Here is a 57,671-nt window from a genome sequence, read left to right on the forward strand (position 1 = left end):
TGCCGTAACAGGTGGGAGAGTAGGTCGGTGCCTAATTTTATAGAATGCCCCTTCAATAATTGAAGGGGCTTTTTTTATGCCCTCTTTTTTTGGAAGGAAGGGGTTTTCCCACTTTCCAATGAGCTGGTTGTATCAGGCAGCGGTAAAAAGCGTATTCAATTTACCACTGATTCTTATTGATGCTTTTCCTACCTTCTTATTCGTCGTAGAAATCGATTAGTGACGCCATATACGTGTCGTTCCAGCCATCAACCATATCTTCGTATTCTTCGTCGGGAATATTGGTATGCTGAAGCTCTAACGACGTGCCTCTTTTATGCTCGTGGAGTTTGATCGTCACAATGGATTTATCTTCTTGATCGCCAAAATACCATTGTTGTTCAATTTTTTGATAAGGTTGTAGCGTTATAAACTGACCTGTAATTGCTCCGTCCCACATAGAAAATGCTCCGCCCTCGGTTGGATCAATTGATACAAGGTCTCCTGTCCATAATTGGATCGTGGTTTCGGTTGTCAGTGCCTTAAAGATTTCTTCGGGCGTAGCGGAAATGATATAGTATTTTTTGAAGGCTTTCATTACTTTGTGTTTCGATGTCTATTTTGGTAAATTTACACACATTTAAGCGATAAAACCATGAGTAATTTTTTGCCAAATGAATTAATAGAAAAATTAAAGTTACACAAAGGGTTCGATGTTGAAGCATGGAAAGAAGTTCATCGTACCGGGGATTGCGCTGCTTCCATTAGGTTGAACCCCAAAAAGCTTAAATCTGTATCTTTTTCGGGTACTTTTGCTGTTCCATGGTGCGATCAAGGCTATTATTTAGCCGAATTCCCCTTCCTTGAAGACCCGCTGTATTGGGCTGGAGGCTACCGGCTGCAGGAAGCATCGAGTATGTTTGTAGCCCACATCGTTCAAACAATAGGCCTGCGGGAATGCGCTGTGCGCGCTTTAGATATATGTGCCGGCCATGGAATAATGACGAGTTTACTTAGTAGCTACCTGCACCCGGACTCTTTGTTGATAAGCAATCAATCCGATGTTACGCAGAGCGGAATACTGAAAGACGGGCTTGTACGTTGGGGAGATCCCATTGGTGTAATGACAAGCAATGACCCGTCTGCATTCGGACGACTTCCCGGTTTTTTTGATTTGATGATGGTAGATGCCCCTAGTTCGGGTATTGGCAGATTAGGTAGAGATGATGTCGAGAGTCATGACTGGGTAGCTGCTAATGTAGTGTATTATAGTGAACAGCAGAAGCGATTATTAGCCCAATCGGTGGCGACCTTAAAGGAAGGGGGATATTTGATTTATTCTACTTATTCGTATTTTGAACAAGAGAATGAAGATATACTTGATTGGTTGATTAGTGAACACGGTTTTGAAACTGTTCAAATTGAAATACCGACATCTTGGGGTATCGTAGAGACTATATCAGATGCTCAGAATGCTTTCGGATATAGATTCTATCCCCATATGATAAAGGGCGATGGGCTTTTTATTGGCGTCCTGCGTCGATGTACACCGCAGGATACTTTTGATCGGCCCAAATTAAATAAGGAAGAGTCTTTCCTTTCATACGATGCGCTTTCGGAATGGGTCATGGGGCCGGATGCGCTTACGAGCTTCCTTGATAATGATTATATACATGTGTTTCCCAAAATGTATACTGATGATGTGAAATGGATGGGAAGAGTATTGGATATTCGGCAAGCTGGAACCATTATCGGCCGCTGGATTGGAGACGAACTTCTCCCTTCTAACGATCTCGCACTGAGCACTTATTTGAGTGAGGGCGTTGATACAGTTGAATTGTCTCCCGATTCGGCGCTTAAGTTGTTATTAAGAGCCGGAATAGGTACAAAAGAAAATCGGGGGAGCACTAATCGTTGGTGTGTTGTCCAATATAAAGGCGTGAACATTAGCTGGATTAAGGAGTGAGTGGACGGTATAATGCCGAAGCAGGGATTATAATGAGGTTATAATTTCCTGATGTTTGATAATGACTGCAGCAATATCTGCGGCAACTTCTTTCTTCGATTTTAATTCGTAGTGCTGAACTTGTCCGTCGTTAGCGATTATCGTCACTTTATTCGTGTCACCCGAGAACCCCGCACCTTTATCTTGCATTGAGTTGAGTACGATGTAGTCAAGATTTTTACGTTTAAGCTTTTCTAAGGCATTAGGAAGCTCATTGTTTGTCTCCAGAGCAAACCCAACCAATGTTTGTTTACTTGCCTTACGTTCTCCGAGGAACGCTAAAATATCGATGGTTTTCTTCAACGAAATTTCGATAGAGTCGCTTTTCTTTTTAATTTTTTGCTCTTCAGGGTTCACCGGTGTATAGTCTGCAACTGCGGCACTCATAACTATGATTTCCGCCGCATCGAAATATTTATTGCAGGTATCTAACATCTGCTGCGCAGTAGTGACGTCTTTGCGGACAACGCCCGGAGGTGTGTCTAGACTGGTTGGTCCTGAAACGAGAGTAACTTCTGCCCCTAACCTATGTAGTATTTCGGCGATAGCGAATCCCATTTTTCCGCTTGAATGATTTCCTATAAAACGCACAGGATCTATAGGTTCATGCGTTGGTCCCGCTGACACTAGTGCCTTTTTTCCCTGAAGGACCCTGTTATCGGTGAAGAAATCACGTATGGATTGTAAAATTTCGTCTGGTTCTGCCAGACGCCCCTGACCGTTTAGGCCACTTGCGAGTTCGCCTGAATTGGGGGCTATCATAGTGTTTCCGTATCCCTGCAAGATAGAAATGTTATGTTGTGTAGAGGGATGTTTCCACATATCCAAGTCCATTGCAGGAGCGAAATATACAGGACATTTTGCAGAAAGGTACGTTGCTAGCAATAAGTTGTCGCAACCTCCGCTAGCCATTTTACTTAATGTGTTTGCTGTCGCTGGAGCAATTAGCATAAGGTCCGCTTTGAGCCCTAGTTCTACATGGTTGTTCCACAGCCCATTGGAGTGTTCAAAATAATCGGATAGAACGGGGTTTTTCGATAGCGTTGCTATGGTAAGCGGGGTGACAAAATCTTTTGCATCGGGAGACATAATTACCTGGACACTCGCTTCTGCTTTTACAAGTAAACGAATAAGAGATGTGATTTTATATGCGGCAATACTGCCACATATACCAATCACAATATGTTTTCCCTGAATAGACATCAGTAATGGACTAGTCCTGTTCTTTTGAAGGATTTCTGTAGTAAATTTTGTCATTTAAGAACTCATCGATCGCTACCAAACTAGATTTGGGCATGCGCTCGTAGTGTTTGGAGATCTCAATCTGTTCGCGGTTCTCGAATACTTCTTCCAAGTTATCGTTGTTTGTCGCGAACTCTGCCAATTTACCATTCAATTCTTCTTTTACATCAACAGCAATTTGATTTGCACGTTTTCCTATTACCACGATTGATTCGTAGATGTTATCCGTGCCTTTATCCAACTCTCTTAAATCACGAGTGATAGTGGAGTTTGGAATAGAAGTGTTTTTGTTTTGACTCATTGTATGTAGTATTATGAATTTTCTAATTTATTATTCTAGTTCTTTAGCGGCCTTATTTGCTTCAGCCTCTTCTTTGGTAATGCCCATCTCTTCAAGCTGCTGCTGACGTAATCTAGTGGCTTCGTCCATGCGTTGGACAACGTATTGGATTCGTTTTTCCGCATTCGTGCGGATATCGTCCGCTTCGTTGCGATATTTACTTTCTGGATAAGTCTCAATGAATGACGTATAGTAATCGATGGCTTCATTATAACGCGCTTCTTGGCGATATGTCATGCTGTTGGCTGCAAATAAGTATTGTGATTTTACAATCAAAAATTCAGCCTCTTCTGCATATTTGGTATCGGGATAGTCTCGGAGCATACTTTCAAAAGCTATCACCGCGGCACGATAGTCGTCCGGTTGACCCATGTTGAAATACAACTTCGCGTTGGCATATGCTTTTGTTTCTAGTTTGTCCCGTAGAGTCTGTATTAATTCGCTTGCTTCTGTCGCTTTTTCTCCTTCAGGATAAAGGTTTATGAAGAGTTGAAGCTCGTCAATCGCTTTACGCGTATTCTCTTGATCTAAGGTCGAACGAGGCGAATCCAGGTAAAAGCAATACGCGGACATGAAACGACATTCTTCAGCACGCGGGCTATTCGGGTATGTTGTAGCAAAGTTTTTAAAGCTATAGCGCGCTGATGTATAGTCACGTAAGCGGTAGCTGGTATAAGCTGTATAATAATACAAATCCTCTGCTTCAGCCTGTCCACGATACTTGGTCATTAGATCATCGAATAGCGTTATGGCTTTCGTGTATTTCTTTTTTTCGTAGAATTTAACAGCCTCTTGGTATTTCATTGCAATGTTGTTGCTGGCGCGAATTTTTTCAAACTTGCTTTTGCAACTACTCACTAGCATTACACACACCAATCCGGCGAATAAAGATACAATACGTCTATTTAAAAACATTTTACAAAGATACGTCAAAAACTATTAAGTTTCAATTTAATTTTAGGACAGCAATATACCTCAAAAAGTGACCTGAACCTACTTAAATAAAGCGTTTTAACATTCTTTAACCCGTGATAAATGATCTGATGTCAACAAAGTGTTGAATTATAGCCGATAGTTTATGTCTATCACTTTATATTTGAGAAATTGCCTATCTTTGAAACTAACATATAGTACAGAAGAAAATGACATTACTAGAGCGAGTAGAACAAGCATTGGACTCCATCCGTCCCTATTTAGAAACAGACGGTGGAAACGTGAGTATTGAAGAGATTACTCCTGAGAATGTGGTGAAATTAAAATTGTTGGGAACCTGTGCGAGTTGTTCGATGAGTATTATGACTTTCAAAGCTGGATTAGAACAGGCAATTCGTAAAGCTGTTCCTGAAATTACAGGTGTGGAAGCATTAAACCTTACGGATTTGAACGATCCAAACGCAATTACTCCGTCACAAAATTAAAATGGTTAACACAATTTAACAGCCTTCGTTACTGAAGTTTGGCTAAATTTGACACATGGTGACAAGAATTTACCATTTCCTAGGATTAACAGTTTTGTTCAGCCTACTGCTGGCGACCCTTTCTGCCCAAGAAAAAAAAATTGTGCAGTTTAGTGGTCTGATCAGCTCGGTAGGGGGTGAACTTCCTGTGCCTTTTGTTACCGTCACAAATAAGAGTTATGACAATCAGGCGCATGCGGCCGATAATGAAGGTTATTTTTCGTTTGTTGCCCACGTGGGTGATACGATTGCGTTTTCTTCTGTTGGATTTGAACCTACGTCAATGGTTGTCCCCAATACGAATTCTGACAAGTATACAGCGCTGGTTTCTATGAAAAGTATGGTTATTGAATTACCTGCGGTGACGCCTTTCCCTTGGGCTAGTATAGAAGAATTTAATAGGGCATTTTTAGCTTTGGATGTTAGTAATGACGATGCTTCGCGGATTCGTCGAAGCTTATCACCGGAGGCGTTGGCTGCTTTGTCACGAGTCGTGCCCCGTAGTGCGGATGAAATACAGACCTACAACTCGATGCAGCGTCATATCAATATGACAAATAAGAATATTAACCAACGCTTCGCAAACCCTCTTTTCAGTCCGATTGCCTGGGGATCTTTTATTAACTCGATTGTTAAAGGAGACTATAGCCGAAAACGACTGAAATATTAGCTACTCGGCGGTGCGAATAGAGTTGTTTTTGATTTCTCGTACGCTCAGATGTGCCGCAATATAAGAAACCCCGACCGCTACAATCATTACCGTTATAAATACAAGTATGAAATCCATAGTTCGGATATCCACAGGGTAGATATCCATGACGGACCCAGCCCCCTCGCCCGTTCTTATAAACCCATATTTTTCTTGTCCTAGGCAGAAGGCGAGTCCCAATCCGATACCAATTATTCCACCTATAAATGCAATCATAACCCCTTCGTAGAAAAAGATACGCTGGATGAGCGAATTGTCCGCACCAAGGCTTCGAAGGACAGCCATGTCTTGCTTTTTATCGATTACAAGCATCGTTAACGACCCTATGATATTGAATATGGCGATTATCCCGATAATCGTTAATATAAAAAAAACGATCCATTTTTCCGAGCGAATTGTTTTATATAGTAAGGGGTTCTGCTGTTCTCTATTTTTAACGATAAATGAGTCTCCCAATGCCTCTTGTATTTGTGACTGAAGCCCTTTTACCTTTGTTGAGTCTACAGTGAACATTTCAATAGCCGATACGTTTTGGAACTCACTGAGTAAGTCCTTGGCGAAATCTAACGGTGTTATTACAAGGTCCGTGAATCCTTGCTGATAATGCAGGACACCAATAGGGGAGATGATTCGCGCATTGATGTCGTCCATGGGATTTACGCTTGTTCCAGACGCACCTTTTCGTGGAGAGAACAGTTTTATGTTATTATCTGATCCATCCATCCGTACACGGAGATTTGCCTGAACCTGCGCCCCAATAAGAGCATAGTTGACGCCATCTTGTTTTATCAGAAAACTCCCTGCATAAAGCATGTCACTATGATCAGTTTGAAGGAGGCTCTTCGGCTCCAATCCTTTTATCTGTGCGATAAATTGTTGGTCGTTGTATTCGATAAGTACCTTATCTTCTAGAACCTCAGTGTAGCTTTTAATGGCTGGGTTGTTCCGTAGCTTTAATAGAGTGTCTGTATTGGGATCGAAGGTCTTTCCTTTTGTGGGCTCAATGCGTAATTCCGGTGCAAATTCAGAATACAAGGATAGAATAAGGTTTTCCATACCATTATAGAACGATAACACTATTACTAAGGCGGCACTACTCACCAAGACGCCAATTACGCTAATGGCTGAGATAACGTTTATGGCATTAATGGATTTTTTGGCAAACAGGTATCGCTTAGCGAAAAATAGTGGTAGTCTCATCGGTTAGGCACGAATGAATGGGTTTGTCTGCTTCTCGACGCCCACGTTTGTCGAAGGGCCGTGACCAGGATAGACAGTCGTTTCAGGATCAAGCGTGTATACCTTGGATTTTATGTTTTTTAACAGTAGCTCATGATTACCTCCGGGCAGATCGGTACGGCCGATACTTCCGCGGAAGAGTACGTCTCCGCAAATGAGAATTTTTTGATCTGCACAGTAAAACGCAATGTGAGCCGGGGAATGACCAGGAACAAATAATATTTGGAAATCGTACGAGCCTATTTGTACACGATCGCCTTCAACTAAGAACGTTTCTGGAATCGGGGATACCTCATAGCGAAAGCCATATGCAGGCGCAATATTTTGTACCGCAACTAATACAGGAACTTCGCCTTCGTGCATCTGTGGCAAAAGACCATATTGTTCATGAATAAAGTGGTTGCCCAGTACATGGTCCACATGGCAGTGAGTATTGTATAATGCTGTTGGGGTGAGTTGTTGCTCAGTAATATATGCTACTAATGCATTTTCTTCTTCAGCGTTGGACATCCCCGGATCAAATATAGCGCATTCGCCTTTTTCTTGATAGACAATATATGTGTTTTCCTGAAAGGCATTAAAGACAAAAGAGTGTACTTGTAACATACTTCAAAACTACATAAAAACAATATAATAAGACGCTACTTCCGTGTAAATGTCCCGTTGATAAGAACATAATTTAATATATGGGTTGTCTCTAAAGGAGACGCTACATTGCTGCCTGGTCTTCGTTCCAAATTTTCCAGTTTTTTTCAGCTTGAAGCAGAAGCATGTCGTACCCATTTTTGATCTGAGCGCCCCTTTGGCGGCCTTGTTTAAGAAAAGCCGTTTCTTCTGGGTTATAGATTAAATCGTATAACAAATGTTGGGGGCCTATTCCTTGGTAAGGGATATTCGGTGCGTCATCGACATTAGGAAAGGTGCCAACAGGCGAGCAATTGATGATCAATTTGTGTTCAGCGATTAATTGTTGATCAAGCTCTTGATAGGTGATATCTCCCGTCTCGCGTTTTCGGCTGACAATTTTATAGGAACATCCTAATTTCTCTAAGGTATAATGTACAGCCTTTGCGGCACCGCCGTTTCCGAGGACAAGTGCTGTTTTGTGGTTTTCATTAAGCATCGGTTTTAGCGATTCCTCAAAGCCATATGCGTCGGTGTTAAACCCAATTAGAAATGGTTTATCTCCTTTTTTTGTGAGTTTGATACAGTTCACTGCTCCTATTTTTTCAGCTTCCGGAGAAAGTTCGTTCATATACGCGATCACGGATTGCTTGTGCGGAATAGTGACATTAAAGCCGTAAAAGGAGTCATCATTTTTATAAAGATTGGGAAACTGCTCAATATGTTCGATTGAGTAAAGGTTATAGTCAATGCCTTTTATATTTTCCTGCTCAAATTTGTCAAGGTAGTATTTCTTCGAAAATGAATGTCCGAGAGGAAATCCAATAAGACCTAATTTTTTCATTTGTTATGAATGTTCTGTATAGCGGCGCACCATGTCGACAATTGCGCTATTACCTTGTAGTTTCGGTATGTAATCAAATATCAGATACGCCTTTTCAGGATATAAACCAAGGGCGGATTCTAAGTGCTCCATTGCTAGATCAAACCGTGCGTCCACAAACCGATAAGCAGCCATGCGGTAATAGAGCTCGGGTATGTCGTCGTTTATTAGTATCGCCTCGGTCATAATCTCGATCGCACTTTTAATGTCTGATTTCTCGATGTATATTACCGAGAAATCTAACCAAGCTTCATAATCTTCTGGGTCGAGTTCAACAGTCTTGCGGAATGCGCCTTCGGCTTTTTTAAACTGCCCAAGTTCAGAATGTACTTGCGCTAGCGCGTACCAAATACTAGGGTCGCTGTCATCAAGTTTAATGGCTTTTTTAAAGGAGTGTAATGACTCGTGATAGCGCTCTTCGGCGTTTAAGGTTGTACCTATTCCATACCATGCGTCGGGGTTTTCAGGATCAAGCCTCGCAGCTTCTTTAAAGTAGGAGCGTGCTTCTTCGTAATCTTCTTTATTTTCGTAAGCCTCTCCCAACATAACACAAACTTCAGAATTTGGTGTTGCGTACATCAGGGTACCCAGTAAATGTTCAATAGCATCATCGTTTTTCTTCTGTTGGAGCAGAACAGAGGCTTTGCCGTAATAGCTCGGAACGAACGTTTCGTCGATTGCGATTGCATAGTCGTATGCATCAATCGCTTCGTCCAAACGACCCAATGCTTCAAGTGTTACGCCATAATTGATCCAGCCCAATACACTATAAGGATCGTGGTCTAAATATTTGGTATAGTAAGGTAGTCCCTCTTCAGGATGACCTAGCTCAATGCAACATGCCGATAGCGCGTCGATCGCTGAGAGGTTATCGATATCGTGATCCAACGATTTTTTGAGATATTTGAGCCCTTTTTCAGTTTTATTTTGGTCCATGTATAACAGGGCGATAGACTCATAAACTAAAGCGTGGTCGGCATCATTTTGTAATGCTTCAAGGTAGTGTTGTTTTGCTAGCTCCACATTTCCCCGAATACGTTCTAGGTTCCCTCTGATAATAGAAATAGCTTCATTATTGGGTTCCAAAACGCTCGCTTTTTCTAGAATTTCATGGGCTTTGTCATATTTGCCTATTGAAGCGTATATCTGGCTCTCCTGAACAAGAAATGTTGCATCATAGCTATGTTGTCTATGCGCAATTTCAATTGCCTGTAATGCTTTCACGGGGTCTTGTTTTCCTTCTAGGTAGTAGGCTACTATATTGTAAAATACGTCGGAATCGAAAAAGTATTCTTGATCATCGCGTATCATAGACTCGTAGGTAGCAATGGTTTCTCGCATCTCCTTGGCTGAGTCAAAACCGTAGTTGTCGTCCGTGTTCTTCATATCCGCTATGTGTTTAGTGGGCGCTAAATCGTACTAACTCCCGATATTAGTGAATTTACATAAAAAATATAAATTCATTCACAATTGTTTTCCACATTGTAAGTGATACGCGTAAAGGTAGCTTTAAAAAATGTTATAATGACAGAAAAGCCGATTCATTGCTGAATCGGCTTTCTTATCATTGATAATTCTTAAAGAAGAACTATTTTTTGATTTCTACACGACGGTTTTGAACACGACCTTCTTCAGTTGCATTAGATGCTACTGGATTAGCCTCACCGTAACCGGTAGCTGTTACGCTTGATGCAGATACACCAGCGTTAACTAGATATTGTTTTACTGCGTTTGCACGGTCAGTAGATAAGTTCATGTTGTAATCATCAGAACCTTCTTCAGAAGCATAACCATCAAGAGTTATTGAAGCGTTAGCGTCACGTAATTCTTTAGCTAATTTATCTAAAGTTGAGTAAGATTCAGTTTTCAACACTGAGCTATCAAATTCAAATTGGATTGGCGAAAAATACTCACCTGAAGTCGCGTTGTTAGCAACAACTGGCTCAGGGAATTTAATTGGACAACCTGATCCGTCTACAGCAGTACCTGCTGGAGTTGAAGGACATTTGTCAAATTTATCAGAAACACCATCACCGTCAGAGTCTTTGCTTAATTGATCAACAGTACCTTCTAAAGTAGATACACGTTGTTTCAATGCTTCAACTTCGTTACGTAATGAAGGGTCTTTCAACTCATCATATAAAGTCGCAACTGGGTTAGAGAACGTTAAGTTTTCTTTATCACGTGAACCTAGAGTGAACTCTAAACCACCGTAAACCTGTGAATATTTACCTTTGTAGTCTGTACGACCAGGACCGTAAAGTCTGTTGTCATCCGTGAAGTTCATCGTGTAACCTAAGTTCAAGGCAACAACTTCAGATAGTTTGAATTTAACACCAACTCCTACAGGAATGAAACCTGAAAGTTTGTAGTCTTTTGATCCGTCAGCTTCACGATCTCCGAAGATCTCTTCACCCCATTTACCTTTGTTATCGTATACAACACTACCATCAAGGTCATTTCCTGAGTATTGTACAGGGTTAGATGCTAATACACCCATACCAACTTTAGCGTAGAAGTTAACTGCATTTTCTCTTCTTAGGAAGTCGATTGTTCCTAATTGGAAAACACCATTTAAGCTAGCTGCCCAGTTTACGTCTACTTCAGCAGATGTAGCTCCATGACTGTTTTCTACAGCAGGACCTGATACGTCGTGGTTGAAAGTTTTGATTTTACCACGGTTACCTTCTAATTCTAAACCGAATAGGTGTGAGAATTGTTTACGTACAGTAATACCATAGTACTCGCCTACTTTATTTTGGAAGTAACCAACTTTTTGTCCAAAAGGGTTAGAACCACCAGTAATTGCACCTGGAGTAGTAATACCACCTTGTACACCGATTGACCATGTTCTGTATTGGGATCTACCACCAAATACAGTTGGAGTCTGAGCTTGCGCAGATTCCGCGAAGCCTAAAGCGGCGACTAAAGATGCTGCAACAGCTGTTTTTTTAATTGTAGAATAGTTCATACTCTTGTTTTTAAGGTTATTAAAATTTTTAATTGTTTTCACTTAATTAAATTTAACATAACTTAACAATAACGATGCCAAAGTAAGTCGGCTCATGTGGAAAGTTAATTTTTGGATATTTTCGCTGCACTTGCTAGTAAAATACCGGCATAAAAGTATATATATTATTTAGAACAGCAAAATATTTCTACTAATTTTCCCTGTATATCGATAAAAATACAATTGCTTGTAGTGTTAATGCTACATTACAGGAGGTAGTGAATTATCGTTAACGTGAGTCCGCCAAGAACCCCGCTGACAGGGATGGTGAGTATCCATGCCCATAATAAACTTATCGTTACTCCCCAGCGGACAGCGGAAACGCGTTTTACAACACCTACGCCAATTATTGCTCCTGTGATGGTATGTGTAGTGGATGCCGGAATACCAAAGTGTTCTGTTACCCCCAAGGTAATTGCTCCTGCGGATTCCGCAGCTACCCCTTCCAGAGGTGTCACTTTGGTAATTTTAGTACCCATCGTTTTTACAATTTTCCAGCCCCCACTCATCGTGCCCAGCGCAATGGCAAGGTAACAGGATAGGGGGACCCAGGCGGGCATTGATTCAAAATTTGGAATAACCTGCTCAGCAATTAACGCGGTTGCAATAATCCCCATCACTTTTTGTGCATCATTCCCACCGTGTGCAAAGCTTAATCCGGCAGATGAAATTAATTGACATATTTTAAACCATTTCTCGGCCACTGCCGGTCGGGCTCTTTTGGCGAGGTTCATAATAAGGATCGTTATGGTTACCGAAATAAGCATCCCTATTACCGGAGCAAGGACAATAAAAGAAACTGTTTTTAAAATAGCGCTGTGGTTTATCGCATCTAATGGATTTACTCCATTAATAATAGCATAGGCCATTCCTGATCCAGCGAAACCGCCAATCAGCGTGTGCGAGGAACTCGAAGGTATACCGTAATACCAGGTGAACAAGTTCCAGCATATAGCAGCAACTAATCCTGCAAATATTACTTCGAGCGTTATATATTCATCAAGGACTGTTTTTGCAATGGTATTGGCGACCTTATGGTCGGTAAAGTAAAAATAGGCGGCGAAGTTAAAAATTGCGGCCCATACTACGGCCAAAAAAGGAGTTAAGACTTTAGTAGAGACGATTGTTGCAATCGAGTTTGCGGCGTCGTGGAAACCATTGATATAGTCAAATGCTATCGCTAGGACAACAACGACGATCAATAAAGTTGAAATCATCATAGGGTTTTATGCTTTCTCTGGTTTTAATTTAAGCATTCTTAACTAAAATACTTTCCAATACATTTGCTACATCTTCACACTTGTCCGTAGCATCTTCCATAGCTGAAAGCACTTCTTTGTTTTTTATGAGGGTTATAGCATCTTTTTCGAATTCAAAAAGTTCGCCTACCGCTTTATCGAAAATGCTGTCGGCTTTATTCTCTACGCTATTTATGCGCACGCATGAATCGGTTATGCGGCGAATGTTTTTTAAGTCTCTAAGTTCATTAAGCGCTGTTGCAACGTGAACGGTAGCCTCTGCGATAAGATCGGCTATTTGCTTCATCGCTGGGCTTGGATTCATTACTTTGTAGAGTTCCATCCGATTGGAGGCTCCGTAGATAAAATCTGCGACGTCATCGAGTGAACTGGCAAGAGAGTGGATGTCTTCCCGGTCAAAAGGGGTGATGAAGTTCTTTCCAAGTTCTAAATGTATTTGGTGTGTGATATTATCGCCATGATGCTCCAGATCTTCCAGAGTTTTATTTAGTTCTGACCGTTTTACTGGATCGATGGTATTCACCATTTCTTGTAACTTCTTTGCCATTTCAATAAGGTTCGACCCAGCTTGTTCAAACAGGGGGAAAAACTTCTTATCCTTTGGTACGAAATATTGAAAAATGCTATTTAACGACATAATGTTTAAATTTTATGCAAATTTATGAATACTATGTTAAGTTAATGTTAACTTTATTGGAAGGTAAACCTGTTACGACACTTTCTATGCGCGCGCTAATGTGAAACCGAATGTCGTGCCTAGCCCTTCCGTGCTGCGTGCGTTAACGTTCTGTTCATGCGCTTCGATGATGTGTTTCACAATTGCTAAGCCTAGACCTGCTCCACCGATATCGCGTGAGCGGCTTTTGTCGGCCCTATAGAAGCGTTCGAAGACACGAGGAAGTGTTTTCTCATCGATTCCCAGACCGTTGTCCGTTACCTCAACGAGGACTTGATCGAGCAGAATGAACACTGAGATGGATGTCTTGCCATTTTTTTTGCCATATTTAATGGAGTTTACAATTAGATTCACCAGTACCTGTTGTATGCGCTGCCTATCTGCTATTACGTAGACAGGAGTGTTTGATTTCCCTTTGAATACAAGTTCAATATTGTTCGTTTTTGATTTCCCCTCCAAGTCTTCGATGCATTCTTTTATTAAAGCGACGATATCGAACCGTTCCATGGTGACTGATATTATTCCGGTTTCTAACTTCGAGATATCTTCCAGGTCTTGAATTAGGTAGCTCAGTCGGTCGAGATTACGCGATGCTTTTCCTAGAAAATTTTTAGCGATTTCGGGGGCATCATCAATGACGCCATCTTGAAGAGTTTCGATGTACCCTTGTGTCGCAAACAACGGCGTCTTAAATTCATGGGATATATTTGAGAGGAATTCCTTGCGGAATTCGGCTTGCTCTTTCAGTTTGTCGATTTCAGAGGCTTTCTGTTTAGCCCAGTCGCGCACTTCGCGTTCCGCATCGGCAAGCGGGTCATTGTTTATTTGATCTCCCAATGCATTGCGAAGGTCTTTGCCTAGCTTAAGGTTATGTATAAGTTTATAGACGTTTCGAATGCGTTTGTATACAAATTTCTCAAAGAGATTCAATAAGCTTACAAAGCTTAACGTACTAATGGCAATAAAAATGAGTAAGGCGATTTGGAGGTTTCCACGATGCATGTAATCGGTGAAACCGACAAGTAGGCCGATAGTTAAGGCAATGAGAAGTGTAAAAACTTTAAAGTTCATCATATGCTCCGTAAGCAGAGCCTAAATTAACATTCCTTTTTTAATAAAATGTTAAATGCGGCCAATTATAGTTTTTGCACCGGTTACCTTGTCCCCAATGTTGACATCGATTTTGGTACCGATAGGTAAAAATAGATCCACTCTGGACCCAAATTTAATGAAGCCGAATTCTTCACCCTGAACAACCTCATCGTTTTCTTTGACGTACCATACGATTCGGCGCGCCATTGCCCCGGCAATCTGGCGGAATAACACCTCATTTCCACTCGCATTTTTCACGACCAGTGTGGTCCGTTCGTTATCTGTTGAGGACTTGGGGTGCCAAGCAACGAGGAATTTCCCAGGGTGATATTTGAGGTACGTGACAAGTCCACTAATAGGGCTTCTGTTTACGTGTACGTTTACGGGCGACATAAATATCGACACTTGTAGGCGGCGATCTTTAAAGTATTCCGATTCCTGGGTTTCTTCAATCACCACGACTTTTCCATCTGCCGGACAAAGAATGATGCTTTCGTCGGGTGTCACGGTTTTTGATGGACTGCGGAAAAATTGCACGATAGCAATCACCAAGAATGCTGAAAGTAGGTATAAAATCCACTTCAGAAAGTCTGGTGCATTATAGTAGTCTGCCAATGCATTGATAATAAATACAATGAGTACGGCAATTGCCAGGCTAGTATATCCTTCTTTGTGGAACTTCATGACTTTGTTTTTTGCAAATATAAGATATTCGGTGAATTTCCTCTACAGTTGTTTTTACCTTTCAACTTGAACGTTGGGGAAATAAGAATTCCCTTCCTCATTTATTCTCAGTATCCCCGAGACAGTAACTTGGCCCTCAATAGGCTGTCCTTGCCCGTTTAGTGTAGGGAAATAATATGGAATTTCTTTTAACAAGGCAGTGATCCAATTGTTTAAACTTTTATGTTCCGTTTTTTTGTTGAAATTTATTCCGGTCGGTATCCCCTCGTCGTCTAGGTCAATAAGAAAGGAAAAAGGGTGCTCGGAACTTTTTAGTTCCCTATTGAATTTCACTGTCGCGAGAGCCATGCTATTGAACTTGTTAACCAGGTAGGCATCGTACCCACTGTACGCATCAAATGAGCAGGGTTTATAAATAATCTGTTCGGCTGTTTCGAAATGGTTCGCCGGAAGAATGCTAAAGGGAACTTTGATTTCTTTTGCGGCCAGTAGATTGTAGCCTTCTGTCATTATTCCATGCTCATTAAATACTTCTTCGGCAAAAAGTTCACGATTTTTTTTACCGTCGGTGACTACTGTTGTCCAATACCCTGTTGGCATCCCATTTTTCACCCTACCTTTGCGTATAAAATAGGGGTAACCGAATTCATTGTAAAAATCGAACGGCATCATAAATTCGTAGATCCCTTTGCCGGCAATAACTTCTTGTTTTCCACGTCGATCCCAATAATCGGTTAATTTCACCATCGTACTGTCGTAATTTACGTTTAGCATCGGCTTGCCATCGGGGTAGAAGTATTTCCAATCGCCAGTGGGTTTGTCATCTTTAAATGCACACATCCATTTGGTCGCACCGTTTGGATGATATGCCGTAAATAAACCGTCTTTAACCCCTTTATTATAATTTCCAGTTAAGATTAACGTGCCAGAGCGGTTGAAGTCCTTGAAAGGGCCGTCAAAGGCATTTTCACGGACCAGAAAAGCAGATAGTCGCTCGATAGCTTTAAATTCACAGTCTTTATCCACTAAAAAATAATGATCGTCAAAATAGAATCGCACCAGTCCCATCGTGGCTTTTTCGAAAAGCGTGTCGCGTTCGGCCGCGTTGTTTGTTTCCTGTGCCAAGGAGATTACAGTACTACATAGGAGAAAAACGAATGTATAGAGGATTTTTATCATATCGAAATATTAATGAGCTTCCAACCAGTTTTTGCCAGTACCTACTTCAACCTCAATGGGTACTTGTAATGTGATTGCGTTTTGCATCCTTGTTGTTATCAATTCTTTAAATTGTTCAATTTCTTTCTCTGGAACATCGAATACAAGTTCATCATGCACCTGCATGATCATTTTCCCTTCCATTCCCTTCTCCCGAATATCATTTTGGATATTGATCATCGCTATTTTGATCAGATCGGCTGCGGACCCTTGAATTGGTGCGTTGATCGCGTTGCGCTCGGCAAAACCACGAACGGTCATATTTGCAGAGTTAATATCCCGCAGGTAACGACGACGGTTGAGTATCGTCTCTACATACCCTTTCTCTTTTGCCCGCTCGATGACTTGGGACATATAGTTTCGTATTCCGGTATACTGCGCGAAGTATTGATCAATTATTGCAGCGGCCTCTTTGCGGGCAATGCCGAGACTTTGTGATAATCCGAAGGCCGATTGTCCGTATATGATGCCGAAGTTAACTGCTTTCGCATTACGACGCTGTTCGGATGTGACTTCCACTAAAGGGATGCCGTAGACGCGTGCTGCTGTCGCACGGTGGATATCGTATCCTTCGCGGAAGGCTTCGAGCATGTTTTCATCTTTGCTAAGTTCGGCGATGATGCGTAGCTCAATCTGTGAATAATCGGCAGATATCAGAACGTTGCCCGTTGCTCGGGGGATGAATGCTTTGCGGACTTCCCTTCCTTTTTCGGTGCGAATAGGGATGTTCTGCAAATTAGGGTTGGTCGAGCTCAGGCGGCCGGTCGCAGCTACCGCCTGGTTGTAGGAAGTGTGTATAAGGCCTGTCTGGGCATTAATTAGCGAAGGCAGGGCATCTACATAGGTTGATTTTAGTTTCTGCAGCTGACGGTATTCAAGGATGTCTTGAACGATGTCCGATTTATTTGCAAGTGCAAGAAGCACATCTTCCCCAGTTTTATACTGTCCGGTCTTGGTTTTTTTTGCTTTTGGATCCAGCTTCAAGTGATCGAATAATACCTCGCCGAGCTGTTTGGGGGAGGCGATGTTAAACGTTACGCCGGCCTTCTCATAGATTGTTTTTTCTAACCTATTAACAGCCTCGAGCAGTGTTGCAGAAAAGACCTTCAGTGTATTGACATCGATTGTTACCCCGTTTTTCTCTACTTCGGCCAGTACGTATATCAGTGGAAATTCTACCTTTTGGGCAAGGTCTAGCGTTTGGGTATCATGTAAAAGAGGACGGAACTTCTCCTGTAGTTGCCAGGTGATATCGGCATCTTCTGCCGCATACTCCTTTACTTTTTGTATTTCAACATCACGCATATTTGATTGGTTCTTACCCTTCGGACCTATGAGTTCGGTGATGGAAACCGGCGTATATCCCAGATACGTTTCCGCCAAGATATCCATGTTGTGGCGCGTATCCGGGTCTATCAGATAGTGCGCTATCATGGTGTCGAACAGCGGACCCTGTACAGTGATTTGATAACGCGAAAGCAGAAGAATGTCGTATTTGATGTTTTGACCTATTTTTTCAATTGTTGGGTTTTCTAAAACAGGTTTAAATATGTCGAGTACCTCTTGTGTTTGCTTGCGATCGGCAGGTGTGGGGACGTAATAAGCAGCTCCTTTTTTATAGCTAAAGGATATACCTACCGCTTCTGCCGAAAGGGCATCGAGTGAGGTTGTCTCAGTGTCGAAAGCGAAGCTCTTTTGCATTGCGAGCGCATTAGCAAGATCTTGCATCCCTTCAGGGGTGTTCACAAGGGTATATTCGTGCGGTGTGTTGTGGATATTTAAAGATGCCACTATCGGTTCGCTTGCGGTACTCGTCGTGTCTTGCTGCGCTGGAGTAGCAAAAAGGTCCATTTGCCCGCTATTTGATTTTTGCGCGCCATCTCCGATCGAAAAGTCTTCGCCGAAAACCCGTTTGCCTAAGGTTCGGAACTCCAATTCTGCAAAAAGAGGCTCGAGCAGTTCCTTGCTTGGATCTTCGATCAGTAGATCGTCTTCTTGGAGCTCAATGGGAACGTCGAGTTGGATGGTTGCCAGACGCTTCGATATAAGCCCCTGCTCGGCGAAGTTTTCTACATTCTCCTTGAGTTTGCCTTTAAGCTCGTGACTGTGTGCGATGATTCCCTCGACAGTGGCATACTGTTGAATAAGTTTTTTTGCTGTTTTCTCACCTATACCGGGAATGCCTGGTATATTATCGACCGCGTCTCCCCACAATCCAAGTATGTCGATGACTTGTTTGACGTCGTTAATGTCCCACTTTTCTAAAATCTCGGGTACACCTTGCACTTCCGCGCCGTTACCCATTCGAGCGGGTTTGTAGATGAAGATGTTTTCAGAGACAAGCTGGCCGAAATCTTTATCCGGGGTCATGCAATAGACTTGAAAACCGTCGATTTCAGCTTTCTTTGCGAGCGTACCGATGATGTCATCTGCCTCAAAGCCATCCATGGTGATAATAGGGATGTTAAAGCCTGTTATAAGTTTAAAAATATAGGGTATTGCCGTGGATAGATCTTCGGGCATTTTCTCGCGATTGGCTTTGTAGGCTTCAAATTCCAGGTGTCTATTTGTCGGTGCTGCAGTATCGAAAACGACAGCCAAATGTGTTGGCTGTTGATTTTTGAGTATCTCCAACAAGGTGTTGGTAAAACCCATAATCGCGCCCGTGTTCAGCCCGTAAGACGTTAGGCGCGGGACTTTGTTTAGTGCAAAGTAGGCTCTATAGATTAAGGCCATGCCATCTAGAAGGAAAAGTTTTTTCACCTATGTATAGTTTTAATTCTCTCTTACAAAGGTAGAAAAATAACCATTTTCTGGCTTAGCGCGAAACGGAAAAATTTAAAAGGTGGCGTAGTAGTACTGGTGGGCGCTAAATTATTTTCAAACAAGGCAGCGAAGTCATCTTTATTTACGATTTTTGTAATATGAGGGGATTGGTTACTAAATCTACGGGCAGCTGGTATACCGTGCAGGATGAGGAGGGTCGGTATGTTGAATGTCGTATTAAAGGTAAGTTTCGTACTAAAGGTATTCGGACGACGAATCCGATCGCTGTAGGTGATTGGGTGGACTTCCAAATGGAGCCTGACCAGGACTCTGCCGTTATTATTTCCTTGGAACCTCGACGCAACTACATCATCCGTAAATCCATCAATTTGTCGAAGCAGACGCAGATCATTGGGGCAAACCTCGATCAAGCGATACTGATTGTGACCTTAGCCTCGCCCCCGACGTCTCTAGGATTCATTGACCGGTTTTTAGTGACGGCTGAAGCTTACGATATCCCCGCAATTTTGGTGTTTAATAAACTGGATTTATTTTCTGCGGAGGGTCTTGAGATCTTGGCAGCTTATATGGACCTATACGAACAAATAGGCTACCTTTGTTATGCCGTGTCCGCACAGCAAGGAGAGGGCATGGATGAGGTTCGCACGTTGCTCAGGGATAAAACCACGTTGGTTTCGGGCCATTCGGGCGTAGGCAAGTCGACATTCGTGAATTCGGTATCTCCGGGAACTGCATTGCGTACTGGTGCGATTTCTGACTGGTCGGATAAGGGGAAGCACACTACGACGTTTGCAGAGATGATTGACCTTCCCTTTGGCGGTAAGATTATTGACACTCCCGGTATTCGAGAGTTGGGTATTGTCGATATTGAGAAACAGGAGCTATCGCACTTTTTCCCCGAGATGCGTGAACGAATGAATACGTGCCGTTTTAATAACTGCCGTCATATTAATGAACCGGGTTGCGCGATTCTTCACGCCCTCGAGGGGGGGGAGATCGAGCCATCACGCTACGATAGTTATATAAGCATATACAATAATCAGGATACGCGCAACTAGAATGAGCGCTTTGTCATCTGGTTCGCACCCTCAATCCTGCAGGATTACAATTCTAAATTTTCGCTCGCGATCAACTCTCCCTGAAGGGTTGTAAAAAGCATTTTATATTTGCCTGGACAAGCCTTAAAGGCTCCCTGGGACACGGGAGAGGGGCCAAGGAGCGTATAGAAAAATAACTCCTGTTCGTTTTGCTCTTCTTTGTAGACTTTCAGTAAGTAATAACCAGCATTGTCGATTATAGATTTGGGTACCACGTAGTCGTGATAAATTTCCTGGACGCCCGCCGGGCAGCTGGGTAGTTTTAAATTCGTGAGTGTATATCCGTAATCTTGAAAAGTTTTAGCATTTTGTTGCACAAATTTTTCTACGGTCTTAGTGCTTTCTCCTTCGGGTAATATTTTGATAATCGATAGATATTTCTCCGCGACACCCTTATTATACATCGGAATAATGGCATGGTATATCTTCTGCCTGTGGTGCATTAGGGTTTGGGAATACCATTTAGCGTGGTCCGCCGAGTTCAATTGAAATTTGGTTAAATCGAGTAGGTTTTGACTTTTTCCATTACCGGCATTAATTAATGCAGCCATTCCATATTTTGAGTCGTGATCGTCGGTAAAAAGCACTGCGTATGTTTTTTTGTCGTAACCGAGTTTTTGGAACAGCTTAACGTACCGGCGTGTCGGCGGATTATTTGTCAGGTGACTTTGGTGCCCTTCCCACATTTGGTCTCCAGCGTACGGTCCCATGTAAATGGATAGCTTCTCTTGGATACTATGGAAGTTATCTTCGCCTTTAACAATGTAACTATTTGGGACTGTTTGATAGCTGCGGCAACCCGTTAAAATTAATAGACAGATTGCGAGTAATAATACGTTGATATGGGGCTTAGTGCCAATGTTATTAGGGTGTTGCATCGGATTATAATTAAATTATTATTGCTAATCACGATAGTGAATAGGATTTAAATATAATAAAATTGATTAATTTATGGTCTTTAAACGCAGTAATTGTGGCAGTACACCCATACCGCGTCGTATCTAAATTTGAAAAAGAGATTTGGTTGAAGCGGATCGATATTTCAGCGGATTGATAAAATAAAAAAGGTTATCCGCAACAATCGGATAACCTTTTTCGAATTTAAAAACAGGCTTTTTAGTTCCAGTTAGGGTTTTGTTTAATATTATCGTTTTTGGTGATTGCTGTTGCGGGAATCGGATATAAGTTTTGACGACCATCCGCATACCAAGTTCTTTTTTGCGCTTTGAACCATTCTAAATGCTTATCGGGGGTGAGTGTTTGAAAATTTGTTGATTTTCCTCCGATAGGTACTTTTGCGACGCCCGCGGGAACATTAATTGAGGGTTCTGATTGATTACCATCGTAAAAAACTACGTCCATAGTGCCATTCTGATCTAAATCAACCAATTTATTTAATGCAGGGACGTAAATTCCAGACCATTCCATACTCGCCATAAGTTCTCCGCGATTCCAGCGTCTTAGATCGTTAAAACGGAAACCTTCCAATGCAAGTTCCACCTGGCGTTCGCGTCGTACTTCAAGAATTACCGCGTCGTCCACTTGTGGAAAGAATGTTTGTTGCAGGTAAGTGTCGACAGCCGTCGGAAGGGTGTTTATCCCGCCTGTTACACCTGATCTCGATCTTAAAGCGCCAATTGTATTTTTCCAGTCGGCAGCCGTCAGTGTGCCCATTTCAGCTTTCGCTTCGGCATAATTTAGTAGTACCTCAGCATACCTCATCAGAGGTACCGCGTTGGTGTTATAGGCTCCATTGTCGAAATAACTGTCGTCCAAAGTATATTTAATCGGCTGATATCCGGTATACGTGTGGCTGGCGAAGTTCGGCGGAGAGGGCACTCCGTTTCTTGTATAACCTGGAGTGCGAATTAACTGTGCAAGTCGCGTGTCACGCCCGGCGCACTCCTCATAGAATATTTCCGTTTTATAATTCGGGCGATTTGTGTAAGGGGTACCATCGCTATTTAAGATAGTATTGATAAAAGGGCGCACAAGACCGTAACGGGGTCCATATGTCGCAGAAGTCCACCACCAGTTCGCATCGTTTAATATAGCGAGCTCTTTGTTAAACGCTACAGCGAGCATCACCTCCGAGGTTACCGGAGCGTCACTTATGAATAGCTGGCGCTGGGATAGCGCTGTGCCTTGCGCAGTGTATAATGTATGTGGACCATTGTTCATCAGCTCTTGCCCCGCATCAACCACATGTTGAAGGTATTCGTCTGCCGTATTCTGTAAACCTAGCTCGGCATGGTATTTTCGGTAAGTACCCTCAAATAGCGCAATCCTAGTTTTTAACCCTAAAGCAGTCCACTTTGTAATAGTGGTTCCCTCGGAGCTCGTTGCATTGATGTTGTTATACGCAAAGTCTAGATCCTCCATTATCTTCTCCATGATAAGCGTGCGCGAGTCACGGGGCGCGTATAGCGCTTCATCGTCTGTCGCTAATGGCTTATCGATCCAAGGAACATCGCCGAAACGAGTAATCTTATCGTAATAGAACCATGCGCGGAAGAAGCGAGCGATACCGATATAATCATTTTTTACTTCTTCACTTAGGTTCGGACTAGTACAGTTAGCAATAAAGTGATTGATATTTCTTAGTGACGACCAATCCCATCCACCACTGGTTTCAGCCGAATAAGCCCCATCTACTAAGAAGTCGTTCAGGCTATTTACTGCGCCGTAATCAGCCATAGCATCTCCTTTAAACGCATTGGATGCCGAGGTGATGTCATCATAGAAGGAATAACTGTATGTTTTTAATCCGTTTTCGGTCCCGAAAATGTCATCGGCCGTAGCAGACGCTTGAGGTGTTTCGTCTAGTTCACAAGCGGAAAAAAGACTTAGCAATAGTCCCAGAGTAACCCAAATATTTCTTTTCATCTTTTTTCTTTTTAAAAGTTAATGGATAAGTTAAAACTAAAACTTCGCATGGTAGGGTAGTTGAAGCCATCTCCCTGTCCATCGCTAATATCGGGATCGGAGGATCCGATGTTTGCCACGTCGATATCTTTGGTGTTTTTGTAAAGTGGCGACCAAGTAAAAAGGTTTTCAGCGGATAGTCCTGCACGAAGGCCTTGTAGACCTAGTTTAGTTATCATCGTTTTAGGAAAATTATAGCCAATCTGTAGGTTCTTAAGGCGTAAATACGCCGCATTTTGTAAGTAGCGCGACTGCGTAGTTTGCTTTAGGGATTGGTTATAACCTGCATAGCGTGGGAAGTAGGCATCCGTGTTATCTTCCGTCCAATAGTTGTTTAGATGCCATGTCGGCAAATTGTTATACGGCCTATTATATTGCCCCCAGAAGATGGACTCGTTACTAGGGTACCAATCTTGTTTCCCAACCCCTTGTAGAAAAGCCGAGAGGTATACGTTGCTATAGTCTAGGTTCAGATTAAACCCATAAATATAGCGCGGTTCTTCGTTGCCAATTATAGATAAATCCCCGTGATTATTGAGCGTGTTGTTACCGTAGTCGATCGCGCCATTGCCATCTAGGTCGGTAAAACGAACATCCCCTGGGTACACCGTTCCTGCGTTTGATGATTTTATTAAAGTTTGGGAAGCTGCGGCGTCAATTTCTTCTTGGTTTTGAAAGAGACCTTGGGTGACATATCCCCAAATTTCTCCAACGCGCTGACCATCGTAATAGTCGTCGAGGTTTCCAATAGCATTATTGTATTTATCAATTGTCGATCGGTAATCGGCCAACGTTGCCCGAACCCCCCAGTTAAGCGGCTTTCCTGCAACATCAAAGTTATCTTTATAGGCTACCGAAAGCTCAAAGCCGCGTGTAGTCATATCTGCATAGTTTCCTTTAGGGGGTTCCGCGCCAAACACGTCAGGAAGAGTTTGGCCCAGCGTGTACATATTTAATGTTTCGCGGCTATAGATATCGGCAGTAAATGTAAGGCGGTTATTTAGTGCGCCAATGTCGATACCAAAATTTGTTGTGCGCGCGGTTTCCCAAGTTAAATTGTCAGGAATCACCTTCGGAGCACTCGTAGTAGGGTTTTTAGCACCATTTAATACCCTTTTGGAGATTGCAATTGCATATAGATCGAGGAAAGAATAAGGGGCAATATTTCCATTGCCTAAGGATCCGTACGACCCGCGTAGCTTTAAATCTGAAATCGCCGAGGGACTGACATTCCAGAAAGGTTCTTGTGAAATACGCCATCCTGCAGATACCGAAGGAAAGAATGCCCACTGTTCGCCTGTGGGAAATTTAGAAGATCCATCATAGCGCCCATTAACTTCAAAGAGGTACCTGTCTTTGTAAATGTAGTTCGCCCGAAAGAAGACACCGGCCAGACGATAGCGGTTATATTTAGCCGTCGCTGTTACCGATTCACCGAGGGCAAGGTTTAAGTTTTCAGTATCGTCCGTCAATAAACCATTTTTAGTGATTTCGGTGTTATTATACGTCTGCTGCTCGTAATTGTAGCCTAGTAGTCCTTTAAAATAATGATCTTGATTGAATGTGTTTTCATATTCGGCATATAGGTTGGTAAGCAGGTGTTTGTAGGTTTCCGATATGTCTCGTATGTTGTCGTTCATGCTGGTTTCTAACCGAAGTTCTTCACCGTCTTTTACGCTGTAAGGGACTGGAACACGAATTCTGGAACTTCCGATATTTCGGTTGCGGAAAGTGAAATCTCCCTTAACGCGAAACGTATTGTTAAAAAAGTTTGTTTCAAATGACGTGGTGTTTCGAAGATTAACATCTTCAGAGTCGGTGCCATTTTTTCCGTAAATAAAATCTCCTAGCGTATATGCGGCCGAGTAGGAGAATGTACCATCGGGATTGTATATTGGCGAGGAGGGGTGCCCTTCATCGGCTATATTACGCCAAATGTTACCGCCTTCTCCTGCCGTGGAGGGGTCGTGATAGTTTATCGATGAATAGTCAATATTGTTACTCACGCGTAACCAATCAGTCACTTGTAGGGAAGCCTTTGCTCGTGTGTTATAACTTTTGTAAGTATCGGTATTAAAACGATACATACCTTTGTTATCGTAGAACCGTCCGGATATGTAATAATCGAGTTTCTTTTCGTTACCGCTTATTGAAAGATTATGGTCTTGCACGAAAGTATTGTCTTTAATCAACGCGCCGTAATAATCTTCATTACCGTAATAAACGTAGGTGCCATCATCGGCGATAGTGACAGGTTCATTTATTCCTTGTTCTTTGCGGCGTTTAAATTCTTCGAGCCAATCCAACGTAAAGATTTGCGTCTTGTTTAATTTGCTAGGCACCGACGAGTAGTTGTTCCACGCATTATATGCCTCGTAAAAGCGTTCGGCATAGGTGTATCCATCGGTGACAAAATCAGGGAGCGTCGTTGGGTTTTGTGTCGTTAAACTTCCTGAATAAGTGATTGAGGCTTTGCCTTGTTTGGCTCGCTTGGTGGTGATTAACACCACTCCGAATGTGCCTCTAGAACCATAGACTGCCGCGGAGGAAGCGTCTTTTAGTACCGATACAGACTCGATGTCGTTCGGGTTTAAAGACTGCGGGTCTCCTTCGACGCCATCAATGAGGATTAAGGCGCTCCCTCCCTGTCCGATTGACGTTGTACCCCGAATGTTAAAGCTGGGCGAACGTGAGGGCTTGCCATCGGCCGGTGTGATGTTCAAATTGGGTACTGTACCCTGAAGCATTTGTGCGGTATTCGCTAGGGCTCTTCCTTCGAATACTTCACTGCCGACCTGATCTACGGCTCCTGTTAAATTTGCTTTCTTCTGTGTTCCGTAACCCACGACCACGACCTCGTCCAATATCGCCTCTTGATCGGTTAAGGTGATTTGAAGATTAGTTTGTCCTGTGTATTGAACGGTTGCAGTTTGGAAGCCGATAAAACTAATGGCTAAGTTGTCTCCGTTATGGACGGCAATGGTGAATAACCCTTGCTCGCTCGTTTGAGAAGCTTGTTGCGAACGGACGTTTGTTACTGTTACGCCCGATAAGGGAGCCCCATTTTTGTCGGTAACTGTTCCTGTAATTTCTTGCTGCGCGAGACTTTTCGAAGCTGTCGTTGGGGGCGCCATCGACAGCGCTTGAGACACGATCGGTGAAAATGTTAAGGACAGTGCGAAGCAAATGATTTGTTTGGATCTTTGATTCATATATACTTCAGTTTAGTTGTGCGCAAATGTAGATGGCTACCGTTGCGTTATGGTTACTTATAAATTAATAAATTGTTAGCTTTTAGTTATTGATGGAATTAAGAAAGATTTATGTGTTAGCTAGGACAAACGGAACTCGTTCATGTTTGTTAAGTAAAAATAACATTTTTAAAGATAATTCACAAACAAGCAAACACTTAAAAAATATAATGTATGGAGACTCGAACAGAGCTTCTGTATAAGAAGCGGAGACTGTGAAGTCAGCAGCACAACCCATCAGGTCTGCCTAGTGGGATGGGTAATTCGTTCCTTTTTGTTTCTTATTATTTCGGTAGTAATATTGTTTCCGGCGCTGCGGTAGTTCATTAACTTGGACACGTTCATCTGGGACAGAAAAATGTAATTTTGAAAATTTTTGAGCACTGCTTTTGTAATGGGGGACAAGGTCAGAACATCTTTTATTACTATTTCAGTGCTGACGATTGAACCGGTGAGCGATATTCAAGAGAATTTTTGCATTCCGGGATGATTTCGGTTGCAGACAACGACGGGTTGAGGATATTCTTACCGCAGGCTTAGCGACTAACTATCGTTGTATTAATAAAATCATATTGTGTATCTTGATAACTTAAAATAATAAGATACAATGACGAGTAGAACAAAAACAGTCATCGATAATAAGTCAACGCGGCTAATTTATAAGACAAACATCGTTGTGATTGGCGCAGGTCAAGCTGGTTTGTCGTCCGCTTTTTATCTTAAGAAAATGGGGCTAAAACCAGGAAAGGATTTTGTGATACTCGACAAGGCGACTAATCCGGGAGGCGCATGGCAGTACCGCTGGCCATCCCTTACGCTGAGTACGGTAAATGGTATTCATGATCTTCCAGGGATGTCGTTTCAAGAAACGGTGCCTACGGGCAATCCGCGAGAAGTCCATGCAAATGTTGCGGTGCCGCGTTATTTCGAGTGTTATGAGAAAACTTTCGGGTTAACGGTTTTTCGTCCAGTTGCCGTTAGCGTCGTTTGTAATCGAGAAGTATCATTAAGGGTTGAAACCGATCGAGGCACTTTTTCAACAAAAGGAATTATAAATGCGACGGGAACGTGGGATACACCGTATATCCCCGAATATCCAGGAGCTTCTGTGTTTAAAGGGCAACAACTTCATACGAAGGATTACCAGAGGGCGGATGACTTCAAAGGTAAACATGTGTTGATCGTTGGAAGTGGGATTTCCGCGATTCAGCTTCTAGACGAAATTTCACAAGTCACTCGTACGACATGGGTGACGCGACGGGTCCCGCGTTTTAACGAGGGCTCTTTTGACGCAGAAAAAGGGCGTGCTGCAGTGGCGATTGTTGAAGACCGTGTTCGGCGCGGATTGCCCGCAGGTTCGGTCGTTTCTGTAACAGGGCTACCCGTTACCCCCGCTATTATCGCCATGCGCAAGCGAGGTGTATTGGATCGAAAGCCAATGTTTACGGAGATTACCGAAGAAGGTGTGCGTATGGCCGATGGGTCTTTGCTTGCTGTTGATATAATATTGTGGTGTACAGGCTTTCGTAGCTCGCTGGATCATTTGATGCCATTGCTGATTCGCGAAGAGAATGGAGGTATCGTAATGGGTGGTAGACTTGCAACGATGGTGAGCAAAGATCCGCGGATACATTTGGTGGGTTATGGTCCTTCGGCATCGACAATCGGCGCAAATCGTGCAGGTCGTGCTGCGGCGCAAGAGCTCGCGGAGCATTTGGGCCTTGCAGTGCAGCCCAAATGAAATTGCGATGTGTTATTCATAAAAACATAATAGTTTATTAACTTAGTGTTCATGTTTAATTCGTTGATTTACAGTGTGTAATTTAGGTGTTATTTAAATGAACTGGATTATGGGAGCGCTCACTTATTATTTCGAAAAAATTATTATCCGATTATTTTTAACGCGGTATGCTTCGTTCTTTTCACCCTTTAGGTTCAAAAGAGGGTAATGTGAATGGGGAACACGCAACTGCGTAGGTGTGATAGCAGCATAGAACCCGACCTTTGGGTAAGAAGAACTTCTTTGCTCTTGATTGCCGCGCCGTACCAGGCGTGCGCTACAGCTACTTTATGATATGAAGATTCTTTACGCAATTCAGGGGACCGGTAATGGTCACATCAGCCGTGCCCGAGATATTGTGCCTTTGTTACAAGAAAAGGGGGAGCTTGATCTGTTGATCAGCGGCACGGAGGCTGATGTATCGCTTGGTTATCCCGTGAAATTTATAATGAAGGGGTTAAGCTTTGTTTTCGGAAAAGACGGCGGTGTAGACCTCATGGCCACCTATAAAAAGGCGAAAACCAAACGTTTTTATAAAGAACTTCGTTCCTTGGATGTTCACCAGTATGATATTGTTATTAGTGATTTTGAGCCTGTCAGTGCTTGGGCATGCCGGCTACAAGGGAAACGGTGTTACGCACTAAGCCATCAGTCTGCCGTTTTGAATAAAAAGGCTCCAGTCCCCAACAGTCTAGATCTGGTGGGGCGATGGATATTGAAAAACTACGCGCCGACCGATGTGCGGTTTGGATTTCATTTTGCGCCGTATGACGAAAACATCTATACTCCCCTAATTCGTAAAGAGATACGTGATGCGGAAGTCTCCCGCTCGGGGCATTACACGGTATACCTACCTTCTTATAGTGATAAAAAGATATTGCGGATCCTTGGTGCGTTAAAAGATGTTGAATGGCAAGTGTATTCTAAACATACTAAAAATGCTTATAAAAAGGATCACGTGTCGGTCTTTCCTATTTCGAATCGTTCTTTTGTTGAAAGTATGGTATCTTCGGAAGGAATAATCTGTGGTGCTGGATTCGAAGCGCCGGCCGAGGCATTGTTTCTAGGGAAGAAATTGATCGTTGTACCTATGAAAAATCAATATGAACAACAGTGCAATGCAACGTCTCTTGCGCAGCTGGGTGTGCCTATATTAAAAAAGATAAATGTCAGCGCGATAAAAAAGATACATGCTTGGCTAGATTCTGATCAAAGAATAATAGTCGATTTTCCGAATTGTACCGCAGCCATAATAGACGAACTATTCCAGATACATGAACGCAGCAGTGGGGAGGACCTACAAACGCGAAATCACGGGGTTCAATCGTTAAAACAATTGCGAAAAATTCTTTTTAGAAATACGCCCGTACAAAACGATTAAAAGATGTTAATGACTAAAGATTGCTTCGGTGAAGATTTTATATGGGGCGTTTCTACAGCGGCTTATCAGATCGAAGGCGCGCATGAGGTAGATTTTAAAGGTCCTTCTATTTGGGATGAGTTCGTAAAAAAGAAAAATAAGATATTTGCAAGTCACCATGGGGATATCGCGTGCGATTTTTATCACCGTTTTAACAGTGATTTGGCGCTTATGTCTTCGATGAATATTCCTCACCATCGGTTATCGATTTCCTGGAGCCGAATTTTACCACAGGGCGATGGGCAGGTTAATGAAAAGGGAATCGATTTCTACAATCAGCTTATCGACCATTCACTTGAACTAGGTATCACGCCGTGGATAACCATTTATCATTGGGATTTACCACAGGAATTAGAGTTGCGTGGCGGCTGGACTAACCGAGATGTTGTCTTTTGGTTTGAACATTTCGTTGAAATTTGTGCAGAACGTTTCGGAGACAGAGTGAAAAATTGGATGATTTTAAATGAGCCGGTTGTGTTCACTGGAGCGGGGTATTTCTTCGGTGTGCATGCTCCGGGCAAAAAAGGCCTTGATAATTTTTTGGCTGCAACGCATCATGCTGCGCTTGCGCAAGCGAGTGGAGCGCGGGTGCTGAAACAGATCGTTCCCAATAGCCGTGTAGGGACAACTTTCTCTTGCTCGCATATCGAACCCTACCGTCCTATTGAGCGTGATATCGGCGCTGCAACGCGAGCCGATGCGCTATTAAATCGGCTATTTATCGAGCCTTTATTAGGAATGGGATACCCTGTAGCTGATCTGCCAATCTTACGACGGATAGAACGCTACATGAAAACCGATGACGAAAACAGCCTACAATTCGATATGGACTTTATTGGCCTTCAAAACTATACCCGCGAGGTTATCCGCTTTAGGCTGCTTGTGCCGTATTTGAGGGCGAAAATTGTCAGTGCCTCCAGACGTAAAGTGGACATGACGGCGATGAATTGGGAAGTATACCCAGAGTCCATGTACTATATTCTTAAGCAATTCAGCCGGTATAAAAATATCCCTCCTTTAATTGTTACCGAAAGCGGATCCGCATTTGAGGACAAGGTTATTGACGGTAGGGTTGCTGATCCCGAGCGTCAAGCGTTTCTCGAACGGACAATTGAACAAGTATTACGTGCAAAAAACGAAGGCGTCAATGTGCAAGGGTATTTTGTGTGGACATTCTTAGATAATTTCGAGTGGGCCGAAGGTTACCGACCACGTTTCGGTTTGGTTCATGTCGACTTTGAAACGCAGCAGCGCACCATCAAATCTTCCGGACAATGGTATGCCGATTTTTTAAAGTAGGCATAACACCTAGGGATGTCCAGACCGCATGACTACGCGAGTATAGATTAGCGCCGTTCTACGTTAATTCTCTTTTTATGACCACGGATAATGGTGTTGTGGGGCGGCCAATAAGTTCTGAAAGTGTGTGGCCCGGGTCGTAAAGATCATCTTTTGCCGCACCCACGTCCATATTGGCAATAATTTTAGCATATTCCTCCGGGACCTCGAGCGCTATTAGAGCGGCGGCGAAGCCTTCTTCGGACAAGTTTGTATAAGGGATTTCTTTCCCAATTTGTTTGGAAACTTCTGCCGCTAGATCGCTTAATGTGTAATGATCGTCGCCTGATAACTCGTATACCTTCCCAAGATGCCCTTCGGTCGTGAGCACCGCTGCGGCCGCCTCTGCATAGTCTTCGCGTGTTGCAGATGAAATTTTACCCTCGTCTGCACAGCCATAGAACGAACCCGCTTGGATAGAGGAGGGGACAGATGCCGAATAATTTTCGGTGTACCAGCCATTGCGTAGAATAGTGTAGGGAATTCCTGAGTCCGCTAACATCTGCTCGGTTTGGATATGTTCGGTCGCGAGCGACATGTGTGCGGTGTCTGCGTGAAGTAAACTCGTATAGACAATCCATTTGATATTTGCTTGTTTTGCGGCATTTATCACATTTTCGTGTTGAGCCTTTCGTAATCCCACTTGATTGGCTGATATTAAGAGTAAGCTGTCAATTCCCTTCAAACTGGCAGCTAAAAGGCTTGGCTTGTTGTAATCAAATTCCCGTGTTTGGAGACCGAATGTTTTCGCTTTTTGCGGAGAACGTACCAGTGCGACTATCTTATCAGACGCTACACGTTGTTGAAGTTTCTCGACAACCAGACGGCCTAGTTGCCCTGTTGCCCCGGTGATTCCTATTTTCATATCGTTAATTTGTAGTGTTTTTTTTATACAGTTCTAGTGGACCGGATTAATCGTACCGATGAACAAGGTTCTTCAATGCTTTTTGCCCTGGCGAATCGAGAACACTCCGTCTGTGATGATAAACAAACTTTCTGGTTGATTGTTTCGGGTTGTTACAAGTATAGTGGTCTCCTACCCTTTGCTTGAACGCTGTAAATGACGGCGGATTGGTTCATCGACTTTTGTGAATACCAAACGTGCCATTAAAATAAGTAAAATTGTTGCCACGAGTATAATCAGACCTATCTGGCCTGCTGACGGACTACGCTTCTGGAGATAGCTGTAGAAAATCCGAATAAACGGATAATGAACCCTATATAAGGGGTATGAAATTTCGCCAAGCCATTTAGAAATCTTCGTGGTAGATCGATTATCTCTATTTCCTGGCCAGCCAATCTAATAATTCGTAGTTTTTTAATCGTAGGTGCTGTCCAGACAATGTACATGAGTTTTGGAATATTGAAACAGTTCACCGGTAATATCTGCGTAACTTGTGGGGCAACTCAAGCTATGAGTGCTTTCTGGGCCGTACAGTTTTTGTATCTTCGGGGATGAAATAGATAAACAAAAACTATAGGGAAATATTTGTATCATGAAAATTAGCAGGTAGAAACTGGGCTTGCGTGGGAGGAGATTCATCACAGCGATCTTAATGCAGCAAAAAACATGGAAGAGTAGGAATTAATGCTCTCTATCAGTCGCAGCTCGAATGTAAAGCTAAATTGTTAGTAGTTTGCGGAGAAGCGAATAACGTTAAGTAGGATAGGACTCTATAAAACTTATAACTATGGATATACAGATTCAAAGTATCCAGTGGAGTCAACTCCCCTTGGAAAACGATCTCGACTATTATAAGATATTTTTCACGGAACTAGGGATGACCTACAGCGTAGATCAGGTGAACTACCGGGCTCCCGCCTTTTCGGCTATATTTCTAGCGCCACATCAACATTTTCTGGTCATTGCGAATCCTGATAAGCGTTTAGAGCTAACCCAGGTTCTGTTTAACGGCGATTATTATTGTATAGAACTCCATAAACACGATGTGGCTTGTAATGGGCTCCTTTTTAACACCGTATATCAGCTTCCACACGTGGAGCTATCAGCCAGTGTTTTCGAAGAGCTCTTGCAGCTATGTCAGAAAATGATTCTCATCATGAGCCGAGAGAGCAAATTTAGTAATGCTATTTTAAAGTCTTATTTGCAGCTTATTTTGGCGCTGACAAGCGATGAGAAACAAAAATATATCGACCAACACAGCTATTTTAAGCAATTGACAAATATCGATGGTATAATTTTTCAGGAATTGGTGGAACAGAATTATAAAGTAGAGAAATCGATTTCCTTTTATGCCTCTGCAATGAATATGACAGCAGGCGCACTTAGTAAACGTATAAAAAAGACCCTTCAGAAATCCCCGTCAAAAATCATTCAAGAGCGGACTATTCTGGAAGCAAAGAAACTTCTGCACTTAACCTATAAATCGATTAAAGAGATTGCGAACGAGTTATATTTTGAGGATCAGCACTATTTTAGCCGTTACTTTAAAAATACAGTGGGTATTTCTCCTTTACGCTACCGGGAACAGGTCGGCATATCAGAAGTTGCAAATTTGTCCCAATAATAGCTGTATTTGTCCATTTGTTACTGTATATGAGGTTTTTATTTTTGTAAAAAAAATATTATGGTATTTCTACATCGTTTGGCGAGTCTTCAAAACATATTTATTCAATTTTTAAAGGTTGCTATATTTATAGTGATGGCCTGGATTGGGGGGCTAAAGGCGTTTCAATATGAGGCGGACGGAATTGTTCCATTCGTCGCTAATAGCCCGCTGATGAGCTTTTTTTATGCAAAGGAAGCCCCTGAATATAAGAACTATAAAAATCCGGAGGGGGCTACGGTTGTGAAAAATATAAAGTGGCATGAAACAAATCGCACTTATATATTTTCATATGGACTGGGTACGATAATCGTGGGAATAGGATTGTTAACCTTACTGGGAATTTGGAGTCCAAAAGTAGGTCTTATTGGGGGGCTGTTGACAGCTATTATGTCGCTGGTAACCTTGTCTTTCTTGGTTTCCACGCCGGAGGTCTATGTTTCGAACTTAGGGGGCGATTTCCCGACGCCAAATTATGGCTTCCCTTACCTATCTGGGGCGGGCAGGCTGGTGTTGAAAGATATTATCATGTTAGTAGCAGGTCTTGTGGTCTGTTCTGAATGCGCGCGGCGGTTGCTTGGTCGGGTAGCCTAGATCGATACTCATGATTTTTACGTAAATTTGAGCTATCTAGATAAATTTCACAAGGTATGGCGAATAAAAAGTCTAACAGCTTAACACAGGACGAGCAACAAGAATTGTTGGCGATTCTTTCTACGCGTTTTAATGAATATTCACAACGACATCAAGGTATAAGTTGGTCCGCGTTGGAGCGACGCTTGCTCGCTAATTCCGATAAATTGGTTGTCTTGCAGCAAATGGAACTTTCCGGCGGAGAGCCTGATGTTATCGGCCAAGATTCCTCGAGTGGTGAATATCTATTCGTCGATTGTTCGAAAGAATCACCTGCCGGCAGGCGCAGCATGTGTTACGATCGTCAGGCGCTCGAGGCGCGAAAATCAAACAAGCCTGCCAACACCGTTATGGATATGACTAGAGAACTCGGATCACAACTTTTAAGTGAGCAACAGTATCTTTTATTGCAGGAACTTGGTGAGTTTGATAACAAAACGTCGAGCTGGATAACAACCCCCAGTTCCGTACGTAAAAAAGGTGGTGCATTATTTTGTGATCGGCGATACGGGCAAGTATTCACTTACCATAACGGGGCCGACTCTTATTACGCTGCTCGTGGATTTCGTACATTTTTATACGTCTAGTTATCTGGTTATTTTTTAATTTCTTTTCGGTTTGGCATTATCCTTGGGTATAATCGAGCGGTTATAATATTAAATAGATATGAAAGGAATTACAATGACTCTTAGGAACTGGATGTTCGTATTGGTAGGTCTGGTCTCACTCGGCTTGTTCGCCTGTAGTGAGGAGACAGTAGATAATATAGGCAGGGATACTTCGTTAAACGTACTTCGAACTGGGACCTGGAAAACCTGGACGGTGAAGGTGGAAGGTAGCGATGATCCAGATTTAAATATTACAACGCAGATGCTTGCTGAGGGGGAGACTTTAAATTTCGATAAGGACGGTGCTTGGCATAAAAAGAGCGATGGAGCGGATAAGTATATATATAGTATGCCCGAATCAAAAGTTTTAGTGTTTGATGGCGTTGAATACAATATAGAGGAAAATCTAGTTGGCAGCGTGACCAAATTGACGATGGTGAATATTCAAGGTCCTGTTACCACGACGATGATTATTAAACGAGGTGCGGAATAGTTTTTTAGTAAATATTTTTTAACAAAAGGGCACCGCGTGCCCTTTTGTTGTAGGTGAGGGGGTACCGGGACCGTGATTTATTGTTTAACTTAGCAGCATGCAACGTGTGCTCTTTATCGGCTTGGTGTGGCCAGAACCTACTTCTTCTGCTGCAGGTTGGCGAATTCTTCAACTGATGGAATTGTTTGTTAATGCGGGGGCTGCCGTAACGTTTGCGTCTGCTGCTAGTCAGACGGATTATAGTTACCCGTTTGATAAGCACAATGTGCAGACGCGAGAGATCCTTTTAAATGACCCATCATTTGATGCTTTTGTGGCGGAGTTGCAGCCCCAGATTGTTGTGTTTGATCGATTTGTTTCTGAAGAACAGTACGGCTGGCGTGTTCGGGCGCAGTGCGCGGATTCCTTGTGCGTACTTGACACCGAAGATCTCCACTTTGTGCGTGCAGCCCGGCAAGAAGCCTCCAGTAAAGGTATTCCAGTAAATTACCACACCGATCTTGCAAAACGAGAAATTGCCTCTATTATGCGTTGCGACCTCTCGTTAATAATTTCATCGGTTGAACTCAATATATTAGACAAGGAATTCCATGTTCCTCCTGCAATTCTTTATTACCTGCCATTTCTTGAAGAACCGATTGACGTATTAACGCAAAGGAGGATGCGGGGGTACCAGGATCGTGAACACTTGATGTTTATAGGTAACTTTTTGCACGAACCCAATTGGAAGACGGTGCGGATTCTCAAAGAACAAGTGTGGCCCAAATTAAAGGGTTTACTTCCCGGTGTTCAGTTGCATATTTACGGTGCATATGCTTCGCAGAAAGTACAGCAGCTACATCAACCTAAAGACCGTTTTTATATCATGAACCGGGCGGATGACGCGCGAGCGACGATGGGTAAGTACCGGGTTCTAGTCGCGCCAATACCCTTTGGAGCGGGTGTGAAAGGGAAATTTATAGACGCGATGCAATCCGGAACGCCGAACGTCACCAGTAGCATTGGGGCTGAGGCGATGTATGGAGGGAGGCACTGGAATGGGGTCATTGCCGACGATATTGCTGCTTTTGTCGACGCGGTCGTTTCGCTGTATACCTCGGAAAAGCGATGGGCCGCCGCGCAAGCTACTGGCGTAACTCTTTTGAACGAAAACTTTAGTAAAGAACTTTTTACGGACTCCTTTTTAGCGAAAATTGTTTGTATTTTAGAGGACCTTTATGCGCATCGTCGGATTAATTTCATGGGGCAAATTTTAAACAGTCAGCAGTTAAATAGCTCGAAATACATGTCGCTGTGGATACAAGAGAAAACCAGAAATAAACCGCTTAGCTAGACTGGCTGAAAGGTTGAAATAATACGATAAGCTTTGCTGCGAGGCACTATGCGGTGGATTTCAGGGGGTTGAGTTGTGTGCAGTTTAGGCAAAAAGCGTTCACGTATCGAAAAAGATACGGCAAAGAATTTTTTAGGTATAAAAAAAGTTTCTATATTTAGTGCGCTAAATGGTATTAGTTATTGTAATAGTCCATTTTATACAAGTTATTGAGAGATATGTCCGATTATCAAATAAAAGAAAATCCAGAAGTTTTTGACGCTATCGTCGTCGGTTCCGGCGCCGGTGGCGGTATGGCTGGTTATATCCTAGCCCATGCTGGCCTGAAGGTACTTATGTTGGAGGCTGGTCCATTTTTTGACCCTGCGAAAGATGCGTTGCAGCTTCGTTGGCCGTGGGAATCACCACGTCGTGGTGCTGGTACAACGCGCCCCTTTGGAGATTTTGACGCGGCTTACGGCGGGTGGCAGCTCGAAGGCGAACCCTATACGAAGGCTAAAGGAACCGAATTTGAGTGGTTCCGTGCGCGAATGCTTGGTGGGCGTACCAATCACTGGGGCCGGATATCTTTGCGGATGGGACCGGATGATTTTCAACCTACTGATGGGGTAACCGATGCATGGCCTATAACATATAACGACGTGAAACCTTTTTACGACCGTGTGGATCGTATGATCGGTATTTATGGCACGGCTGAAGGGATACATAATGAACCGGACGGGATCTTTATGAAGCCACCTAAGCCTCGCCTGAATGAGCTTTACATCGCCAAAGGTGCGAAGAAAGCAGGTGTTCCTGTAATCGCAGGCCGTGGGGCAGTGCTTACCGAGGCATCTCCGGAAATAAAAGGACGAGGAACATGCTTCTACTGCGGTCAATGTGGACGTTCCTGTAAAGTTTACGGAGACTTTTCCTCCTCATCGTGTCTTGTGATGCCTGCGATGAAAACGGGCAATTTAAAAGTTATTGATAATGCAATGGTTCGCGAGGTAATCACCAATGACGAAGGTGTTGCTACAGGTGTTTCTTACGTCGATACCCGAGATCTACAAGAGTATACTGTTAAAGGAAAGACCGTCATATTAGGGGCGAGTGCTTGCGAGAGTGCGCGTATTATGTTGAATTCCAAATCGTCTAGCCATCCGGGTGGTGTTGGCAACAGCTCAGGTCTTGTGGGTAAATATTTGCACGATTCTACCGGAGCTAGTCTTTCGGGATTTCTTCCTGCATTATTGGATCGCAAGCGTTACAATGAAGACGGAGTGGGGTCGGTACATATCTATTCACCGTGGTGGGGAGATCATAATAAATTAAATTTCCCAAGAGGATATCACATCGAATATGGAGGCGGGTTACATATGCCATCTTATGGTTTCTTGAACTGGGTACCAAATGTAAATGGTATGGTGCCGGGGGCAGACGGATCCGAACAGTCTGCAGGGGGGTATGGAGCATCCCTCAAGCAGGATTATAGGCGCTTTTATGGCGCGAACGTTGGGATGGCTGGACGTGGTACTGCACTTGCGCGTAAAGACAATTATTGCGAGATTGATCCGACCAAGGTTGATAAATTTGGTATACCTGTATTGCGTTTTCATTATAAATGGGCTAAAGAAGAGGTGGCACAAGCTAAGCATATGCAGGAGACCTTCCAGTCAATTATGCATGAAATGGGTGCGGTGATCACCTCAACGATTCCTGGCGCAGACACTTCCTACGGTCTGGAAGCCCCAGGGAAAATTATTCATGAAGGTGGTACTACGCGTATGGGGAACGATCCTAAAAACTCTGTTTTAAATAAATGGGGGCAAGCGCATGATTGTAAAAATCTTTATGTTGTTGATGCAGGACCGTTCGTGCAGCAAGGGGATAAAAACCTGACTTGGACTATTCTCGCACTTTCGATGCGTACGGCGGAATATATTTTAGATCAAAAAAATAAATTAAACGGTTAAGTATAGATCACATGAACAGAAGAGAAACACTAAAGGCACTAGGCCTTATTGCTGCTGGATCAGGCGTACTTGCCGGGTCTTGTAAATCAGACACAACAAAACAAGCGGTCGCGACGGGCCCTGAGGGTGAGAAATTGCCAGGCGTTCAGGATTTTGAGCATGAACGAACGGCTTCGCTATATGCGGAAGATTTTTTTAATGACCACGAGATGGCAACCATTACGGTGCTGGGTGATATTATTATTCCCAAGGATGATATATCGGGAAGCGCTTCGGAGGCAGGTGTTCCCGCATTTATTGAATTTATTGTAAAGGATATTCCGAGTTACAAAATACCGATGCGTGGTGGCTTGAAATGGCTCGATGTGCATTGCCAGAAGCGATTTGGAAGTGCCTTTATCAAGTGTAAGAACGATCAGCAGATCGCCGTGATTGACGACATAGCTTACCCCGAAAAAGCAAAACCTGAAATGGCACAAGGGGTCTCGTTTTTTAGTTTGATCCGAGATTTGACCTCTTCGGGATTTTTTACTGCCGAGATTGGGGTAAAAGATATTGGCTACCAAGGTAACCGGCCGGGCGTGTGGAACGGTGTGCCCGCTGAAGTTCTTAAAGAGCATGGTTTTGATGCGGAACTTTTTTTCGGTTAACTTAAGACATTTTTCGAGTTTAAAGGGGCAAATACCAGCGGTATTTGCCCCTTTAAATTTTGTATCTTTGTGCTGTTATAGATTGTTTTTGATATGCTAGGTTTAAAACTTTTGACAGACCCCCGCTGGGCAAATATCGCGGAGGGAAATTTGGATGAAATCCTTTCGGATCATGCTTGGTGCGAACAAAAAGCCGCGTCCAATGCCATAACACTCATTACGCAAAACCCCGAATACGAAGACTTGGTGCACGAGCTGACCGCCATTGCTATTGAGGAGATGGAGCATTTCCAGATGGTTATCGAGCTGATCAAAGAGCGTGGATTTGACTTGGCCCGGGAGCGAAAGGACGATTACGTAGGGAAATTAATGAAATTCTCAAAAAAAGATGGCTCGCGGAATCAAGCATTTGTCGATCGCTTGCTGTTTGCCGCGATGATCGAGGCACGTAGCTGCGAGCGGTTTCGGGTGCTGTCCAAAAATCTCCAAGACCCGAAGCTAAGTGCGTTTTATTATGATCTGATGGTATCTGAGGCGAATCACTATTCCACGTTCTTGAACTTCGCCAAGAAATATTCTACCGACGTGGACGTGGATCAGCGATGGCAAGAATGGTTGGACTTCGAGGGCGAACTTATAAAGAGTTACGGCACCAAAGAATTTATTCACGGCTAGTACTTTCTTGATGTATGTCAAGGGTTAACATCTTGATTCAACCTACTTTTGTATTAGAAAGGACGAATATTATGATTGAATTAGGAATTGGAATGTTTGGGGATGTACAAATTGATCCCAAAACAGGTAACATACAACCTGCAGCAGCACGTATGCAGGAAATTATCGAAGAAGTTAAATTGATGGATCAAGTCGGCGTAGACTTCTTCGGTATGGGTGAACATCACCGTGAGGACTATGCAGTTTCGGCTCCGGAGATTATGTTGGCCGCCGCCGCGACAGTAACTAAGAATATCAAATTGGGATCCGCCGTTTCGGTGCTCAGCTCTGCTGACCCCGTTAAATTATTTCAAGATTTTTCTTCCCTCGACATCTTATCGGACGGGCGAGCCGAGATCATGGCTGGCCGAGGCTCATTTATTGAATCGTTTCCACTATTTGGCTATGATTTAAAAGACTACGCTGAACTCTTCGATGAAAAACTAGAGTTGCTTACACGCTTGAATAAACAAGATACAATTACCTGGTCGGGACGCTTTAGAAAGCCGCTGGTGAACCAGCAGATTTTTCCTCGTCCGGTAAGGGGCTCGCTCCCAATCTGGGTTGCTGTTGGCGGAACAACCTCGTCCGTAGTGCGTGCTGCGCGCCTAGGCCTGCCAGTCATGTTTGCCATTATTGGAGGAGCTCCGGAAAACTTCAAACCTTTATTTGAACTGTATCGACAATCATGGGTCGACAACGGGCATGCTATCGGGGATCTCCAAGTCGGCGTACATATGCATTCATTTTTTGGTGATGATGGTCAGGCTACTGCCGATAAATATTACCCGATATACGGTGGGCAAATGAATAGAATTGGGGCATCGCGCGGCTGGCCCGCTTATCAACGCTCACAGTTTGATTTCGGCCGTTCTATCCATGGCCACCTCATTGTAGGCGATGTGAACCATGCGATTGAGAAGATATTGCATTTTATTGAGATGTTTGGTTTAACCAGATTCTCCGCGCACATGGACGTGGGTAGTCCAGATCATAAGGATATGATGCGCGCAATCGAGCTTTACGGTACGCAAGTTATACCCAAAGTCAAGGAAGCGTTGGAAAAAGGAAAATAAGAAGTAATCAGTAGATTGTTGAAGCATGCGCGAGGAGAATTCATAAAGCTGTTTCTCCTCATGCATGCTTTTATATTTATGCGGGTTCAGCGTCACTGCTCGGCTTGAATATCGAGTTAAGTATGATGGCAATTGCACCGTCTCCGGTGACATTACAGGCTGTACCAAAGGCATCCATCGCGATGTATAGCGATATCATTAGCGCTTGGTTTTGGGCGTCGAATCCAAGCATGCTGGCGATAATACCTATAGCGGCCATAATTGCCCCGCCGGGCACGCCTGGGGCGGCAATCATCGTGATTCCTAGCATACAGATAAATCCCGTCATCACAAAAAAGTCTATTGGCATGCCCTGCATGAGCATCAGTGCGACAACGCACGAAACAATCTTTAGCATGCTACCCGCTAGATGGATCGTTGCGCACAGAGGTATACAGAAGCTCGCTATTTCCTCACGCACACCGGCTATTTTTGCGCGCTCTAAGGTTACCGGAATGGTGGCTGCCGAAGATTGCGTTCCCAACGCGGTGAAGTACGCGGGGAGCATCGTGCCTAAAAGTTTAAACGCATTTTTGCCCGATACCGCGCCTGCGATTAAGAACTGTATAAGCAGCAGAACGATATGCATAAGGAAGATCACTCCGATAATCTTTACGAATACATGCAGTATACTGACTACTTTTCCTGTGTATGTCATGTCTAGGAAAATACCAAAGATAAAAAGAGGAAGCAGTGGAACTATAAGTTTCTCAATGATGAAGGTGATGATCTGTTCAAAGTCCACGGCTACTTTTTGTAAAGTAGAGTTCTGCAAGCGCGCAAGGCCAATCCCGACTAAGAACGCCAGTACCAGTGCGGACATTATGTCAAATAGCGGTGGGAACTCTAAAGTAAAATAAGGCGCTAGCGACTCCCGAACGGCGCTGTTTGGGGCTGCTACCTGGTCTTTGAGCATCGCGGGAAATACTGCTATGCTTGTGAAATAGGAGCTGAGTCCGGCAAAAAGTGTTGATCCGTATGCGATGGCTACTGTTGAGAGCAATAGTTTACCTGCTGTCTGCCCTAATTTCGCGATCGCCGGTACGATTAGTCCGACAATGATTAAAGGAATGATAAATTTTAATAGTTGATCAAAAAGACTATTAAAGGTCGCGAAAATGCGGCCCATCCATTCTGGGATAATTAACCCGATACCGATACCCAAGAGGATGGCGATGATTACCTTAAACAGGAGGTTACTTGTGATTTTCTTCATAAAAATGTTCTGCGAACCACTAGTCACAATGTGCCGGTGGAAGGGGAGCTTCGCCCCATTTTGTTCGTGATGGATTCCGTGTATTTGTGTTTTTTAATCGATGTGTGTTAGCTATATCCGGTTTTATTGCTGTTTGTAACTGTACAGAAATGTCGCGTGCACCCTTGTACGTGTTGCGGGTAAACTTAGCGGGGGTAAATGCTGTTTTTGCATTCCGCCCGATCGGTGTAGACCTATGCAAAGTGATTCCAATATCTATTGCGCGCTGCATTTGTGCTTAGATTATAAGCCCATTGCACCATACTGATGCCTAAGGGCGGATTATTTTCCTAAATTACTGTTTTTTGTTGATAATTTATTTCTGTGAGACAGCCTTTGACGGCTAGGCATGTTTGATGCTCGCTAATTTTATTTATCTTTGTACCCGGATGGAGAAGAGTAAATTGATAGATATCAGAAGCTTAAGCTTGGATGCGTTAAAAACTAAACTTACCCAAATGGGTGAGCAAGGATTTCGCGCAAAACAAATTTATGAATGGTTATGGGTGAAGTCGTGTGTAGATTTCGATCAGATGAGTAATCTGAGTAAATCGCTACGCGAAACGCTGAAAGAGAATTTCATTATTCACGCCCTGCAAGTTCGCCAGTCGCAAGTTAGTGCTGATAAGACTATTAAAAGTAGCTTCACACTGTATGACGGAAATGTGATTGAAGGCGTATTAATTCCCGCACCCGAGCGTATGACCGCGTGTGTTAGCTCGCAAGTCGGGTGCAGCTTAAGTTGTAAATTTTGTGCAACCGGCTATATGGATCGTAAACGTAACCTCAATGCGGACGAAATTTATGATCAGGTAGTGCTTATTGCTAAGCAGGCCGAAGAGCATTACCAGCAGCCGCTAACTAATATCGTTTACATGGGTATGGGCGAGCCGCTTCTTAATTACTCGGGCATGATGAAATCCGTTGAACGTATTACTGCGCCAGATGGGCTTAATATGGCCGCGAAGCGGATTACCGTCTCAACGGCCGGTATTGCTAAACTAATCAAAAAACTGGGGGATGATGAGGTGCGCTTTAACTTGGCACTGTCTTTACATGCAGCGAACGATAAAAAACGTAATGAAATTATGCCGATCAATGAGCAAAATTCATTGCAGGCGCTCGCCGAAGCCCTCAAATATTATTTCGCGAAGACGAAAAATCCGGTTACTTATGAATATATCGTTTTTAATGATTTTAATGACGAGCTGGAAGATGCGCGCGAACTCGTCCGATTTTGCAAGCATATACCCTGTAAAGTAAATATTATCGAATACAACCCAATTTCACTTGCTAATTACGTGAATGCAGATGCCGATAAAATTGATCAATTTGCCAATTACCTAAAAAGCCAGGGGGTGATTACCAACGTACGTCGTAGCCGCGGAAAAGATATTGACGCGGCTTGTGGTCAACTTGCTATAAAGGAAAAAGACAGCAAGTTGGTGGAGAATTAATTCGCGTTTACATCCAATAAAGGGCTACCGCCCGTTTTAGCTGCCGCGAGTCATTCTCTATACTGAAAAGGATGCTCTATAGGGCTGTTCGCAGGTAATGCTTCGCCCCAAAAGAAAAGCAGCTGGACATCTATTTAAGAACGCCTTTCGAAGATCTTTTAATTTTGCTACGGACTCCATGTAGGCCATTCTACGTATTTATTTTGCTATTCGTAGCCTAGGCGTTTTTGGTGTAGAAGTAAATAGCCAAACAGTGCCATACCGATGCCCACATAATCGGCGAATATATCCCACCAGTCAGCCATTCTTCCCGTGGAAAAATAAAGCTGTATCCCCTCGGTGCCGAAAGCGAGTATGCTCGCAACAACTAGGCTAATGATGAATGTTTTTATTTTCGAGGCCCTCCCTTTGGAGTGCACAATAAATCCCAAGAGTAACAGCACGGTGAACACAAAGAAAAATCCACAATGTGCTAGTTTATCGAACCCTTCAAAATACTGCGTAGTAGGCAAGTCATTGGCAGGTAACCCCATTAAGATAAGCATTAGCACGGCCCACAATATAGCCCAAGCATAGTTAAATATATATTTAATCATCGTGATAAAAGTCGCGTTTATTATGCAGGTTTCAAAAGAAACCCGCGATTATTTATTCGGCATCGGTAGAGCTTGAGCTAGTTAATGCCAGATTATTTTGCAATAGTATCGCTGATACTTAGTTTGTTATATTTTTGATTTTATTTAATCAATTGTTACATAGCGCGTTACTTCTTTATGTTATTTTTTCACGCTGTATATCAGTGTGTTATGTCTGTTTGTGAAATAAATATAGTACTATGTATTGCATAGTACAGTCTAAAGCATATATCTTTGTATTATGATAGCAGAAAATACACAAACCCAAATGAGGAAAGGGATACTTGAATATTGTATCCTTTCTATAATTTCCCGAGGGGAGATATATGCTTCAGATATAATCAGTGAATTAAAGAAAGCCGAACTTCTTGTGGTTGAGGGGACGTTGTATCCGCTGCTAACACGGTTAAAGAATAATGGACTACTAAGCTACAATTGGAAAGAATCTACTTCAGGTCCTCCTAGGAAATATTATCAAATTACCACATTGGGACGCGAAGTACTGACAAAACTTGATGTGACATGGAAGGAATTGCTATTCGCCGTGGAGATATCGCTAAAAGAAAGAAACTAACTATACGAATCAATCAAATCATACTGGATCATGAATAAGACAATAATTATAAATATAAACAGCATCGTTTTTCACATAGAAGAGGATGCATATGAGACCCTTCGGTCGTACATGATTGATATAAAGAAGCATTTTGGTAATACAGCCGAAAGCAAAGAGATATTAGAAGATATAGAGAATCGAATTGCAGAGATGTTTAGCGAGCATATCCAATCCGGCCGGAAGGAGGTGCTTAATATTGCAGACGTGCAGGAGGTAATCAAGCGCATGGGTAAGGTGAGTGATTTTCAGGAAAGTGAAGAATATAATGATGGCTTTGAAGAACCTGTTTTTCCGGGAAATGTCTCAACGCCACATACGGGGCGTAAATTGATGCGCGATCCCGATGATAAGATAATTGGCGGCGTCTGTAGTGGACTTGCGCATTATTTTGTGATGGAGCCGCGTTGGATTCGTTTACTTTTGGTGTTATTTGTTTTAATTGGCGGTTCGGGTATTTTAGTGTATGTGATTCTCTGGATTGTGATGCCTGAGGCAGAGACGCGCGCAGACAAAATGGTGATGCGTGGGGAGGTGCCAAATTTAGAAAATTTCAAAAAGTCTTTCGATGAAGAGGTAAATAGCTTTTCGGATAATTTCACCGGGGCCGGCTATCATATCACTCGTGGAGCACGCACCGCAGGGGCCGCCCTTGGGGGCTGCCTGGGTCTTATCGGGAAGCTGATAGCTTGGGTTATGCTTTTGGTGTCTGGATCGGCTTTAGTGGGGCTTTTTATATTTTATGTTTTTAACCTAATGAATCTATTTGGCATGGAGAATCCGATGATGTTTCCACCCTTGCAAGTTTTATCTACTGATGAGGCCGTCATTGCGCTTACCTTTGGATTCTTAGCGATAACAATACCAATTCTTGCACTGTTCCTTTGGCTTATTCGTGTGTTATTCAAAGCAGAGAAGCTTAATAACTACATATCACTAACGATTTTTGCTGCCTGGATCGTTTCTATTGTCGCGGTGATCTATTTCTGCGTGTCCGCGGCACAAGATTTTCGGGAGAAGAGTACTATAAATGTGGAACGTAAGATCGAAGTACAGAAAATCTATAGTTTTTCGGAGAAAGATGTTCGTGTGCTCGATGAGAATGAGAAAGATTCACTGAAATCTCGATTTAATATGGAGATGGATGGTTTAAACCTGCGTAAACGTTTGCACAGTTCTATCGGAATTCATTTTGAAAGCATCGACTCGCTCAGCCAACCATTCATTCAGTACCAGTATTCGGCCAAAGGCAAATCTTACCAATTAGCTGCCCAGCGCGCTGGAGAAATCTTCTACCAAGGTATCCAGGAAGGAGAAGCGATTGTTTTTCCAAGTCATTTTCTGCTCAGAAATAAATCGCTCGATCGAGATCAATTTGTTAAGGTCATCGTCTACCTGCCGCGTGGCGCGAAAGTATTGTTAGATAAAACGCTGGATAACAAGGTACGGGATATTTCGATATGGGACTGCCGAAATAACTACTCGGAAGCCGAGCGCCAGAAAGTGACCGAATGGACGATGAGTGATCGGGGATTAGTCTGCTCGCAAGCCGAGCCCGAGCCCGAACCTGAGCAGGAGCAAGATACCCACGGAGCGGTGGGTAAGGCTGATCAACAACAGAAAGTGGTCGATCAGCAGCGTAAAGATTCGGTAATAAATATTGAGGCACCGAATGTGACGATCGAAATGAAAGACAATAGTTTACGAATAAATACAAATACTACCCAAAAGGAAAACGCAAGCTAAACACAACGACTAGACCAAAGTCCCTTTTTCTAATTGATTTTAAAGAATATTTTCTTTGGAGCAGGGGTTTTTTACGCACTAACTATGAAAACAATTTATACATATTTTATACTTTTAATAGCCGTTCCGGTGTTGATGTCCAGCACGCTGCAGGCAAAGCAGCCCGGGATCCGCGGGACGGTATTGGATGAACAGCACCAGGGGGTGGATAAGGTGTCTATCTACTTAATGAGTAGTAAGGTCGAGGCGATCATTAAAACGGCCGTTTCTGATGAGAAGGGGAACTTTTCGATTCTCAACGTTCCTGCGGGAACTTATTTCATCCAAGCTTCCTCCGTAGGTTTTACAACCTACAAATCTCAGCCGCTGACGATAGGTAGCGCGGATGTAGTGTTGGAAAATATCATTTTAACCGGGGCGTCCCAGCAGATCGGTGAGGTAAGTGTTCAAGCGCGCCTTCCGCTCGTGCAGCAGCGTGACGGAAAGCTTATTTTGAACGTCGAGAACTCGACGCTTGCCGCCGGAAATAACGCCCTTGATATTGTCCAGCGAGCTCCTGGAGTGAGTGTTGATAAGGATGAGAACTTACAGCTCATGGGCCAGCAGGGCGTAAATGTTACCATTGATGGGCGTCAAACGTATATGAGTGGGGATCAACTAGCTTCGTTACTGAAAACGATGAACGGAGACCAAATTAAAAGCGTGGAAGTCAGTACCATCCGGAGCGCCAAGGATGATGCGGAAGGATCTGTCGGCACAATCAATATTGTTTTAAAGAAAAATAATATGGAAGGATTCAACGGATCATTTATCGCAAGTGGTGCTAAAGGCATTCACGGAAGGGGAAATAGTTCGTTGAGTCTCAATTATAAAAAGAATAACACGAATGTATTTGGCTCTTATGGATATACACACGATAAACGCCAGTTTGACCTTACTTTGGAGCGTAATATTGTTTCGGATACCGATCCCCGTTTTTTTAAACAAAGGGGTGCGTTGCGGCAACTTCGCAAGAATCACGATTATCGATTTGGGATCGAACAAAAGACATCTGCGAAAAACACGCTCGTTCTGCAGTTCACAGGTAATAATGATATTCGTGATGAAGATAATAACAGTTTGACGAATATTGGCCCAAGCGTTGATGTGATGGATTCGCTATTGCAAACTACAACCCTAACAGACAATTCGTTTAATCGCTATTCGTTAAATTTAAATAATGAATATTTGCTCGATACAGTTGGCGGGAAATTGATCTTTGATGGTGATTGGAGCCGGTTTCGAAATGATGCCGTCAATGATTACGGCTACTTAACCACTGACCCAGCGGGTACGCCATTATACCCCAAAGAGCTCGAACAAAGTAGAACACCCGTGGATATTGATATTCTAGTCGGTAAGATCGATTTTGTCAAAGGCATTGGAAGGGGAAAATTGGAAACGGGGGTGAAATATAGTCATGTTAAATCGGACAACGATTTACAGTTCGAACGCTATGTTGATGGGCAATGGGAAGAATATACTGGCCGTCCTAATCATTTTGTATATACCGAAGATATTGCCGCCGCATATGCCGATTATAGTCAGCAGTTCGGCAAGATTAGCATGAAATTAGGCGTTCGCGGTGAATATACATTTTCAGACGGGAACTCCATTACCCTGAGTAAACGTGTTAAGCGTGATTACTTCGACCTCTTCCCTTCCGTTAATTTCGGGTATAATTTAGAAGAAAACCATGTTTTTTCCTTGGGCTATGCACGGAAAGTACAACGTCCGAATTACCGATCGTTGAATCCATTCACCTATTATATCGATAAATTTACTTACAGTTTGGGGAACCCCTACTTGAACCCACAATATACCGACGGCTTTACCTTGAACTATACCTTATACAAGCGATTTAATATTACATTGGGTACCGATATTACGCATGATGCGATCGTCGAAAGTTTAGGGCAGGATGATCAGACAGGAGAATCGTGGGTAACAACAGATAATTTAGCCAAGAATGTAACCACTTATCTAAATGTGAACGCACCAATTCAAATTGGTAGTTATTGGACGATGAATAATAACATTTCGGGCATATATATGCATTTTAAAGGTCCCATCGCTGGGGAATATGCCGACCTGGGTTCTGCTTTCTTTCAGGGTAGAAGTACAAACAATTTTAAGATTTACAAAGGACTGTCTGCGGAATTGTCGGCGAACTACACCAGTGATTTTTTGTATAATGTGTATAAAATACATGCCCGCTGGGGCGTCGACATTGGCGCGAGTTATAATTTTGATGATAAGCGCAGTTCATTGAAACTTGCCATGACAGATGTCTTTCATACGCAGAAAAACAATGTGTCTTCGGATTTTGGCGAATTTGATGTGAACTTTTGGCAGTATAACGATAATCAGAGCGTTCGATTAACTTTTACCTATAAATTTGGAAATCTAAAACAACAAAATAAACCTAAAAGTACCCAGTCGGAAGAAAAAAGTCGGGCCCAATAGCTGCGCAACTAAGTAATAATTTGCCTCGGGTTGCAGCAGAAATACCCGGGGATTATGCCCTCGGCGGGCCATTTTTTAAGCGCAAACAAAGAAAAATACGGATTAATAATAATAGGTTTGTATTTCGCTAATCTATATTTTTATGAAAAGTATTGTCGTTTTTTGCGCTTCTAGCTTTGGACACGATCCCATATTCGAAGAACAGGCCGCTAAAGTTGGTCAAATATTGGCAAAAAGAAATATCCAACTAATATATGGTGGTGGACGCGTAGGGCTTATGGGCACTGTTGCAGATGGCGCGCTAGCAGCCGGTGGCGAGGTTATTGGGGTCATTCCTACGTTTCTAAACACCAAGGAAAGAGAGCATCATGGCGTGACGAAATTGATAACGGTCGATACCATGCATGAACGTAAACGTATTATGAACGAATATGCCGAGGGTATTATTGCTCTGCCTGGCGGGTTTGGCACCTTGGAAGAGTTGTTTGAGATGATTACTTGGGCACAGTTAGGGTTGCACAAAAAGCCTGTTGGGATTCTAAACACGGCAGGCTACTATTCGCATTTGATTCAATTTATAGATCACATGGTGGAACAAGGCTTATTACGTCCGGAAAATCGATCTATGTTGCTGGTGGCAGATACGATTGAACGTTTACTTGAGAAGATGGAGAATTACACGGCGCCAGCGGTAAGTAAATGGATTCATAAAAATGAAATTTAGGAAAATGGCGCATAGAAATAGGTGTATCTTGTTTCTCGCCTGCTGTAGTCCAGTATGCGGCTAATTCAGTAGGACGCGCGTTGCCCCGGGGTAAACTATTTAGAATTCGGTATAGCAGTTTGATAAAGACCCGGAAAGGACGCGGATTTATGTTTTTTGATATGCTATGTATTTTGTAATATAGCCAGCTTTTGGTATCTTACAGTTTAAATTTTTAAACCGGAATTTCTATGAAAAGATTAGTATTAGTCGCTTGTGCAGCATTCTTGACAACAAGTGTATTCGCCCAGAAACAACTTACTGAGCTTTGGGAAACCAAAGGTCTCCCGACTCCGGAATCATTACTGCACGCCCCCAATAGTGACGTGCTTTATGTCTCTTTGATTGATGGGGAGGCAATGACAAAAGACGGGAAGGGCGGTGTCGCAACATTAAATTTGGACGGCACAATTAAAGACGCAGATTGGTTCACGGGTATGGACGCACCAAAGGGGTTGGCGCTACATGATAAACAGTTGTATGTTGCCGATGTGACTTCTGTTTGGGTGATCGATATAGGCTCGGGCGATCTAGTCAAACAAATAGAAATTCCTGGGGCGGTGATGTTGAACGATGTGACCATCGATGATAAAGGGGTCGTCTATGTGTCAGACACTCGTAGTGGTAAAATATATACATTGAAGAACTATAAGCCGGAAGTATTCTTAGAGAACACGCCTAATGTTAATGGGTTAAAGGTCGTGGGGAATGATCTTTTTGCCTTGGTGGGTCCGGAGCTGTGGAAAATCGATAACAAAAAAAAATCTACGGTAATTGCCAAGGGATTTGAGCTCGGCGGTGATGGTGTAGAACCGGTCGGTAATGGCGACTTTTTAGTAACCTGTTGGGGCGGAATTATTTATTATGTAAAATCTGACGGTAGCTATGAGAAAATCCTCGATGTGCAAGGAAAGATGAATACAGCGGATTTAGGTTTTCACGCACCGACTAATACGGTATATATTCCGACCTTTGGCAACAATAGCGTGAAAGCGTACACACTTAATTAACGGTTTCAGCGAAGAAAATAGCGTAAAAGATGCGGTGAAAACCGCATCTTTTTTTGACCTTTGTGTAAAACTCGAAACATGACGATTGAAGCTCTATATAAACTGTATGAGTCAGTTCAAAGCGTGCAAACGGACACACGGCATATAACCGAGCACTGTATGTTTTTTGCATTAAGGGGCGCGAATTTTGACGCGAATATTTTTGCAAAGGACGCGCTAGACGCGGGTGCGAGATATGCCGTTATTGATAACCCTGATTATGCATTCGATGACCGATATATATTGGTGGATGACGTATTGCAGACTCTGCAGGAGCTAGCGGGGTACCACCGGGACCAGCTATCGATCCCTATTATCGGTATCACCGGAACCAACGGTAAGACGACTACGAAGGAACTGCTTTTAACGGTATTGAAGTTAGGTTTTAAGACGGTGGCTACCAAAGGAAACTTGAATAACCATATTGGCGTTCCATTGACGTTACTAGAAATTGATAATTCTGTTGAAATAGCGATCATTGAAATGGGGGCAAACCACGCGCGAGAGATAGATTTTCTGTGCCAGATAGCGAGGCCAACGCATGGTTTGGTTACCAATGTAGGTCGGGCGCATCTGGAGGGATTCGGTTCCTTCGAAGGGGTTATTAAAACCAAAGGTGAGCTTTATGATTTTTTAAGCGAAAATGCCGGGGTGCTTTTTGTCCAAAATGATAACCAGTACCTGCAACAGATGGTCTCCTTGCGCAAGTTGTCGAGTGTTGTTCGATACGGTTTTTCCAGTAGTAATGACATCGTTGGAAAACTTGTTGTTGCTGATCCACTGATCACGATTGCTTGGAGGGAAAACAACAGCGATAGTTTTTACCAGGTGCCAACCCAATTGACGGGGTCTTACAATACCGAGAATATTTTAGCGGCGGTTGCGGTTGGACGATATTTTGGTTTGGAAGCACAAGTAATTAACCAAGGGATTGCAAATTACATACCGACCAATAACCGCTCACAGATTACTCAAACAACAAAAAACACTGTGATTGCTGATTACTATAATGCGAATGCGAGCAGTATGGCGGCAGCGTTAGATAATATTGAAGTGCTGGCTGCTGCGAATAAGGTTATTATTTTAGGCGATATGTATGAGATGGGGGAGGAAAGTCTTGCTGAACATCGCAAGGTCGTTGATCGAGCGCTTAGCGTGGAGCGCGCGCGGAAAATTTTTGTCGGGAAAGCATTTTATCAGCACACAAGCGAGGGAGCGGAGTTTTACCAAACAACCGAGCAGGCAAAACAAGCACTAAGTAGTAGGCCATTCGAAGGCTGCACTGTATTGCTTAAAGCATCTCGTGGGATGGCTTTTGAGCAACTGATGGAAGTGTTATAAGAGCGATTTTTGTAAATAGAAAAGGCCTGCAAAATTTTGTAGGCCTTTTCTATTTAATCAACTTCGACATTCAAGTTGGATTCTTTACTAATCAATTGGGATATGCTCGTGTCATTAAGTATTTGGAGCATCGCGTTACGGACTTCCACGAAGGTGTCACGTATGCCACAGCTGTGCTCTTCAACGCACTCCTCACAGGAGCGGTAAAAGTTGAGACTCACGCAGGGTAGCAGCGCTATTGGTCCGTCAATGAGTCGCATAACTTGCGAGAGATAAATATCCTCTGGCGCTTTGTTCAGGCTATAACCACCTCCAGCTCCTTTTTTGGAGTAGAGGATCCCGGCGTTGCGCATTTCTAGAAGGATTTGCTCAAGGAACTTTTTTGGAATACGTTCTTCTTCTGCAATCTTAATGATCTGCATGGGTTCTTTTCCATAGTTACGCCCCAATACCATCAGGGCCTTTATGGCGTATTTTGTTTTCTTAGAAAGCATACAAGTTCCTTTTTCGAGTAGTCGTTTTGTAACAAAGATACTAAATTTTTTCCTACTGAAGCTATTGACCTAACACCTCCACGATGGGCTTGCCAATATTTCCATTGGGCTCCATAATATGCAGCAGCGAAGCTATTGTCGGAGCTATGTCTACGCTTTCTACTGCTCTGTTACTTTGGCCATGTTCGATACCCCAGCCCATAAAGATTAATGGGATGTGTGAATCGTAAGGTGACCAAACGCCATGCGTAGTACCCGGGGACCGAGGCGTCCCAGCGTACCATTGTGGCTCAGCAACTATTTGGATGGCGCCACTATTTTTACGGTTATATCCATTTATAATTTTTTCACGTAATGGAGCGGGGATAAACATATTTTGGCCCCCTTCCATATCCACTACATAGGCCACGCCCGGCTCTTTGTATAGTTGATTGATGATGGTCGTTTTTACGGCCTGCTCGTCGAGCTTTAATGAGTCGATGAGGGGGTAATTTAAATGCACTTGATAGTTTGTGAGGCTGCGCACCAATTTGTCGCTACCAAATTTCTCTAGCAGTAGATCTTTAAGATTATTCTGTATTTGTCTTGTGAATAAATAACCTCCATTGCCTTTCTGATCTGTATAATACATTGGGTTGTACGAGGCGGCATGATCTGCTGTAAGGAAGATTGTATAGTTGCCTTTTCCTACTTGCTCGTCTAGGGTGTGAAGGAAGTCTGCAATTTGTTGATCAAGGCGTAAGTAGGTGTCTTCAATCTCTATTGCGGATAGTGAGTAACGGTGGCCAACATAATCTGTTGCCGATAGACTGACGCATAGGAAGTCCGTGTTGCCTGTTGCATTTTTGCCCATTTGCTCGTTATGGAGAATTTCTTCAGCGAAGTCTAAGGTGAATTGGTTACCCGCTGGAGTAGTTTTTATAAGTTCATAACCGACATCTTTCATTAATTCCGATGTCTTTCTTGGGAAAGTGGGAGATTCTTCACCTGGCCATTTTCCTTCGTAATTGTTGTCGTCTGCGATGCTATTCGTATAGGTTTCGATGGGGTATAAGGTGTTCCAATCTTCTTTTAAGTACTTGTCGGCGAGTTTCTTTTTGTTAAAAGTGTCTACCCAACTCGGTAATTTATCCATGTAAAAAGAGCTCGATATCCAGTTTCCTGATTTGCTCTCGAACCAATATGCGGCATCGGCAAAATGACCAGCAGGAAGAATGCCTCCTCGATCTTTGATGGAGATACCAATGACTTTAGACTGAAAGTTTGTTGCTAATTTTAACTGGTCTGTCACCGTGGACGCTAATAGGTTTCGTGGCGATTGTTGACCTTCGCGCGAAGACGTTCCTACGCCCGTGACATTGTTGTCTTGTGTGCAGTACATAGGCTCTCCGGTTGCTTGAATGACCCAGTCATTTCCAGCAATCCCATGGATTGAGGGTACACTCCCTGTATAAACGGTGCTGTGTCCGACTGCAGTGTAGGTAGGTATGTAGTTGATAATGGTGTTTTCACATGTAAAACCATCATCTAACAAGCGATTGAATCCGTCCTGCCCGAAACGGTCCGCAAAACGGTATAGGTAGTCCCAACGCATTTGGTCCACCATTAAGCCCACAACGAGCTTCGGTCTGGCAGGCTTACTTTGGGCGAAACTTTGAAAGGTACAAGTCACGCCGAGGATGGCTGTAATTATGAGTTTTCGCATTGTTAGTTGTGTTTTGATTTAGGGGTTAAAAGTAAATGATTTTTTAGAAATTTCCCTGTATAAGATTCGTTACAGTTTGCTAAGTTCTCTGGTGTGCCTTCAAAGACAAGCTGCCCACCTTTGTTCCCCCCTTCGGGACCAATATCGATAACCCAATCTGCGGTTTTTATCATCTCCATGTTATGCTCGATGACTAGAATGCTGTTTCCTAGGGCAATTAATGCATCAAAAGCGTTCAGAAGCTTATGGATATCATGGAAATGGAGGCCAGTGGTCGGCTCGTCAAATATGAAGAGAGTCTTCTTGTTATTATTCCCTTTGATTAGGAAAGACGCCAGCTTGATACGTTGCGCTTCGCCTCCGGAAAGGGTGCTTGAGGGTTGTCCTAATTTTACATAACCAAGGCCTACATCTTGTAACGGTTGTAGTTTGGCTGTTATTTTGGGTAGATCGCTAAAAAATGTTATCGCCTCATCCACACTCAGGTCTAGTACTTGTGAAACGGATTTATCTTTATAAGTAACCTCGAGCACGTGCTGCTTGAAGCGCTTACCCTCACAAGCCTCGCACGGAAGGATTATATCGGCCATGAATTGCATTTCTATTTTCACCTCTCCATCACCTTGGCAGACATCGCATCGGCCGCCTTCTACATTAAACGAAAAGGCAGAAGGTTTTAACCCTGCCGTCTTTGCTGCGGGCAATGCGGCATACAACGCACGTATCTCGTCCCAACCTTTGACGTAGGTTACAGGGTTGGAGCGTGATGATCGACCGATAGGATTTTGGTCAATCATCTCGATTTGCTCGATGGTGTCGGTGTCGCCTACTAATTCATCAAAAAGGCCCGTTTGCTCGCCCGAGTAATTTTCGGTTGCTTTTTGTAAAGCTGGGTAAAGGATCCGTTTTACTAGTGACGTTTTCCCTGAGCCTGAAACGCCTGTTACGACGGTAAAGGTATGGAGGGGGAAGGTAACATCGATTCCTTTCAAGTTATTTTCTCTGGCACCTTTAATGGTAATGGAGTCCGACCATTTTCGCCTACTCGTAGGAACCGGAATTTGCAGCTGCCCGTTGAGGTATTTACCCGTCAAGCTGTTTGGGTCTTTGATAATTTCATCGTAGGTGCCCGCAAAGACAAGGTTACCGCCATTGATGCCGGCTTCAGGGCCGATGTCAATTAGATAATCGGCAGCCTCCATCATTTCTTGTTCGTGCTCAACGACGATGACGGTGTTTCCTATTTGACGAAGGGACTTTAACACACCGATTAACCGCTGGGTGTCGCGCGGGTGTAAGCCGATGCTCGGCTCGTCCAGCACGTAAATAGAACCGACCAGTGAACTCCCTAAGGAGGTGGCTAGATTTATACGTTGCGATTCTCCGCCGGAAAGCGAGTTGCTTAACCTGTTTAGTGTCAGATAGCTTAGCCCGACTTCACACAAAAACTCGATACGGCTGGTAATTTCAGCAAGTAACCGCTTAGCAATCGTCATTTCGTACGGCTCTAAAGATAATTTCTCGAAAAATATTAACGCCTCATCGAGTGGTAGAAGCACAATTTCGATGATAGACTTGCCGCCAACTTTTACGTAGGAAGCATCTGCTCGCAACCGCGAGCCCTTACATTCCGGACAATCTGTTTTACCGCGGTAGCGAGAAAGCATTACGCGGTATTGAATTTTATAAGACTGCTGTTCGAGGTCCTCAAAGAATTTATTTAGGCCATCAAAATGTTTATTTCCGGTCCATAATAATTCTTGCTGTTTGGCGGTAAGATCACTATAGGACCGGTGGATAGGGAAATCAAATTTTAAGGCACTTTTTACAAGCTTATTAAGCCACTCGCCCATTTTCTCTCCGCGCCAGGGTGCGATAGCTCCGTCATATACGGATTTACTTTTATCGGGTACAACGAGGTCTGGATCGATGCCGATCACTTTACCGTAGCCTTCACATTTTCTACATGCCCCATAGGGGTTGTTGAAACTAAAGAAATTGGGGGTGGGTTCCTCGAAGGTGATGCCATCGAGTTCAAATTTATCGGAGTAGTACTTGACCTCTCCATTAATATCGACGTGGCAGCTGCCCTTTCCTTCAAAAAATGCCGTCTGTAGAGAGTCGGCAATCCTGCTTGCGGTTTCCTCCTGACCATCTAATACAATCCGGTCGACAACTATCTGAATATCGCCAAGCTTAAAATTGCTGTTTTTTATGCTGCTGTCCTCAATGATGGATTCGACCTTTTGGATTTTACCGCGGTAATTGACACGCACGAATCCCTTTTGCATAAGAATTGATAGTTCTTCTTTTAGCTTACGTTCGTTTGTGGGAAGTAGCTCGGTGTAAATTGTTACGGTGGTCTCTTGCGGGCTAGCGGTGATCTCTTGCGTGATGGAAGAGACTGTATCTTTGGTCACTTGCTTCCCAGAGATAGGCGATATGGTTTTCCCGATCCGTGCATACAGAAGTTTTAAATAATCGTAAATCTCCGTTGAAGTACCTACTGTAGATCGTGGGTTGGCGGTTATCACTTTCTGCTCGATAGCGATTGCAGGAGCAATACCTTTGATGTAGTCAACTTCAGGTTTATTCATGCGGCCCATGAACTGTCGTGCGTACGATGACAGACTCTCCACGTACCGGCGTTGCCCCTCTGCATAAAGCGTGTCAAAAGCAAGAGAGGATTTCCCTGACCCTGACATTCCGGTGATTACCACAAGTTTGTTTTTAGGGATATCGACGTCAATATTTTTTAAGTTATTTACTCGGGCGCCCTTTATTTGGATATATGATTTCGCGTTTTGTTCAGATTTTTTTGACATGACTAACAAAGGTACTGATTTTAGTTAAACATAACCTACAGTAGGTAAGCGCGGAACTAGGACTATTTTTTGTTCCGGTGGTTTCGCTCGAAAGAAAGAGATATCAATTTGGTTTTCTTTGTAATCTATGCCACGGATTAGCCACGGATACCTATATTTATTGTTTGCAGAAACGATAAATATTAAGAGTAATATTCGGA

The 57,671-nt window shown here is 43.2% G+C and carries 47 protein-coding genes; 23 read left to right on the forward strand and 24 right to left on the reverse strand.

Annotation, left to right across the window (positions count from 1 at the left end; all coding sequences use genetic code 11):
- Window positions 1-196: 196 nt before the first annotated feature.
- Window positions 197-577, reverse strand: coding sequence for an SRPBCC domain-containing protein (locus tag FM107_RS10580; protein ID WP_086948488.1), 381 nt, complete (start codon window positions 575-577; stop codon window positions 197-199).
- 57 nt (window positions 578-634) lie between these two features.
- On the opposite strand from FM107_RS10580, the gene FM107_RS10585 reads away from it, so the two are divergent.
- Window positions 635-1,945 (forward strand): hypothetical protein, encoded by a 1,311-nt coding sequence (locus FM107_RS10585; RefSeq protein ID WP_086948489.1) that lies wholly within the window; start codon window positions 635-637, stop codon window positions 1,943-1,945.
- Between the two features lie 27 nt (window positions 1,946-1,972).
- On the opposite strand, the gene coaBC is transcribed toward FM107_RS10585, so the two are convergent.
- From coaBC to FM107_RS10600, 3 genes are read right to left on the reverse strand one after another with little or no spacing between them, the layout of a single operon-like run.
- The gene (coaBC, locus tag FM107_RS10590; protein ID WP_086948490.1) at window positions 1,973-3,187 is read right to left on the reverse strand and encodes a bifunctional phosphopantothenoylcysteine decarboxylase/phosphopantothenate--cysteine ligase CoaBC; all 1,215 of its coding nucleotides are present in this window, start codon (window positions 3,185-3,187) and stop codon (window positions 1,973-1,975) included.
- Window positions 3,188-3,197: 10 nt separating this feature from the next.
- The gene (locus FM107_RS10595) at window positions 3,198-3,527 is read right to left on the reverse strand and encodes a DNA-directed RNA polymerase subunit omega (protein ID WP_086948491.1); all 330 of its coding nucleotides are present in this window, start codon (window positions 3,525-3,527) and stop codon (window positions 3,198-3,200) included.
- A 30-nt stretch (window positions 3,528-3,557) separates the two neighbouring features.
- Window positions 3,558-4,481 (reverse strand): outer membrane protein assembly factor BamD, encoded by a 924-nt coding sequence (locus FM107_RS10600; RefSeq protein ID WP_086948492.1) that lies wholly within the window; start codon window positions 4,479-4,481, stop codon window positions 3,558-3,560.
- A gap of 227 nt (window positions 4,482-4,708) precedes the next feature.
- Here FM107_RS10600 and FM107_RS10605 point away from each other — a divergent pair, with 227 nt between their 5' ends.
- The gene (locus FM107_RS10605) at window positions 4,709-4,984 is read left to right on the forward strand and encodes a NifU family protein (protein WP_086948493.1); all 276 of its coding nucleotides are present in this window, start codon (window positions 4,709-4,711) and stop codon (window positions 4,982-4,984) included.
- Between the two features lie 55 nt (window positions 4,985-5,039).
- Window positions 5,040-5,693 (forward strand): hypothetical protein, encoded by a 654-nt coding sequence (locus FM107_RS10610; RefSeq protein WP_086948494.1) that lies wholly within the window; start codon window positions 5,040-5,042, stop codon window positions 5,691-5,693.
- On the opposite strand, the gene FM107_RS10615 is transcribed toward FM107_RS10610, so the two are convergent.
- The 11 genes from FM107_RS10615 to polA form a co-directional block, all read right to left on the reverse strand.
- The gene (locus FM107_RS10615) at window positions 5,694-6,932 is read right to left on the reverse strand and encodes an FtsX-like permease family protein (protein ID WP_086948495.1); all 1,239 of its coding nucleotides are present in this window, start codon (window positions 6,930-6,932) and stop codon (window positions 5,694-5,696) included.
- 3 nt (window positions 6,933-6,935) lie between these two features.
- On the reverse strand, window positions 6,936-7,577 hold the full coding sequence (locus tag FM107_RS10620) for an MBL fold metallo-hydrolase (protein ID WP_086948496.1): 642 nt from the start codon (window positions 7,575-7,577) through the stop codon (window positions 6,936-6,938).
- A 103-nt stretch (window positions 7,578-7,680) separates the two neighbouring features.
- Window positions 7,681-8,439 (reverse strand): shikimate dehydrogenase, encoded by a 759-nt coding sequence (locus FM107_RS10625; protein ID WP_086948497.1) that lies wholly within the window; start codon window positions 8,437-8,439, stop codon window positions 7,681-7,683.
- Window positions 8,440-8,442: 3 nt separating this feature from the next.
- Window positions 8,443-9,864, reverse strand: coding sequence for a lipopolysaccharide assembly protein LapB (locus FM107_RS10630; protein WP_086948498.1), 1,422 nt, complete (start codon window positions 9,862-9,864; stop codon window positions 8,443-8,445).
- A 202-nt stretch (window positions 9,865-10,066) separates the two neighbouring features.
- A complete protein-coding gene (locus FM107_RS10635; RefSeq protein WP_086948565.1) occupies window positions 10,067-11,449 on the reverse strand; it encodes an OmpA family protein in 1,383 nt (460 codons plus the stop codon).
- 245 nt (window positions 11,450-11,694) lie between these two features.
- Entirely contained in the window at window positions 11,695-12,705 is a 1,011-nt protein-coding gene (locus FM107_RS10640) for an inorganic phosphate transporter (RefSeq protein ID WP_086948566.1), read from the reverse strand.
- A 31-nt stretch (window positions 12,706-12,736) separates the two neighbouring features.
- Window positions 12,737-13,384, reverse strand: coding sequence for a DUF47 domain-containing protein (locus FM107_RS10645; RefSeq protein WP_086948499.1), 648 nt, complete (start codon window positions 13,382-13,384; stop codon window positions 12,737-12,739).
- A gap of 84 nt (window positions 13,385-13,468) precedes the next feature.
- Complete coding sequence (locus FM107_RS10650) at window positions 13,469-14,497, reverse strand: cell wall metabolism sensor histidine kinase WalK (RefSeq protein WP_306298649.1); 1,029 nt, start codon at window positions 14,495-14,497, stop codon at window positions 13,469-13,471.
- A 48-nt stretch (window positions 14,498-14,545) separates the two neighbouring features.
- Entirely contained in the window at window positions 14,546-15,199 is a 654-nt protein-coding gene (locus tag FM107_RS10655) for a phosphatidylserine decarboxylase family protein (protein ID WP_086948500.1), read from the reverse strand.
- Between the two features lie 54 nt (window positions 15,200-15,253).
- On the reverse strand, window positions 15,254-16,378 hold the full coding sequence (locus FM107_RS10660; RefSeq protein ID WP_143559475.1) for a toxin-antitoxin system YwqK family antitoxin: 1,125 nt from the start codon (window positions 16,376-16,378) through the stop codon (window positions 15,254-15,256).
- Between the two features lie 9 nt (window positions 16,379-16,387).
- Window positions 16,388-19,180, reverse strand: a complete 2,793-nt coding sequence (gene polA, locus FM107_RS10665) for a DNA polymerase I (protein ID WP_086948502.1) — start codon at window positions 19,178-19,180, stop codon at window positions 16,388-16,390.
- Window positions 19,181-19,341: 161 nt separating this feature from the next.
- Here polA and rsgA point away from each other — a divergent pair, with 161 nt between their 5' ends.
- The gene (gene rsgA / locus FM107_RS10670) at window positions 19,342-20,262 is read left to right on the forward strand and encodes a ribosome small subunit-dependent GTPase A (RefSeq protein WP_086948503.1); all 921 of its coding nucleotides are present in this window, start codon (window positions 19,342-19,344) and stop codon (window positions 20,260-20,262) included.
- A gap of 44 nt (window positions 20,263-20,306) precedes the next feature.
- Here rsgA and FM107_RS10675 read toward each other — a convergent pair whose 3' ends face one another.
- The 3 genes from FM107_RS10675 to FM107_RS10685 all read right to left on the reverse strand — a co-directional run bounded on the left by FM107_RS10675 (window position 20,307) and on the right by FM107_RS10685 (window position 26,438).
- Window positions 20,307-21,179, reverse strand: a complete 873-nt coding sequence (locus tag FM107_RS10675) for a hypothetical protein (RefSeq protein ID WP_086948504.1) — start codon at window positions 21,177-21,179, stop codon at window positions 20,307-20,309.
- A gap of 238 nt (window positions 21,180-21,417) precedes the next feature.
- The gene (locus tag FM107_RS10680; protein WP_086948505.1) at window positions 21,418-23,187 is read right to left on the reverse strand and encodes a RagB/SusD family nutrient uptake outer membrane protein; all 1,770 of its coding nucleotides are present in this window, start codon (window positions 23,185-23,187) and stop codon (window positions 21,418-21,420) included.
- 11 nt (window positions 23,188-23,198) lie between these two features.
- On the reverse strand, window positions 23,199-26,438 hold the full coding sequence (locus tag FM107_RS10685) for a TonB-dependent receptor (RefSeq protein WP_086948506.1): 3,240 nt from the start codon (window positions 26,436-26,438) through the stop codon (window positions 23,199-23,201).
- Window positions 26,439-27,084: 646 nt separating this feature from the next.
- Here FM107_RS10685 and FM107_RS10690 point away from each other — a divergent pair.
- The 3 genes from FM107_RS10690 to FM107_RS10700 all read left to right on the forward strand — a co-directional run bounded on the left by FM107_RS10690 (window position 27,085) and on the right by FM107_RS10700 (window position 30,976).
- A complete protein-coding gene (locus FM107_RS10690) occupies window positions 27,085-28,218 on the forward strand; it encodes an NAD(P)-binding domain-containing protein (protein ID WP_086948507.1) in 1,134 nt (377 codons plus the stop codon).
- Window positions 28,219-28,552: 334 nt separating this feature from the next.
- Window positions 28,553-29,638 carry a glycosyltransferase family protein gene (locus tag FM107_RS10695; protein WP_086948508.1) on the forward strand — a complete coding sequence of 362 codons (1,086 nt, stop codon included), beginning with the start codon at window positions 28,553-28,555 and terminating at the stop codon, window positions 29,636-29,638.
- Window positions 29,639-29,641: 3 nt separating this feature from the next.
- The gene (locus FM107_RS10700) at window positions 29,642-30,976 is read left to right on the forward strand and encodes a GH1 family beta-glucosidase (RefSeq protein WP_086948509.1); all 1,335 of its coding nucleotides are present in this window, start codon (window positions 29,642-29,644) and stop codon (window positions 30,974-30,976) included.
- Window positions 30,977-31,034: 58 nt separating this feature from the next.
- Here the strand turns inward: FM107_RS10700 and FM107_RS10705 are convergent, their stop codons facing one another.
- Window positions 31,035-31,880: an SDR family oxidoreductase gene (locus FM107_RS10705; RefSeq protein ID WP_086948510.1), complete on the reverse strand. Its 846-nt coding sequence runs from the start codon at window positions 31,878-31,880 to the stop codon at window positions 31,035-31,037.
- Window positions 31,881-32,706: 826 nt separating this feature from the next.
- Here FM107_RS10705 and FM107_RS10710 point away from each other — a divergent pair.
- The 9 genes from FM107_RS10710 to FM107_RS10750 all read left to right on the forward strand — a co-directional run bounded on the left by FM107_RS10710 (window position 32,707) and on the right by FM107_RS10750 (window position 41,044).
- Entirely contained in the window at window positions 32,707-33,543 is an 837-nt protein-coding gene (locus FM107_RS10710; protein WP_086948511.1) for a helix-turn-helix domain-containing protein, read from the forward strand.
- Window positions 33,544-33,603: 60 nt separating this feature from the next.
- Complete coding sequence (locus FM107_RS10715) at window positions 33,604-34,176, forward strand: DUF417 family protein (protein WP_179204458.1); 573 nt, start codon at window positions 33,604-33,606, stop codon at window positions 34,174-34,176.
- A 56-nt stretch (window positions 34,177-34,232) separates the two neighbouring features.
- Entirely contained in the window at window positions 34,233-34,802 is a 570-nt protein-coding gene (locus FM107_RS10720) for a DUF4256 domain-containing protein (RefSeq protein WP_086948513.1), read from the forward strand.
- Between the two features lie 79 nt (window positions 34,803-34,881).
- Complete coding sequence (locus FM107_RS10725; protein ID WP_143559476.1) at window positions 34,882-35,316, forward strand: hypothetical protein; 435 nt, start codon at window positions 34,882-34,884, stop codon at window positions 35,314-35,316.
- 97 nt (window positions 35,317-35,413) lie between these two features.
- Complete coding sequence (locus FM107_RS10730) at window positions 35,414-36,649, forward strand: glycosyltransferase (RefSeq protein WP_086948515.1); 1,236 nt, start codon at window positions 35,414-35,416, stop codon at window positions 36,647-36,649.
- Between the two features lie 218 nt (window positions 36,650-36,867).
- A complete protein-coding gene (locus FM107_RS10735) occupies window positions 36,868-38,604 on the forward strand; it encodes a GMC family oxidoreductase (protein WP_086948516.1) in 1,737 nt (578 codons plus the stop codon).
- An 11-nt stretch (window positions 38,605-38,615) separates the two neighbouring features.
- On the forward strand, window positions 38,616-39,254 hold the full coding sequence (locus FM107_RS10740) for a gluconate 2-dehydrogenase subunit 3 family protein (protein ID WP_086948517.1): 639 nt from the start codon (window positions 38,616-38,618) through the stop codon (window positions 39,252-39,254).
- Between the two features lie 93 nt (window positions 39,255-39,347).
- Window positions 39,348-39,929, forward strand: a complete 582-nt coding sequence (locus FM107_RS10745; protein WP_086948518.1) for a tRNA-(ms[2]io[6]A)-hydroxylase — start codon at window positions 39,348-39,350, stop codon at window positions 39,927-39,929.
- A 71-nt stretch (window positions 39,930-40,000) separates the two neighbouring features.
- A complete protein-coding gene (locus tag FM107_RS10750; RefSeq protein WP_306298650.1) occupies window positions 40,001-41,044 on the forward strand; it encodes an LLM class flavin-dependent oxidoreductase in 1,044 nt (347 codons plus the stop codon).
- A gap of 76 nt (window positions 41,045-41,120) precedes the next feature.
- Here FM107_RS10750 and FM107_RS10755 read toward each other — a convergent pair whose 3' ends face one another.
- A complete protein-coding gene (locus FM107_RS10755) occupies window positions 41,121-42,299 on the reverse strand; it encodes a dicarboxylate/amino acid:cation symporter (protein WP_086948519.1) in 1,179 nt (392 codons plus the stop codon).
- Between the two features lie 428 nt (window positions 42,300-42,727).
- Between FM107_RS10755 and rlmN the strand changes: the two genes are divergently transcribed.
- Complete coding sequence (rlmN, locus tag FM107_RS10760) at window positions 42,728-43,795, forward strand: 23S rRNA (adenine(2503)-C(2))-methyltransferase RlmN (RefSeq protein WP_086948520.1); 1,068 nt, start codon at window positions 42,728-42,730, stop codon at window positions 43,793-43,795.
- Window positions 43,796-44,001: 206 nt separating this feature from the next.
- Here rlmN and FM107_RS10765 read toward each other — a convergent pair whose 3' ends face one another.
- Window positions 44,002-44,391, reverse strand: a complete 390-nt coding sequence (locus tag FM107_RS10765; protein WP_256959466.1) for a VanZ family protein — start codon at window positions 44,389-44,391, stop codon at window positions 44,002-44,004.
- Between the two features lie 280 nt (window positions 44,392-44,671).
- Here FM107_RS10765 and FM107_RS10770 point away from each other — a divergent pair, with 280 nt between their 5' ends.
- From FM107_RS10770 to murF, 6 genes are all read left to right on the forward strand, one after another.
- Window positions 44,672-45,004, forward strand: a complete 333-nt coding sequence (locus FM107_RS10770; RefSeq protein WP_086948521.1) for a PadR family transcriptional regulator — start codon at window positions 44,672-44,674, stop codon at window positions 45,002-45,004.
- Window positions 45,005-45,034: 30 nt separating this feature from the next.
- A complete protein-coding gene (locus FM107_RS10775; RefSeq protein ID WP_086948522.1) occupies window positions 45,035-46,789 on the forward strand; it encodes a PspC domain-containing protein in 1,755 nt (584 codons plus the stop codon).
- 84 nt (window positions 46,790-46,873) lie between these two features.
- On the forward strand, window positions 46,874-49,294 hold the full coding sequence (locus FM107_RS10780) for an outer membrane beta-barrel family protein (protein ID WP_086948523.1): 2,421 nt from the start codon (window positions 46,874-46,876) through the stop codon (window positions 49,292-49,294).
- Window positions 49,295-49,436: 142 nt separating this feature from the next.
- Window positions 49,437-50,018 (forward strand): TIGR00730 family Rossman fold protein, encoded by a 582-nt coding sequence (locus FM107_RS10785; RefSeq protein WP_086948524.1) that lies wholly within the window; start codon window positions 49,437-49,439, stop codon window positions 50,016-50,018.
- Between the two features lie 230 nt (window positions 50,019-50,248).
- Entirely contained in the window at window positions 50,249-51,067 is an 819-nt protein-coding gene (locus FM107_RS10790; RefSeq protein ID WP_086948525.1) for a YncE family protein, read from the forward strand.
- A 78-nt stretch (window positions 51,068-51,145) separates the two neighbouring features.
- Window positions 51,146-52,447, forward strand: a complete 1,302-nt coding sequence (murF, locus tag FM107_RS10795) for a UDP-N-acetylmuramoyl-tripeptide--D-alanyl-D-alanine ligase (protein WP_086948526.1) — start codon at window positions 51,146-51,148, stop codon at window positions 52,445-52,447.
- A 53-nt stretch (window positions 52,448-52,500) separates the two neighbouring features.
- Here the strand turns inward: murF and FM107_RS10800 are convergent, their stop codons facing one another.
- The 3 genes from FM107_RS10800 to uvrA all read right to left on the reverse strand — a co-directional run bounded on the left by FM107_RS10800 (window position 52,501) and on the right by uvrA (window position 57,471).
- The gene (locus FM107_RS10800) at window positions 52,501-52,941 is read right to left on the reverse strand and encodes an Rrf2 family transcriptional regulator (protein WP_086948527.1); all 441 of its coding nucleotides are present in this window, start codon (window positions 52,939-52,941) and stop codon (window positions 52,501-52,503) included.
- Between the two features lie 61 nt (window positions 52,942-53,002).
- Entirely contained in the window at window positions 53,003-54,646 is a 1,644-nt protein-coding gene (pafA, locus tag FM107_RS10805; protein ID WP_086948528.1) for an alkaline phosphatase PafA, read from the reverse strand.
- Window positions 54,647-54,648: 2 nt separating this feature from the next.
- A complete protein-coding gene (gene uvrA / locus FM107_RS10810; protein WP_086948529.1) occupies window positions 54,649-57,471 on the reverse strand; it encodes an excinuclease ABC subunit UvrA in 2,823 nt (940 codons plus the stop codon).
- Window positions 57,472-57,671 lie beyond the last annotated feature (200 nt).

This window comes from Sphingobacterium sp. JB170 (assembly GCF_900163865.1).
Lineage (GTDB): Bacteria > Bacteroidota > Bacteroidia > Sphingobacteriales > Sphingobacteriaceae > Sphingobacterium.

Bases quoted from the DNA above. Each gene is read 5' to 3' on its own strand.
- FM107_RS10580 (WP_086948488.1), bottom strand. From the start codon at position 577: ATGAAAGCCTTCAAAAAATACTATATCATTTCCGCTACGCCCGAAGAA.
- FM107_RS10585 (WP_086948489.1), top strand. From the start codon at position 635: ATGAGTAATTTTTTGCCAAATGAATTAATAGAAAAATTAAAGTTACAC.
- coaBC (WP_086948490.1), bottom strand. From the start codon at position 3,187: ATGTCTATTCAGGGAAAACATATTGTGATTGGTATATGTGGCAGTATT.
- FM107_RS10595 (WP_086948491.1), bottom strand. From the start codon at position 3,527: ATGAGTCAAAACAAAAACACTTCTATTCCAAACTCCACTATCACTCGT.
- FM107_RS10600 (WP_086948492.1), bottom strand. From the start codon at position 4,481: ATGTTTTTAAATAGACGTATTGTATCTTTATTCGCCGGATTGGTGTGT.
- FM107_RS10605 (WP_086948493.1), top strand. From the start codon at position 4,709: ATGACATTACTAGAGCGAGTAGAACAAGCATTGGACTCCATCCGTCCC.
- FM107_RS10610 (WP_086948494.1), top strand. From the start codon at position 5,040: ATGGTGACAAGAATTTACCATTTCCTAGGATTAACAGTTTTGTTCAGC.
- FM107_RS10615 (WP_086948495.1), bottom strand. From the start codon at position 6,932: ATGAGACTACCACTATTTTTCGCTAAGCGATACCTGTTTGCCAAAAAA.
- FM107_RS10620 (WP_086948496.1), bottom strand. From the start codon at position 7,577: ATGTTACAAGTACACTCTTTTGTCTTTAATGCCTTTCAGGAAAACACA.
- FM107_RS10625 (WP_086948497.1), bottom strand. From the start codon at position 8,439: ATGAAAAAATTAGGTCTTATTGGATTTCCTCTCGGACATTCATTTTCG.
- FM107_RS10630 (WP_086948498.1), bottom strand. From the start codon at position 9,864: ATGAAGAACACGGACGACAACTACGGTTTTGACTCAGCCAAGGAGATG.
- FM107_RS10635 (WP_086948565.1), bottom strand. From the start codon at position 11,449: ATGAACTATTCTACAATTAAAAAAACAGCTGTTGCAGCATCTTTAGTC.
- FM107_RS10640 (WP_086948566.1), bottom strand. From the start codon at position 12,705: ATGATTTCAACTTTATTGATCGTCGTTGTTGTCCTAGCGATAGCATTT.
- FM107_RS10645 (WP_086948499.1), bottom strand. From the start codon at position 13,384: ATGTCGTTAAATAGCATTTTTCAATATTTCGTACCAAAGGATAAGAAG.
- FM107_RS10650 (WP_306298649.1), bottom strand. From the start codon at position 14,497: ATGATGAACTTTAAAGTTTTTACACTTCTCATTGCCTTAACTATCGGC.
- FM107_RS10655 (WP_086948500.1), bottom strand. From the start codon at position 15,199: ATGAAGTTCCACAAAGAAGGATATACTAGCCTGGCAATTGCCGTACTC.
- FM107_RS10660 (WP_143559475.1), bottom strand. From the start codon at position 16,378: ATGATAAAAATCCTCTATACATTCGTTTTTCTCCTATGTAGTACTGTA.
- rsgA (WP_086948503.1), top strand. From the start codon at position 19,342: ATGAGGGGATTGGTTACTAAATCTACGGGCAGCTGGTATACCGTGCAG.
- FM107_RS10675 (WP_086948504.1), bottom strand. From the start codon at position 21,179: ATGCAACACCCTAATAACATTGGCACTAAGCCCCATATCAACGTATTA.
- FM107_RS10680 (WP_086948505.1), bottom strand. From the start codon at position 23,187: ATGAAAAGAAATATTTGGGTTACTCTGGGACTATTGCTAAGTCTTTTT.
- FM107_RS10685 (WP_086948506.1), bottom strand. From the start codon at position 26,438: ATGAATCAAAGATCCAAACAAATCATTTGCTTCGCACTGTCCTTAACA.
- FM107_RS10690 (WP_086948507.1), top strand. From the start codon at position 27,085: ATGACGAGTAGAACAAAAACAGTCATCGATAATAAGTCAACGCGGCTA.
- FM107_RS10695 (WP_086948508.1), top strand. From the start codon at position 28,553: ATGAAGATTCTTTACGCAATTCAGGGGACCGGTAATGGTCACATCAGC.
- FM107_RS10700 (WP_086948509.1), top strand. From the start codon at position 29,642: ATGTTAATGACTAAAGATTGCTTCGGTGAAGATTTTATATGGGGCGTT.
- FM107_RS10705 (WP_086948510.1), bottom strand. From the start codon at position 31,880: ATGAAAATAGGAATCACCGGGGCAACAGGGCAACTAGGCCGTCTGGTT.
- FM107_RS10710 (WP_086948511.1), top strand. From the start codon at position 32,707: ATGGATATACAGATTCAAAGTATCCAGTGGAGTCAACTCCCCTTGGAA.
- FM107_RS10715 (WP_179204458.1), top strand. From the start codon at position 33,604: ATGGTATTTCTACATCGTTTGGCGAGTCTTCAAAACATATTTATTCAA.
- FM107_RS10720 (WP_086948513.1), top strand. From the start codon at position 34,233: ATGGCGAATAAAAAGTCTAACAGCTTAACACAGGACGAGCAACAAGAA.
- FM107_RS10725 (WP_143559476.1), top strand. From the start codon at position 34,882: ATGAAAGGAATTACAATGACTCTTAGGAACTGGATGTTCGTATTGGTA.
- FM107_RS10730 (WP_086948515.1), top strand. From the start codon at position 35,414: ATGCAACGTGTGCTCTTTATCGGCTTGGTGTGGCCAGAACCTACTTCT.
- FM107_RS10735 (WP_086948516.1), top strand. From the start codon at position 36,868: ATGTCCGATTATCAAATAAAAGAAAATCCAGAAGTTTTTGACGCTATC.
- FM107_RS10740 (WP_086948517.1), top strand. From the start codon at position 38,616: ATGAACAGAAGAGAAACACTAAAGGCACTAGGCCTTATTGCTGCTGGA.
- FM107_RS10745 (WP_086948518.1), top strand. From the start codon at position 39,348: ATGCTAGGTTTAAAACTTTTGACAGACCCCCGCTGGGCAAATATCGCG.
- FM107_RS10750 (WP_306298650.1), top strand. From the start codon at position 40,001: ATGATTGAATTAGGAATTGGAATGTTTGGGGATGTACAAATTGATCCC.
- FM107_RS10755 (WP_086948519.1), bottom strand. From the start codon at position 42,299: ATGAAGAAAATCACAAGTAACCTCCTGTTTAAGGTAATCATCGCCATC.
- rlmN (WP_086948520.1), top strand. From the start codon at position 42,728: ATGGAGAAGAGTAAATTGATAGATATCAGAAGCTTAAGCTTGGATGCG.
- FM107_RS10765 (WP_256959466.1), bottom strand. From the start codon at position 44,391: ATGATTAAATATATATTTAACTATGCTTGGGCTATATTGTGGGCCGTG.
- FM107_RS10770 (WP_086948521.1), top strand. From the start codon at position 44,672: ATGATAGCAGAAAATACACAAACCCAAATGAGGAAAGGGATACTTGAA.
- FM107_RS10775 (WP_086948522.1), top strand. From the start codon at position 45,035: ATGAATAAGACAATAATTATAAATATAAACAGCATCGTTTTTCACATA.
- FM107_RS10780 (WP_086948523.1), top strand. From the start codon at position 46,874: ATGAAAACAATTTATACATATTTTATACTTTTAATAGCCGTTCCGGTG.
- FM107_RS10785 (WP_086948524.1), top strand. From the start codon at position 49,437: ATGAAAAGTATTGTCGTTTTTTGCGCTTCTAGCTTTGGACACGATCCC.
- FM107_RS10790 (WP_086948525.1), top strand. From the start codon at position 50,249: ATGAAAAGATTAGTATTAGTCGCTTGTGCAGCATTCTTGACAACAAGT.
- murF (WP_086948526.1), top strand. From the start codon at position 51,146: ATGACGATTGAAGCTCTATATAAACTGTATGAGTCAGTTCAAAGCGTG.
- FM107_RS10800 (WP_086948527.1), bottom strand. From the start codon at position 52,941: ATGCTTTCTAAGAAAACAAAATACGCCATAAAGGCCCTGATGGTATTG.
- pafA (WP_086948528.1), bottom strand. From the start codon at position 54,646: ATGCGAAAACTCATAATTACAGCCATCCTCGGCGTGACTTGTACCTTT.
- uvrA (WP_086948529.1), bottom strand. From the start codon at position 57,471: ATGTCAAAAAAATCTGAACAAAACGCGAAATCATATATCCAAATAAAG.